At 69.7% G+C, this 54827-nt stretch carries 56 protein-coding genes, 3 tRNA genes and 1 pseudogene; 32 read left to right on the forward strand and 28 right to left on the reverse strand.

What is annotated here, in order from left to right; translation table 11 throughout:
- Window positions 1–333 (reverse strand): annotated as a pseudogene (locus VT52_RS19095) (hypothetical protein); the annotation flags it as partial.
- A gap of 443 nt (window positions 334–776) precedes the next feature.
- Here VT52_RS19095 and VT52_RS19100 point away from each other — a divergent pair.
- Both VT52_RS19100 and VT52_RS19105 read left to right on the forward strand, forming a co-directional pair.
- The gene (locus VT52_RS19100) at window positions 777–1001 is read left to right on the forward strand and encodes a hypothetical protein (protein ID WP_046419404.1); all 225 of its coding nucleotides are present in this window, start codon (window positions 777–779) and stop codon (window positions 999–1001) included.
- Between the two features lie 27 nt (window positions 1002–1028).
- On the forward strand, window positions 1029–1241 hold the full coding sequence (locus VT52_RS19105; RefSeq protein ID WP_046419406.1) for a hypothetical protein: 213 nt from the start codon (window positions 1029–1031) through the stop codon (window positions 1239–1241).
- Between the two features lie 28 nt (window positions 1242–1269).
- Here the strand turns inward: VT52_RS19105 and VT52_RS19110 are convergent, their stop codons facing one another.
- A complete protein-coding gene (locus VT52_RS19110; protein ID WP_046419407.1) occupies window positions 1270–1926 on the reverse strand; it encodes an SDR family oxidoreductase in 657 nt (218 codons plus the stop codon).
- 73 nt (window positions 1927–1999) lie between these two features.
- The gene (locus tag VT52_RS19115) at window positions 2000–3250 is read right to left on the reverse strand and encodes an amidohydrolase family protein (protein WP_046419409.1); all 1251 of its coding nucleotides are present in this window, start codon (window positions 3248–3250) and stop codon (window positions 2000–2002) included.
- 501 nt (window positions 3251–3751) lie between these two features.
- Here VT52_RS19115 and VT52_RS19120 point away from each other — a divergent pair.
- The 7 genes from VT52_RS19120 (at window position 3752) to VT52_RS19150 (ending at window position 7486) form a co-directional block, all read left to right on the forward strand.
- Window positions 3752–3824 (forward strand) — tRNA-Thr (locus tag VT52_RS19120).
- A gap of 46 nt (window positions 3825–3870) precedes the next feature.
- Window positions 3871–3943 (forward strand) — tRNA-Met (locus VT52_RS19125).
- Between the two features lie 90 nt (window positions 3944–4033).
- Window positions 4034–4198, forward strand: coding sequence for a 50S ribosomal protein L33 (gene rpmG / locus VT52_RS19130; RefSeq protein WP_003948671.1), 165 nt, complete (start codon window positions 4034–4036; stop codon window positions 4196–4198).
- Window positions 4199–4330: 132 nt separating this feature from the next.
- The gene (locus VT52_RS19135; RefSeq protein WP_046419412.1) at window positions 4331–4783 is read left to right on the forward strand and encodes a MaoC family dehydratase N-terminal domain-containing protein; all 453 of its coding nucleotides are present in this window, start codon (window positions 4331–4333) and stop codon (window positions 4781–4783) included.
- 7 nt (window positions 4784–4790) lie between these two features.
- Window positions 4791–5219, forward strand: coding sequence for a MaoC family dehydratase (locus tag VT52_RS19140; protein ID WP_046419415.1), 429 nt, complete (start codon window positions 4791–4793; stop codon window positions 5217–5219).
- Between the two features lie 121 nt (window positions 5220–5340).
- Window positions 5341–5916: a TetR/AcrR family transcriptional regulator gene (locus VT52_RS19145; protein ID WP_206306561.1), complete on the forward strand. Its 576-nt coding sequence runs from the start codon at window positions 5341–5343 to the stop codon at window positions 5914–5916.
- 106 nt (window positions 5917–6022) lie between these two features.
- A complete protein-coding gene (locus VT52_RS19150; protein WP_063888341.1) occupies window positions 6023–7486 on the forward strand; it encodes an MFS transporter in 1464 nt (487 codons plus the stop codon).
- Here the strand turns inward: VT52_RS19150 and VT52_RS19155 are convergent, their stop codons facing one another.
- A complete protein-coding gene (locus VT52_RS19155) occupies window positions 7487–7912 on the reverse strand; it encodes an ATP-binding protein (RefSeq protein ID WP_046419417.1) in 426 nt (141 codons plus the stop codon).
- A gap of 155 nt (window positions 7913–8067) precedes the next feature.
- On the opposite strand from VT52_RS19155, the gene VT52_RS19160 reads away from it, so the two are divergent.
- The 3 genes from VT52_RS19160 (at window position 8068) to VT52_RS19170 (ending at window position 10408) form a co-directional block, all read left to right on the forward strand.
- Window positions 8068–8943, forward strand: a complete 876-nt coding sequence (locus VT52_RS19160; RefSeq protein WP_046419418.1) for a helix-turn-helix domain-containing protein — start codon at window positions 8068–8070, stop codon at window positions 8941–8943.
- Entirely contained in the window at window positions 8940–9149 is a 210-nt protein-coding gene (locus tag VT52_RS19165) for a DUF397 domain-containing protein (protein WP_046419421.1), read from the forward strand. Before VT52_RS19160 ends, VT52_RS19165 begins: the two co-directional genes overlap by 4 nt.
- A 203-nt stretch (window positions 9150–9352) precedes the next feature.
- A complete protein-coding gene (locus VT52_RS19170; RefSeq protein WP_046419423.1) occupies window positions 9353–10408 on the forward strand; it encodes a UDP-N-acetylmuramate dehydrogenase in 1056 nt (351 codons plus the stop codon).
- Between the two features lie 21 nt (window positions 10409–10429).
- Here VT52_RS19170 and VT52_RS19175 read toward each other — a convergent pair whose 3' ends face one another.
- Window positions 10430–11461, reverse strand: coding sequence for an adenosine deaminase (locus VT52_RS19175; RefSeq protein ID WP_046419425.1), 1032 nt, complete (start codon window positions 11459–11461; stop codon window positions 10430–10432).
- A gap of 124 nt (window positions 11462–11585) precedes the next feature.
- Window positions 11586–12812, reverse strand: a complete 1227-nt coding sequence (locus VT52_RS19180) for a pyridoxal phosphate-dependent aminotransferase (RefSeq protein ID WP_046419454.1) — start codon at window positions 12810–12812, stop codon at window positions 11586–11588.
- 258 nt (window positions 12813–13070) lie between these two features.
- Here VT52_RS19180 and VT52_RS19185 point away from each other — a divergent pair.
- The 10 genes from VT52_RS19185 to VT52_RS19230 all read left to right on the forward strand — a co-directional run bounded on the left by VT52_RS19185 (window position 13071) and on the right by VT52_RS19230 (window position 26432).
- Window positions 13071–13143 (forward strand) — tRNA-Trp (locus tag VT52_RS19185).
- 106 nt (window positions 13144–13249) lie between these two features.
- A complete protein-coding gene (gene secE, locus VT52_RS19190; protein WP_046419428.1) occupies window positions 13250–13537 on the forward strand; it encodes a preprotein translocase subunit SecE in 288 nt (95 codons plus the stop codon).
- 80 nt (window positions 13538–13617) lie between these two features.
- Complete coding sequence (gene nusG, locus VT52_RS19195) at window positions 13618–14517, forward strand: transcription termination/antitermination protein NusG (protein WP_046419430.1); 900 nt, start codon at window positions 13618–13620, stop codon at window positions 14515–14517.
- Window positions 14518–14685: 168 nt separating this feature from the next.
- Window positions 14686–15120, forward strand: coding sequence for a 50S ribosomal protein L11 (rplK, locus tag VT52_RS19200; protein WP_046419431.1), 435 nt, complete (start codon window positions 14686–14688; stop codon window positions 15118–15120).
- Between the two features lie 98 nt (window positions 15121–15218).
- Window positions 15219–15944, forward strand: coding sequence for a 50S ribosomal protein L1 (gene rplA, locus VT52_RS19205; RefSeq protein ID WP_046419433.1), 726 nt, complete (start codon window positions 15219–15221; stop codon window positions 15942–15944).
- A 168-nt stretch (window positions 15945–16112) separates the two neighbouring features.
- Entirely contained in the window at window positions 16113–17054 is a 942-nt protein-coding gene (locus VT52_RS19210) for an SCO4651 family lipoprotein (protein ID WP_046419434.1), read from the forward strand.
- 297 nt (window positions 17055–17351) lie between these two features.
- Window positions 17352–17882: a 50S ribosomal protein L10 gene (rplJ, locus tag VT52_RS19215; RefSeq protein WP_046419436.1), complete on the forward strand. Its 531-nt coding sequence runs from the start codon at window positions 17352–17354 to the stop codon at window positions 17880–17882.
- Between the two features lie 111 nt (window positions 17883–17993).
- The gene (rplL, locus tag VT52_RS19220) at window positions 17994–18380 is read left to right on the forward strand and encodes a 50S ribosomal protein L7/L12 (protein ID WP_046419437.1); all 387 of its coding nucleotides are present in this window, start codon (window positions 17994–17996) and stop codon (window positions 18378–18380) included.
- A gap of 568 nt (window positions 18381–18948) precedes the next feature.
- Entirely contained in the window at window positions 18949–22434 is a 3486-nt protein-coding gene (rpoB, locus tag VT52_RS19225) for a DNA-directed RNA polymerase subunit beta (RefSeq protein ID WP_046419438.1), read from the forward strand.
- Window positions 22435–22532: 98 nt separating this feature from the next.
- Window positions 22533–26432 (forward strand): DNA-directed RNA polymerase subunit beta', encoded by a 3900-nt coding sequence (locus VT52_RS19230; protein ID WP_046419441.1) that lies wholly within the window; start codon window positions 22533–22535, stop codon window positions 26430–26432.
- A 57-nt stretch (window positions 26433–26489) separates the two neighbouring features.
- Here the strand turns inward: VT52_RS19230 and VT52_RS19235 are convergent, their stop codons facing one another.
- The 16 genes from VT52_RS19235 to VT52_RS19305 all read right to left on the reverse strand — a co-directional run bounded on the left by VT52_RS19235 (window position 26490) and on the right by VT52_RS19305 (window position 40475).
- Window positions 26490–26765, reverse strand: a complete 276-nt coding sequence (locus VT52_RS19235; RefSeq protein ID WP_046419443.1) for a hypothetical protein — start codon at window positions 26763–26765, stop codon at window positions 26490–26492.
- Window positions 26762–27040 (reverse strand): hypothetical protein, encoded by a 279-nt coding sequence (locus tag VT52_RS19240; protein ID WP_046419446.1) that lies wholly within the window; start codon window positions 27038–27040, stop codon window positions 26762–26764. The genes VT52_RS19235 and VT52_RS19240 overlap by 4 nt, the downstream gene beginning before the upstream one ends.
- A gap of 28 nt (window positions 27041–27068) precedes the next feature.
- Window positions 27069–27977, reverse strand: a complete 909-nt coding sequence (locus tag VT52_RS19245) for a peptidoglycan-binding protein (RefSeq protein ID WP_046419447.1) — start codon at window positions 27975–27977, stop codon at window positions 27069–27071.
- A gap of 108 nt (window positions 27978–28085) precedes the next feature.
- Window positions 28086–28472, reverse strand: coding sequence for a hypothetical protein (locus VT52_RS19250; RefSeq protein WP_046428163.1), 387 nt, complete (start codon window positions 28470–28472; stop codon window positions 28086–28088).
- A gap of 16 nt (window positions 28473–28488) precedes the next feature.
- A complete protein-coding gene (locus VT52_RS19255) occupies window positions 28489–29208 on the reverse strand; it encodes a hypothetical protein (protein WP_046428165.1) in 720 nt (239 codons plus the stop codon).
- On the reverse strand, window positions 29208–30356 hold the full coding sequence (locus tag VT52_RS19260; RefSeq protein ID WP_046428168.1) for a hypothetical protein: 1149 nt from the start codon (window positions 30354–30356) through the stop codon (window positions 29208–29210). Before VT52_RS19260 ends, VT52_RS19255 begins: the two co-directional genes overlap by 1 nt.
- A 27-nt stretch (window positions 30357–30383) precedes the next feature.
- A complete protein-coding gene (locus VT52_RS19265; RefSeq protein WP_046428171.1) occupies window positions 30384–31403 on the reverse strand; it encodes a hypothetical protein in 1020 nt (339 codons plus the stop codon).
- A gap of 28 nt (window positions 31404–31431) precedes the next feature.
- Window positions 31432–32622 carry a hypothetical protein gene (locus VT52_RS19270; protein ID WP_046428175.1) on the reverse strand — a complete coding sequence of 397 codons (1191 nt, stop codon included), beginning with the start codon at window positions 32620–32622 and terminating at the stop codon, window positions 31432–31434.
- 25 nt (window positions 32623–32647) lie between these two features.
- Window positions 32648–33868 (reverse strand): hypothetical protein, encoded by a 1221-nt coding sequence (locus VT52_RS19275; protein ID WP_046428177.1) that lies wholly within the window; start codon window positions 33866–33868, stop codon window positions 32648–32650.
- Window positions 33869–33914: 46 nt separating this feature from the next.
- Entirely contained in the window at window positions 33915–34835 is a 921-nt protein-coding gene (locus VT52_RS19280; RefSeq protein ID WP_046428180.1) for a phage distal tail protein, read from the reverse strand.
- A 27-nt stretch (window positions 34836–34862) separates the two neighbouring features.
- Window positions 34863–36131, reverse strand: a complete 1269-nt coding sequence (locus tag VT52_RS19285) for a phage tail family protein (RefSeq protein ID WP_046428182.1) — start codon at window positions 36129–36131, stop codon at window positions 34863–34865.
- Window positions 36128–37324 carry a phage tail protein gene (locus tag VT52_RS19290; protein WP_046428184.1) on the reverse strand — a complete coding sequence of 399 codons (1197 nt, stop codon included), beginning with the start codon at window positions 37322–37324 and terminating at the stop codon, window positions 36128–36130. The genes VT52_RS19285 and VT52_RS19290 overlap by 4 nt, the downstream gene beginning before the upstream one ends.
- Window positions 37325–37354: 30 nt before the next feature.
- Window positions 37355–38308, reverse strand: a complete 954-nt coding sequence (locus tag VT52_RS19295; RefSeq protein WP_046428187.1) for a hypothetical protein — start codon at window positions 38306–38308, stop codon at window positions 37355–37357.
- A 156-nt stretch (window positions 38309–38464) separates the two neighbouring features.
- Window positions 38465–38701, reverse strand: a complete 237-nt coding sequence (locus VT52_RS37595; RefSeq protein WP_143070890.1) for a hypothetical protein — start codon at window positions 38699–38701, stop codon at window positions 38465–38467.
- Between the two features lie 390 nt (window positions 38702–39091).
- Entirely contained in the window at window positions 39092–40078 is a 987-nt protein-coding gene (locus tag VT52_RS39720; RefSeq protein WP_420856292.1) for a DUF2207 domain-containing protein, read from the reverse strand.
- A gap of 190 nt (window positions 40079–40268) precedes the next feature.
- Window positions 40269–40475: a hypothetical protein gene (locus VT52_RS19305; RefSeq protein WP_046428193.1), complete on the reverse strand. Its 207-nt coding sequence runs from the start codon at window positions 40473–40475 to the stop codon at window positions 40269–40271.
- Between the two features lie 488 nt (window positions 40476–40963).
- Between VT52_RS19305 and VT52_RS19310 the strand changes: the two genes are divergently transcribed.
- Complete coding sequence (locus tag VT52_RS19310; protein ID WP_143070891.1) at window positions 40964–41782, forward strand: hypothetical protein; 819 nt, start codon at window positions 40964–40966, stop codon at window positions 41780–41782.
- A 47-nt stretch (window positions 41783–41829) separates the two neighbouring features.
- Here VT52_RS19310 and VT52_RS38875 read toward each other — a convergent pair whose 3' ends face one another.
- From VT52_RS38875 to VT52_RS19335, 5 genes are all read right to left on the reverse strand, one after another.
- Window positions 41830–42150, reverse strand: a complete 321-nt coding sequence (locus VT52_RS38875; RefSeq protein WP_240509814.1) for a hypothetical protein — start codon at window positions 42148–42150, stop codon at window positions 41830–41832.
- 116 nt (window positions 42151–42266) lie between these two features.
- Window positions 42267–42557 carry a hypothetical protein gene (locus VT52_RS19320; protein WP_046428200.1) on the reverse strand — a complete coding sequence of 97 codons (291 nt, stop codon included), beginning with the start codon at window positions 42555–42557 and terminating at the stop codon, window positions 42267–42269.
- Between the two features lie 103 nt (window positions 42558–42660).
- Window positions 42661–43269 carry a phage tail tube protein gene (locus VT52_RS19325; protein ID WP_046428203.1) on the reverse strand — a complete coding sequence of 203 codons (609 nt, stop codon included), beginning with the start codon at window positions 43267–43269 and terminating at the stop codon, window positions 42661–42663.
- 146 nt (window positions 43270–43415) lie between these two features.
- Window positions 43416–43829 (reverse strand): hypothetical protein, encoded by a 414-nt coding sequence (locus VT52_RS19330; protein WP_046428205.1) that lies wholly within the window; start codon window positions 43827–43829, stop codon window positions 43416–43418.
- Window positions 43830–44292: 463 nt separating this feature from the next.
- Entirely contained in the window at window positions 44293–44784 is a 492-nt protein-coding gene (locus VT52_RS19335) for a helix-turn-helix domain-containing protein (protein WP_046417962.1), read from the reverse strand.
- Window positions 44785–45015: 231 nt separating this feature from the next.
- Here VT52_RS19335 and VT52_RS19340 point away from each other — a divergent pair, with 231 nt between their 5' ends.
- The 3 genes from VT52_RS19340 (at window position 45016) to VT52_RS19350 (ending at window position 46458) form a co-directional block, all read left to right on the forward strand.
- The gene (locus tag VT52_RS19340; protein ID WP_063888336.1) at window positions 45016–45366 is read left to right on the forward strand and encodes a WhiB family transcriptional regulator; all 351 of its coding nucleotides are present in this window, start codon (window positions 45016–45018) and stop codon (window positions 45364–45366) included.
- 145 nt (window positions 45367–45511) lie between these two features.
- Window positions 45512–46171, forward strand: coding sequence for a hypothetical protein (locus tag VT52_RS19345; protein ID WP_046418084.1), 660 nt, complete (start codon window positions 45512–45514; stop codon window positions 46169–46171).
- Complete coding sequence (locus tag VT52_RS19350) at window positions 46168–46458, forward strand: MerR family transcriptional regulator (RefSeq protein WP_240509815.1); 291 nt, start codon at window positions 46168–46170, stop codon at window positions 46456–46458. Before VT52_RS19345 ends, VT52_RS19350 begins: the two co-directional genes overlap by 4 nt.
- Here VT52_RS19350 and VT52_RS19355 read toward each other — a convergent pair.
- The gene (locus VT52_RS19355; RefSeq protein WP_046417963.1) at window positions 46428–47711 is read right to left on the reverse strand and encodes a glycosyltransferase family protein; all 1284 of its coding nucleotides are present in this window, start codon (window positions 47709–47711) and stop codon (window positions 46428–46430) included. The genes VT52_RS19350 and VT52_RS19355 overlap by 31 nt on opposite strands.
- A 299-nt stretch (window positions 47712–48010) precedes the next feature.
- Between VT52_RS19355 and VT52_RS19360 the strand changes: the two genes are divergently transcribed.
- The 6 genes from VT52_RS19360 to VT52_RS19385 all read left to right on the forward strand — a co-directional run bounded on the left by VT52_RS19360 (window position 48011) and on the right by VT52_RS19385 (window position 54716).
- On the forward strand, window positions 48011–48991 hold the full coding sequence (locus tag VT52_RS19360; RefSeq protein WP_046418089.1) for a glycosyltransferase family 2 protein: 981 nt from the start codon (window positions 48011–48013) through the stop codon (window positions 48989–48991).
- Between the two features lie 261 nt (window positions 48992–49252).
- Complete coding sequence (gene rpsL / locus VT52_RS19365) at window positions 49253–49624, forward strand: 30S ribosomal protein S12 (RefSeq protein ID WP_003948652.1); 372 nt, start codon at window positions 49253–49255, stop codon at window positions 49622–49624.
- A gap of 2 nt (window positions 49625–49626) precedes the next feature.
- Complete coding sequence (gene rpsG / locus VT52_RS19370; protein ID WP_003992340.1) at window positions 49627–50097, forward strand: 30S ribosomal protein S7; 471 nt, start codon at window positions 49627–49629, stop codon at window positions 50095–50097.
- A gap of 39 nt (window positions 50098–50136) precedes the next feature.
- Window positions 50137–52263: an elongation factor G gene (gene fusA, locus VT52_RS19375; RefSeq protein ID WP_046417973.1), complete on the forward strand. Its 2127-nt coding sequence runs from the start codon at window positions 50137–50139 to the stop codon at window positions 52261–52263.
- A 155-nt stretch (window positions 52264–52418) separates the two neighbouring features.
- Window positions 52419–53612 carry an elongation factor Tu gene (gene tuf, locus VT52_RS19380; RefSeq protein WP_046417976.1) on the forward strand — a complete coding sequence of 398 codons (1194 nt, stop codon included), beginning with the start codon at window positions 52419–52421 and terminating at the stop codon, window positions 53610–53612.
- Between the two features lie 135 nt (window positions 53613–53747).
- Window positions 53748–54716 (forward strand): hypothetical protein, encoded by a 969-nt coding sequence (locus tag VT52_RS19385; protein ID WP_240509816.1) that lies wholly within the window; start codon window positions 53748–53750, stop codon window positions 54714–54716.
- Window positions 54717–54827: the final 111 nt, after the last annotated feature.

A 54827-nucleotide genomic window follows, 5' to 3' on the forward strand; every position in this document is an offset into this window, starting at 1 on the left:
GCACAGCAGTGACGTGCCGGGTGCCGTGGTGCCGTCGGGAAGGGTGGGCGGGGTGTAGCCCTTGGGCAGGGTCCGGTGGAACTCCAGCGCCACCGACCAGCGTGTCCCGTCCACCCGGCCCTTCCCGATCACCTGGGTGACCACCTGCGCCACGTGCCGGCGGGCGGGAGCGTGCCGCTCGGCGACGGCGACGGCCGGGGCGGGCTGCGCGGACGCCGCCCGGACGGCCGGACCCGGTGCCGCCTCGCTCGCGGACGCGCCGAACGCGACCCCGCCGAGCGCGGCGACCGCGACGGCCGCCACGGCCGCCTTCCTGGCAGAACTGAGAGCCACGGAGCATTTCTCCTTCAAAGCCGCCGCCCGGCGCCGTGCCGGGCGGTCCTCGACGGCCGGCGCGCTGGGCCCGCGCGTCGGCCTGCGACGGCCACCGGGAACGGTGGCCGCCGTGTGGACGTCCGCCCGTAGGTACTCCCGAACACGCACGGCGGGTTGCACGCCCGCGAGATCACTTCGCGGTCCGTCCGCTCACGCCGGCCGCGGACCCCGTCCTCCCCGGCCGGGATCACGGGTATTCCTGGACTACTCCTGGACTACTCCCGGACGCGGCGGCGGCTCTGCCCGCCGGGGCGACGGCGACGGTCACCCGGCGCGGAAGAAGCGGCACGGCACACGGAATTGCCACTAGAATCGAACGGGTGAGCGAATATCGATCGGCGGAACCAGAACCAGAATCCGGTGCGGGTGCGCGCGCCCCGGGTCCGGACGATGCTGGAGGCATGGCCGGGAACCGACCCATCGTCGTCCAGCTGCCCTCGCCGAGCGGTGGGCGGCGGGTCCGGGTGGACGGGGAGATCCTGGGGCTCGCGCACAATGTGCGGGACCTGGTCGAGTTCCTGCGGCGGGCCGGCCTGGAGATCGAGCCGGAAGAGGTCGCGGACTCGCCGCTGATCGACTGGCGCGGGGTCGGCCCCGAACGCTGGGAGGCGCGGTCGCGCACCTGAAGCGGCACGAAGCGGCACACTGGCGGAATGTCCTCCCGCCGCAGAACCTGTCCCGTGTGCCACCGCGAGATCGCCGTCGTGGCGGGCCGCTTCGCGCGGCACGACCCGCCCGGAGCCCGGGAGGACGCGCGGCTCGTCTCCTGCGAGGGGTCCCGGCGGCAGGCCCGACTCGGTGCCGCGCAGCCGACGTTGGACGGATACGTCGTACCCGAGTTCCCCGGTCAGCTACCGCTGTTCTGAGGCGCGCTCAACTTCCGCCGCCCCGGCCTCAGTTCCCCGCCACCGACTTCACCGCGACCGACACCGGCGTCGAACCGCCCGTCAGTTCCAGCGTCAGACCGGCCGTCGCCGAGGTGTCCACCAGCTCCGCGAGCACGGCCGCCACATCGTCGCGCGGGATCATGCCGCGCCCGGTGTGCGCCTCCAGGCGGACCAGGCCGGTGCCGGCGTCGTTGGTCAGCGAACCGGGCCGCAGGATCGTCCAGTCCAGATCATCCTGACGAGTGACGTACGCGTCGGCCTCGCCCTTGGCGCGCAGGTAGGCGTCGAACACCTCGTCGCCTTCGTGCGCGGGGTTCGCGCCCATCGAGGACACCACCACGAACCGGCGTACGCCCGCGCGCACGGCCGCGTCCGCGAACAGCACCGCCGCTCCCCTGTCCACCGTCTCCTTGCGGTCCGTCCCGCTGCCCGGACCCGCGCCCGCCGCGAACACCGCGGCGTCCGCGCCCCGCAGCAGCTCCGCGACGTCCTCCGACGAGGCGGACTCCAGGTCGAGCACCACCGGCTCGGCGCCGGCCGACCGCAGATCGTCGCTCTGCTCCGGATTGCGGATGATCCCCGCGACCTCGTATCCACGCGCGGCGAGCAGCCGTTCCAGCCGCAGCGCGATCTGACCGTGACCACCAGCGATGACAATGCGCATGCTTTAGACCGTACGCCCGGAAATCCCCGCCTGCCGCACGGGTCGACCCCGGGCACGCGGGTCCCGGGCGGCCCTACGGCACCTCGCCCCGCCCCTGCCGCGGCAGCCCCGGCTCCGCGGCCACCACGGAGTTGCAGTACTCGCGGACCGCGCTCGTACGGGCCACCACCCGGGCGCGGTGGATCACGATCCGGCTGTACGCCAGGGAGAGCGCGCCCGGCAGATGGTCGCCGCGCACGGCGAGCAGCTCGGCCGGGAAGCCGGCCTCCACCCGGACCCGGGGCAGGCCGAGCGCGGCGCGGGCCGTCGCGCTCACGGCGTCGTACGCGTCCTCGGGGCGCAGCCCGTGGGCGGAGGCGAGCAGGTAGGCGGCCTCCAGGGGGTCGCCGCGGCCCACGGGGTTCGACACGTCCCGCAGTGCGCCGCTGCCTGCCGCCAGCCGGACCCCGGCCGCGCGCAGCAGCCGTACCGGAGCCGTGCCCCGCCGGTCGGTGCCGCCGCAGCCGCCCTGGGGCAGGCACACGACCGTCACCCCGGCCGCCGCGAGCTGGTCCGCGGCGCGGGAGGCGACATCGGCGGGCAGGCGCGCGAGCCCGGCGCACGGACCGATCGTCACGCCTGGGCGCAGACCACCCGCCATCGCCGCGAGCCGGGACAGCCGGGCCGGGTCGGCGGCGTCCGTGTGCAGGTCCACCGGCAGGCCGTGCTCCGCGGCCACCTCCAGGACCGCCTCCACGTACCCCGTGGGATCGGGGTCCAGGTCCGGGCAGCCGCCCACCGCCGCGGCGCCCATCTTCGCCGCGTCGCGCAGCAGCGCCAGCCCGTCCGCCCCGGCCACACCCGTCAGCAGCCGGGGCATCGCCACCGCGGTCAGCTCGGCGAGCCCGCGCAGCGCCCGCCGGGCCTGGAGCACGGCGTTCAGCGCGCCGAGGCCCTGTACGTCGCCCACGCGCACGTGCGCCCGTACGGCGGTCGCCCCGTGCCCCAACTGGAGCAGCGTCGCCTCCGTGGCCCGGCGCCGGACGTCCTCGGGCGCGCAGGAGGCCGGGCCGGCCCGCTCCGCGGACAGGGCGGTGTCGCCGTGCGCGTGCGGCTCCGCCGGGGCCGGCAGCAACAGATAGCCGGTGAGGTCCACCCGTTGGGCGCCCGCGCGGGCCGGCCCCTGCGCCAGGCTGCCCGCGGTGCCCACGGCCTCGATCCGCCCGCCGCCCAGCCGTACGTCCACGGTCCGGCCGTCGGTCAGCCGCGCCCCGCACAGCAGCAGACCGCCCGACGGATTCGACGAGTTCGACGGCAGGTGCGGCTGCGGCTGGCTGTCGGGCATCGCGCTCCAAGGTCGGGGGAGGGCATGAGGGGGCCTGTGACGCGGTGTGACCGGCGACCGGGGGCTCGGGGGCCCCAAGATCACACAGGGCGGGTCGAGCCTAGGGTGACGAACGGCACAGGTCGCGCAGGAGCGCAATAGTCGTACCGGCGTGGTTCATGGGGAGGTCCGGGGCAGTCCGGGGCATGGCACGGACGCGGCCTTCGGCCCCCGTGACGGCCCGCGCGACTTCGCCCCGGCCCCCGTGCGGGCCCGCCGGTGTCCGCCCGGCGCGCGCCCCCCACGGCCCCGCCGACGGCGCCCCGCCGCCCGCCGTGGCCGCCTCCGGGTCCGCCGGTCCGCCCCCCGCGAACCCCTCCGCGGCGCCCCGCCGAAGCCCCTCACGGCCGCCCCGTCCGGCCCGTGAAGTCACACCCGTCAGACCCGTCGGCAGGCGTTCCGGCCCTGCGTGGATATGGATTTGGGTGAACGGCGGCGGACCGTGTAATGTCTTCATCGCTCGCCCCAATAGCTCAGTCGGCAGAGCGTCTCCATGGTAAGGAGAAGGTCAACGGTTCGATTCCGTTTTGGGGCTCTGGTGTGAGAGGTTCCCGTCGAAAGACGGGTTCCGATCTCATCAAAGCGGTGTAGCTCAGTCGGTAGAGCAAGCGGCTCATAATCGCTGTGTCACCGGTTCAAGTCCGGTCACCGCTACTGACAGTAGCCGATTGTGGGGTCGGTCCTTCAATCGGCTACTCTTTCTTGCGTTGAATAAGCCCATCCGTTCGTCTTAGGAGCACTCACGTGGCTGCCACCGACGTCCGCCCGAAGATCACGCTGGCCTGCGTGGAGTGCAAGGAGCGGAACTACATCACCAAGAAGAACCGGCGTAACAACCCGGATCGACTGGAGATGAAGAAGCACTGCCCGCGTTGCAACGCGCACACCGCGCACCGCGAAACGCGATAAATAGGCTCGTCCGCGAGGCCGTCCCCTTCCGAGGGGGCGGCCTCGCGGCGTTTTTACGGTCGGACCTCCGGCCGCTTCCGGGCCCCGGCTAGTTTGGGACCCTCACATCCAGACATCAGGAGGTGCCGGGCCATGGCGCTCGACCAGTCCTTCGTGGGACGGACCTACCCGCCCACCGAGCCCTACGAGGTGGGCCGGGAGAAGATCCGCGAGTTCGCCGAGGCCGTGGGGGAGACCAACCCGGTGTTCACGGACCCCGAGGCCGCCAAGGCGTTCGGGCACCCCGATGTCATCGCCCCCCCGACCTTCGTGTTCTCGATCACCTTCCGCGCCGCCGGCCAGGTGATCGAGGACCCCCAGCTCGGCCTGGACTACAGCCGGGTCGTGCACGGCGACCAGAAGTTCGCCTACCGCCGCCCGGTCCGGGCCGGCGACCGGCTCACGGTCACCTCCACCATCGAGGCGATCAAGTCCCTCGCGGGCAACGACATCCTGGACATCCGCGGTGAGGTGCACGACGAGGCGGGCGAGCACGTCGTGACCGCCTGGACGAAGCTCGTGGCCCGCGCGGCCGAGGAGGTTTGAGCAGCTGATGACGGCGAAGATCGGCTACGACGACGTCGAGGTCGGCACCGAACTGCCGGCCCGGACCTTCCCCGTGACGCGCGCCACGCTCGTGCGCTACGCGGGCGCCTCCGGTGACTTCAACCCCATCCACTGGAACGAGAGGTTCGCCAGGGAGGTGGGCCTGCCGGACGTCATCGCGCACGGCATGTTCACCATGGCCGAGGCGATCCGTGTGGTCACCGACTGGCTCGGCGACCCGGGCGCCGTCGTGGAGTACGGCGTCCGCTTCACCAAGCCGGTCGTCGTGCCCGACGACGACCAGGGCGCCCTGATCGAGGTCAGCGCCAAGGTCGCGGCCAAGCTGGAGGACAACACGGTCCGTGTGGACCTCACCGCGACCAGCGCCGGCCAGAAGGTGCTGGGGATGTCGCGGGCGGTCGTCCGGCTCGCCTGACGGCCTGGACCGCGAGCGAGGGGCGTTCTCCGGCCGGCGGCCGGCGGTTCCGGGGGCGCCCCTTGCGCATGCCCGAGGGTGGCTGTTGCGAAATTAGTGATTGAGTACTAACTTACTGCCCATGGTCAGGATGAGTGCTGAAGAGCGGCGCGAGAGTGTCATCCGCGCGGCGATGGAGGAGTTCGGCAGGGGTGGCTACTACGGCACCTCCACCGAGGCCATCGCCAAGCGGGTCGGTGTCTCGCAGCCGTACCTCTTCCGGCTCTTCCCGGGCAAGCGGGCGATCTTCCTCGCGGCGGCCGAACGCTGCATGGAGGACACCATCCGCATGTTCGTCGAGGCGACCGAGGGTCTGGAGGGGGAAGAGGCCCTGCATGCCATGGCCGGGGCCTACACCACGGCGATCGTCGAGCAGCCCTCGCGGCTGATGATGCAGATGCAGATGTTCCTGGCCGTCGCTGCCGCCGAGGAGGAGGGCGACCGGGAGTTCGGCGAGGCCGTACGGGCCGGCTGGATGCGGCTGTGGGACACGGTCGATCTGCCGCTCGGCGCGTGCGTGGACAACACGACCGAGTTCATGGCCTACGGAATGCTCATCAACTGTCTGGTGGCCATGGGCTTCCCGCGCGAGCACCGCGTCTGGGGGGGCCTGGACACGATCCCGTCCGAGCGGGGAACGGGCGAACCGGACGCGTAGGGCGGGGCGCGGGGCGTCCATGGGTGGCATGCGCCCGCAAAAGTTAGTCAGCAATTACTAACAAACTTCGAATTCGACACTGGGAACTCATCTCCCCGGGGGAGCGATGTCAGAACAGACCGATCAGGACCACGAGGCCCGACAGACCCGCAGGAGCGCCGTCTGGGCCCTCCTCGTCACCAGCGTCGCCGGATTCATGGCGGCCCTGGACAACCTCGTCGTCACCACCGCCCTGCCCGCCATCCGCAAGGACCTCGGCGGGGCGCTGGACGACCTGGAGTGGACCGTGAGCGCCTACACGCTCACCTTCGCCTGCCTGCTGATGTTCGGCGCCGCGCTCGGCGACCGGTTCGGGCGCAGGCGGCTGTTCATCGCCGGTCTCACGGTCTTCACCGGCGCCTCGGCCGCCGCGGCCATGGCCCCCGGCATCGGCTCCCTGATCGCCGCCCGCGCGGTGCAGGGCGTGGGCGCGGCCGTCATGATGCCGCTGACGCTGACCCTGCTGACCGCGGCCGTGCCCGCCGCCAAACGCGGAACCATGTACGGCATCTGGGGCGCCGTCAACGGCCTGGCCGTCGCCTCCGGGCCGCTCATCGGCGGCAGCCTCACCGAACACGTGTCCTGGCACTGGATCTTCTGGCTGAACGTTCCGCTCGGCCTGATCACGCTGCCCTTCGCGCGCTTCCGCCTCGCCGAGTCGTACGGTACCGGCGCCCGCCTGGACGTCCCCGGCACCCTGCTCGCCAGCGGCGGCCTCTTCGGCATCGTCTACGGCCTGGTCCGCGGCCCCTCCGACGGCTGGACGGACCCGGTGGTCCTGACCGCCCTGTCGGCCGGCGGCGCGCTCCTGCTCGCCTTCGTCGGCTACGGCTCTCGCGCCGCCAACCCGATGCTGCCGATGCGCCTGTTCCGCTCCCGCGCCTTCTCCGGGATCAACGCGGCGAGCCTGCTGATGTTCGTCGGCATGTTCGGCTCGATCTTCCTGCTCAGCCAGTACATGCAGGGCGTCCTCGGCTACTCGCCCACCGAGGCGGGTCTGCGGATGCTGCCCTGGACCGGCATGCCGATGCTCGTCGCGCCCCTCGCCGGATTCCTCTCCGACCGGGTGGGCGGCCGTCCGGTCGTCGCGGCGGGCCTGTTCCTCCAGGCCGCCGGCCTCGGCTACATGGCCTGGGTCGTCACCGCGCACGCCTCCTACGAGGTCCAGCTGCCCGCCCTGATCCTCAGCGGCATCGGCATGGCCCTCTACTTCGCCCCGGCCGCCAACCTCGTGATGTCCAGCGTCCGCCCGCACGAGCAGGGCATCGCCTCCGGCGCGAACAACGCCCTGCGCGAGGTCGGCGGCGCGCTCGGCATCGCGGTCATGTCCTCGATCTTCTCCGCGTACGGCGGCTACACCTCCGCCCAGTCCTTCGTGGACGGCCTGCGCCCCGCCCTGGTCACCGGTGCCGCGGTGGTCGCCCTCGCGGCCCTGGCGAGCCTGGCCATCCCGGGCCGGCGCCGCGCCGGCGGGCCGGAGTCCCTGCCCGAGTCCTCGCCCGTACCGGCCCTGGAGCCCACCTCCGGCTGATCAGCCGACCGAGCACTCCGCCCACACCGTCTTGCACGGAAACCGGTCCTCCCGCACGCCCCAGCGGTCCGCCAGAGCGTCCACGAGGAGCAGGCCACGGCCTGACTCCGCGTCCGCGGCGGGCCGTTGGCGCGTCGGGAGCCGTTCACCACGCGTGTCCGTGACCTCGATCCGCAGTGTGCCGCCGGCCAGGTTCAGCGTCAGCCGGAAGTCCCGCCCCGGTACGCGGCCGTGCGTCACGGCGTTGGCCGCCAGCTCGGCCACGAGATGGCTCGCGGTCTCCGTGGGCAGCCCCCAGCGCCGCAGCTGCGCCTCCGTGAGCAACCGGGCCAGCCGGGCGCCCCGGCGGGTGGACGACAGCAGCAGGCTGAAGTCCGGGGAGGGGGCGGGGGACGGGGTCGTGGCTTCGGCGATCTCCTGGTTCATGCCGCTCAGCGTGGCCGGAAATGCCTACCGTGAGGAGTGATCGGGCGGTTGCGTGCGGTGACTGTCGGCTGGTTGTCCGGTGCTGTCCAGGCTGTCGGGATCGTTGCTCCGGGTAGTGCGACGCGGTACGCGCGCGGGACGACGGAGGGGTTCGGATGTCGGTGGACGGCGAGGCGGTACGGCCCGACGGCGAGGTGGACGAGCCGGGCTGGGAGGTGGATCCGGACGACGAGTGGGGTGTCGCCGTGATCACGATGGTGGGGCGGCAGCTGAAGCTGCTGCGCGAGGCGGCGGGGTTGCGGGCCGCGGAGTTCGGGGCGCTGGTGGGGTACGGCGAGGACCTGGTCTACAAGGTCGAGGCGGGGAAGCGGATTCCTCGGCGGGAGTACCTGGTCGACGCGGACCGGGTGCTGGACGCGAACGGGGTGATCGAGGCGACGTGGGAGGACGTCAAGAGGATCCGGTATCCGAAGAAGATTCGGGATCTGGGGAAGTTGGAGGCCAAGGCGGTCGAGATCGGGGTGTACGAGTGCCAGAGCATCAACGGCTTGCTGCAGATTCCTGAGCACGCGCGGGCTCTGATTCAGGCCCGGCAACCGCCGTACTCGCCGGACGACCTGGAACGCATGGTCGCGGCTCGTCTGGCCCGGCAGTCGGTCTTCGAACGGGATCCGTCTCCGTCACTTCACTTCGTGCTGGAAGAGGCCCCACTGCATCGGCAGGTTGGGGGCACAATGGTGTGGCGACGGCAGCTCGAACGTCTGCTGGAGGTGGGGCGGTTGCACAACGTCGCGCTTCAGATCATGCCGACGAACACCGAGCCTCACCCAGGGCTGGACGGCCGGATCGAACTGTTGAAGTTCCCGGACGGTACGGCGGTGGGTCGGTCCGATGGAGCCTTCAACGGCCGACCGATCTCCGAACCCAAACACCTACGCATCCTTGAGCTGCGGTATGGCACTATCCGGGCTCAGGCGCTCACTCCTCGGGCGTCGCTGGCCTTCATCGAGCAACTGCTGGGAGAAACATGATCCGCAAGACCACTGCCGGGGACGCCTCCGAGCTGGCGTGGTTCAAGAGCAGTTACAGCAGCGGCACTGACGGCGAGTCCTGTGTCGAGCTTGCCGTCACCCCCGGCACGGTCCACGTCCGCGACTCCAAGAACACCGACGGCCCCCGCCTCGCGCTCACGCCGGAGGCCTGGGCGGAGTTCGTGACGTACGCCTCGCACGACTGACCTCCCCACCACACGCCGCCTGCCCCCGGCCACACCAGGGGCAGGCGGGCGTCGGCTGACGGATGCCGCTCCGAGTGCGCCCCTCATGCCGGCGGGCTCCGCCCTCAGCGGTGGCGGGAGCGAACGCAGCACACGCGTCCCGGAACGGTTCCAGGCCGTAGGGGTGACCGGCCCCGCCGGACCGTTCTCGTAGTCTTGCCCCCGTGCACGTACTCCACGACGCCCCCCTCGCCCCGCTGACCACGTTCCGCCTGGGCGGTCCCGCGCTGCGGCTGGTGACCGCCGAGACGGATGCCGAGGTGGTCGACGCCGTCCGGGAGGCGGACGACAGCGGGACCCCGCTGCTGGTCGTCGGCGGCGGATCGAACCTGGTCATCGGGGACAAGGGATTCGAGGGGACCGCGCTGCGGATCGCCACCCGCGGGGTCGAGCTGCGCGGGACCACCCTGGAGCTGGCGGCCGGGGAGGTGTGGAGCGACGCCGTCGCGCGCAGCGTGGAGGCAGGGCTCGCCGGGATCGAGTGCCTGGCCGGGATCCCCGGCTCGGCGGGCGCCACGCCGATCCAGAACGTGGGGGCGTACGGCCAGGAGGTCTCCGCGGCGATCTCCGAGGTGATCGCCTACGACCGGCGTGCCGGCGAGACGGTCACGCTCACCGGCGAGGAGTGCGCCTTCTCGTACCGCCACAGCCGCTTCAAGGGCGACCCCGAGCGCTATGTCGTGCTGCGCGTCCGGTTCGAGCTGGAGGACGCGGGCGGGATGTCCGCGCCGATCAAGTACGCGGAGACCGCCCGCGCGCTCGGCGTCGAGCCGGGGGACCGGGTGCCGCTGGCCGAGGCCCGCGAGACCGTGCTGAAGCTGCGCGCGGGCAAGGGCATGGTGCTCGACGCCGGGGACCACGACACCTGGTCGGCCGGCTCCTTCTTCACCAACCCGATCCTCACCGAGGAGCAGTTCGCCGCGTTCCAGGAGCGTGTGCGCGAGCGGCTGGGGGAGGACGCCGAGCCGCCCGCGTACCCGGCCGGTGAGGGACGCAGGAAGACCTCGGCAGCCTGGCTGATCGACAAGGCCGGCTACACCAAGGGCTACGGCACCGGTCCCGCCCGTATCTCCACCAAGCACACCCTCGCCCTCACCAACCGCGGCGAGGCCACCACCGAGGACCTCCTCACCCTGGCCCGCGAGGTGGTCGCCGGGGTCCGCGAGGCGTTTGGGATCACCCTGGTCAACGAGCCCGTCATGGTGGGCGTCGGTCTCTAGGGCCCGCCAGGACAAGGCCCTCTACGACGCCAACCAGTCGTCCACGCCCGCCAGCAGCCGCGCCTTGGCGTCCTCCGGGGCGGCCGAGCCGCGGACGGACTGACGGGCCAGTTCGGCGAGTTCCGGGTCGCTGAAGCCATGGACATGGCGGGCGATCTCGTACTGGGCGGCCAGGCGGGAGCCGAACAGCAGCGGGTCGTCCGCACCCAGGGCCATCGGGACACCGGCGTCGAAGAAGGTGCGCAGCGGCACGTCCTCGGGCTTCTCGTAGACGCCGAGGGCCACATTGGACGACGGGCACACCTCGCAGGTCACCTGCCGGTCGGCCAGCCGCTTCAGCAGCCACGGGTCCTCCGCCGCGCGCACCCCGTGCCCGATCCGCCCCGCGTGCAGATCGTCCAGGCAGTCCCGCACCGAGGCCGGGCCGGTCAGCTCGCCGCCGTGCGGGGCCGACAGCAGGCCGCCCTCGCGCGCGATGTGGAAAGCCCGGTCGAAGTCCCGCGCCATGCCGCGGCGCTCGTCGTTCGACAGGCCGAAGCCCACCACGCCCCGGTCCGCGTAGCGCACCGCGAGCCGGGCCAGCGTGCGGGCGTCCAGCGGGTGCTTCATGCGGTTGGCGGCCACCAGGACCCGGATGCCGAGCCCGGTCTCCCGGGAGGTGCTGTCCACCGCGTCCAGGATGATCTCCAGGGTCGGGATCAGACCACCGAGCCGGGGTGCGTACGAGGTCGGGTCCACCTGGATCTCCAGCCAGCCCGAGCCGTCCCGCAGATCCTCCAGCGCGGCCTCCCGCACCAGGCGCCGGATGTCCTCCGGCTCGCGCACGCAGGAGCGCGCCGCGTCGTACAGCCGCTGGAAGCGGAACCAGCCCCGCTCGTCGGTCGCCTTGAGCTTCGGCGGCTCGCCGCTGGTCAGGGCTCCCGTCAGCATCTCCGGCAGGCGTACGCCGTGCTTGTCGGCCAGCTCCAGGACGGTGCTCGGCCGCATCGAGCCGGTGAAGTGCAGGTGCAGATGGGCTTTCGGCAGCTCAGAGAGATCACGTACACGCTCCATTCCCAGATCCTGCCGCACACCTCCGGTTTCCCGGTAGCCGTTTCCCCATTCGTGGTCTTGTCCGAACAGACGAACGGCGCGCCAACCTGCTCACGTGAGTAGGTTGGCGCGCCGTCGCGATGTCTCAGTCGCGCGCTTCCGCCAGGAGCTTCTGGATCCGGCTCACGCCCTCCACCAGGTCCTCGTCACCCAGCGCGTACGACAGCCGCAGGTACCCGGGGGTGCCGAACGCCTCACCGGGGACGACCGCGACCTCGGCCTCCTCCAGGATCAGCGCGGCCAGCTCGACCGAGTTCTGCGGGCGCTTGCCGCGGATCTCCTTGCCGATCAGGGCCTTGACCGACGGGTAGGCGTAGAACGCGCCCTCGGGCTCCGGGCAGAGCACGCCGTCGATCTCGTTGAGCATCCGCACGATCGTCCTGCGGCGCCGGTCGAAGGCCTCGCGCATCTTCGCCACGGCCGTCAGGTCGCCGGAGACGGCGGCCAGGGCCGCGGCCTGCGCCACGTTGGAGACGTTCGAGGTGGCGTGCGACTGCAGGTTGGTCGCGGCCTTGACGACGTCCTTGGGACCGACGATCCAGCCCACCCGCCAGCCGGTCATGGCGTACGTCTTCGCCACGCCGTTGACCACGATGCACTTGTCGCGCAGCTCGGGGAGCAGGGCGGGCAGCGAGACGGAGACCGCGTCGCCGTAGACCAGGTGCTCGTAGATCTCGTCCGTGAGCACCCACAGGCCGTGCTCCAGGGCCCAGCGGCCGATCGCCTCGGTCTCGGCCTCGGAGTACACCGCGCCGGTCGGGTTGGACGGGGAGACGAAGAGCACGACCTTCGTCCTCTCCGTGCGCGCCGCCTCCAGCTGCTCGACGGAGACCCGGTAGCCGGTGGTCTCGTCGGCCACGACCTCCACCGGGACACCGCCCGCGAGGCGGATCGACTCCGGGTAGGTGGTCCAGTACGGCGCCGGGACGATGACCTCGTCGCCCGGGTCGAGGATCGCGGCGAACGCCTCGTAGATGGCCTGCTTGCCGCCGTTGGTGACGAGGACCTGCGAGACGTCGGGCTCCCAGCCGGAGTCGCGCAGCGTCTTCGCGGCGATCGCGGCCTTCAACTCGGGCAGCCCGCCGGCCGGCGTGTAGCGGTGGAACTTCGGGTTCTTGCAGGCCTCGATCGCGGCCTCGACGATGTAGTCCGGGGTGGGGAAGTCGGGCTCACCGGCACCGAAGCCGATCACCGGTCGCCCGGCGGCCTTCAGGGCCTTGGCCTTGGCGTCCACGGCGAGGGTGGCGGACTCGGAGATCGCGCCGACTCGGGCGGAGACCCGGCGCTCGGTGGGAGGGGTTGCAGCGCTCATGGAGCCCATGCTTCCAGACCGGAAATGTCCCGGGCACACGGGTTTCACAGTCTGAACGGCATCGGGGCGAGTCATGAACATCTATCCGAATACCCGCCCCGGCCTGGACGATCTTCGCCGCCGGGAGCACGGGCGGCCACTTTCTGTTCGACGCCGGGCCCCGGACCACGTACACTCTCACCTCGTTGGCCTCCAGCGGCCCGTCACGGTCGGTGCCACCGAGCACTCGGTCGGATGCGGTAAGTTGGGGACACACAAAGGGTCGTAGCTCAATTGGTAGAGCACCGGTCTCCAAAACCGGCGGTTGGGGGTTCAAGTCCCTCCGGCCCTGCTACACACACCGCCAGGATGTGTGCGCTTGTACGTACAGCAATGCACCGCCGTGCGGCTCAGTAACCGGGCGCGGCACGGCCACGACCCGGGATCAGGTGAGGATTATGACGGACGCCGTGGGCTCCATCGACACGCCTGATGCCCAGGACGAAGTGCCTGAGGCCAAGAAGAAGGCCCGCAAGGGCGGCAAGCGCGCCAAGAAGGGTCCGCTGAAGCGTCTGGGGACCTTCTACCGCCAGATCATCGCGGAACTCCGCAAGGTCGTCTGGCCCTCGCGCAACCAGCTGACGTCGTACACCACTGTGGTGATCTTCTTCGTCGCCATCATGATCGCGCTGGTGACCGTGATTGACTATGGGCTCAACCACGCGGCCAAGTACGTCTTCGGCTGAGCCAAGAGCGAAGGGCGCCGTGGCACCGGCGCCCGTTTTCGCATGTTCCACCCCTATGTAACCAGGAAGAAGCAGCCATCGTGTCTGACCCGAACCTGAACGACGACGCCACCGAGCCTCGCGGGAACGCTGCCGAGCTGGTGGACGACGAGCTCGACATCGTCGAGGGCGCGGACGAGCAGGACGAGTTCGAGGCTGCCGAGGCCGAGGCGGGCGAGCCGGCCGAGGAGGCCGCGCTGCACACCGAGGACGCGGACGACGAGGAGGCCCCCGAGGCCGCCGACGACGCCGAGGACGAGGACGCCGAGGAGGGTGGCGAGGACGCCGCCGCCGAGGCCGTCGAGGAGGAGCCGGCCGAACCGGTCGACCCCGTCCAGGCCCTGCGCGAGGAACTGCGCACCCTGCCCGGCGAGTGGTACGTCATCCACACGTACGCCGGCTACGAGAACCGCGTGAAGACCAACCTGGAGCAGCGCGCCGTCTCGCTGAACGTCGAGGACTACATCTTCCAGGCCGAGGTGCCGCAGGAAGAGGTCGTCCAGATCAAGAACGGCGACCGCAAGACGATCAAGCAGAACAAGCTGCCGGGTTACGTCCTGGTCCGCATGGACCTGACCAACGAGTCCTGGGGCGTCGTCCGCAACACGCCGGGCGTCACCGGCTTCGTGGGCAACGCGTACGACCCGTACCCGCTGACCCTGGACGAGATCGTCAAGATGCTCGCCCCGGAGGCGGAGGAGAAGGCCGCCCGCGAGGCCGCCGAGGCCGAGGGCAAGCCCGCGCCGCAGCGTAAGGTCGAGGTCCAGGTGCTGGACTTCGAGGTCGGCGACTCGGTCACCGTCACCGACGGCCCGTTCGCCACCCTCCAGGCGACGATCAACGAGATCAACGCCGACTCCAAGAAGGTCAAGGGCCTGGTGGAGATCTTCGGCCGCGAGACGCCGGTCGAGCTCTCCTTCGACCAGATCCAGAAGAACTAGTCCCTTCTGGACCACCGCTTCCGAACAGGTCGGACGGGCTGATCCCAGCCCGTCTGACCTGCTCGGTTTTTGGCCGCGCATCTATACCCGTTATCGTTGTGCGGTATGCCTGCGTCCGGGTTGTCCCCGGAAGCCGGCAGGACCCGAATCGAAAGGACCCGGAGAGCTATGCCTCCCAAGAAGAAGAAGGTCACGGGGCTCATCAAGCTCCAGATCCAGGCCGGTGCCGCCAACCCGGCTCCGCCGGTCGGCCCGGCGCTGGGTCAGCACGGCGTCAACATCATGGAGTTCTGCAAGGCCTACAACGCCGCGACCGAGTCGCAGCGTGGCTGGGTCATTCCGGTGGAGATCACGGTCTACGAGGACCGCTCCTTCACCTTCGTCACCAAGACGCCGCCGGCCGCCAAGATGATCCTCAAGGCCGCGGGTGTGGAGAAGGGCTCCGGCGAGCCGCACAAGACCAAGGTCGCCAAGATCACCGAGGCGCAGGTCCGCGAGATCGCCACGACCAAGATGCCCGACCTGAACGCGAACGACCTGGACGCCGCGGCGAAGATCATCGCCGGCACCGCGCGCTCCATGGGCGTCACGGTCGAGGGCTGACCACCACCAGCAGGTAATGCGGCCGTAGCCGGTCGCACGTGGCAGGGCCTGCTCGGCCCGGATACCACGACTCCTTTCAGAACACACAGGAGCAAGTTGTGAGCAAGCGCAGCAAGGCTCTCCGCGCTGCGGACGCCAAGATCGACCGGGAGAAGCTGTACGCCCCGCTCGAGGCCGTCCGTCTCGCCAAGGAGACCTCCACGACCAAGTTCGACGGCACCGTCGAGGTCGCCTTCCGCCTGGGTGTCGACCCGCGCAAGGCCGACCAGATGGTCCGTGGCACCGTGAACCTTCCGCACGGCACCGGTAAGACCGCCCGGGTCCTGGTCTTCGCGACCGGTGACCGTGCCGAGGCCGCGCGTGCCGCGGGCGCCGACATCGTCGGTGCCGACGAGCTGATCGACGAGGTCTCGAAGGGCCGCCTGGACTTCGACGCCGTCGTCGCCACCCCGGACCTCATGGGCAAGGTCGGCCGCCTCGGCCGCGTCCTCGGCCCCCGTGGTCTGATGCCGAACCCGAAGACCGGCACCGTCACCCCCGACGTGGCCAAGGCCGTCACGGACATCAAGGGCGGCAAGATCGAGTTCCGCGTCGACAAGCACTCGAACCTGCACTTCATCATCGGCAAGGTGTCCTTCGACGACGCCAAGCTGGTGGAGAACTACGGCGCCGCGCTGGAGGAGATCCTCCGTCTGAAGCCGTCCGCCGCCAAGGGTCGCTACATCAAGAAGGCCGCCATCACCACCACGATGGGCCCCGGCATCCAGCTCGACCCGAACCGCACCCGCAACCTCCTCGTCGAGGAGGACCCGGCCGCCGTCTGAGCCCGCGCTCGACCCGGTAGCCGCGTCCGGTACGCGTGACCGAAGGGCGGGCCCCGCAACCTTTCGAGGTGCGGGGCCCGTCCTTTCTGTGTACGACCTGTTCGTCGTACGACTGTCAGCGGCCCGCACTAGGCTGCACGCAGACGATTCGCAGGGGGTAGGACAAGAATGAAGAGCACGACGACCGCACGCCGGGTGGCCCTTTCCGTGGCCGTGGTGGCGGCGCTGACCGGGGTGGCCGCCTGCGGCTCCGCGGACTCCGGCAAGGGCGACGGCAAGGCGTCGGATGCCGGCAAGGTCCATCTGAGCCCCGTCGCGGCCGTACTGCGCGACGTCGAGCAGTCCACGGACAAGGCCGACTCGGCCAAGGTGCGCTCCACCACGTCCATGGGCGACATCATGGCGATGAACGCAGACGGCGCCCTCGCCTGGGGTCATGGCCTCAAGGGCAACCTGACCATCACGTACACCGGCGGCAAGTTGGCCGACGCGATGCGCCAGGCCGGCACCTCGCACATGGAGGCCCGCTATCTGCAGGACGCCTACTACGCGAAGATGAGCGACACCTTCGCCCAGCAGACCGGCGGCAAGCACTGGGTCAAGTACGACTACGACTACCTGGCCAAGCTCGGCGGTGCCTCCGGCGCGTACATGAAGGACCAGCTCCAGACGTCCACGCCGAACCAGTCGGTGAAGATGCTGCTGGCCTCCGGGGACGTCAAGAGGGTCGGCGTGGAGACGGTCGACGGGGTGCACACGACGCACTACGCGGGCACGGTGGACGTCGCCGCCCTCGCGGCCAAGGGCAGCAACCTCAGCGCCGGCCAGCTCACCGCCCTCAAGCAGCAGCTGAAGCAGTCCGGTATCACCACGGACAGCATCGACATCTGGGTCAACGACCAGAACCTGCTGGTGAAGAAGACCGAGAAGGCGGCGACCGCCAACGGCACGCTGAACAGCACCGCCCACTACAGCGACTACGGCGTGCCGGTCTCCGCCGAGGCTCCGCCGGCCGCCGACACGATGGACATCGCCGACATGATGAAGTCCGGCGGGGCCAACAGCCCGTCGGGCGGCACCACGTCCGGCGGTACCGGCCTCAGCTCCTGATCCCAGCCGGACCGGGGCCCGATTTGCTCGGTGGCGCCCCGGTCCCGTACTCTCATCCCCGAAGCCAAAGACCGCTGGTCGTTGCCGCGCGCTCGCAGAGGGTGCGGTGGCCGAAGGATCCGCTGAAAAGTGGACGACCCGCGCAGGTGTCAGTGGAAGAACTCCCGGAGTGCGCGCGCGGAGCGCGTGTGCGGCCGGTCGAGTCCGCCCCGAGCGCCTGCGCCGGGGCGTTTCGTTTTACCCAGTCCTCCTTCGGGTCCGCGCGGTCCGAATCACCCGGAAGGAGGCCGAGGCTCTATGGCGAGGCCCGACAAGGCTGCCGCGGTTGCGGAGCTGACGGACAAGTTCCGCAGCTCCAACGCCGCCGTGCTGACCGAGTACCGCGGTCTCACCGTGGCGCAGCTCAAGACGCTGCGCCGGTCGCTCGGTGAGAACGCCCAGTACGCCGTGGTGAAGAACACGCTGACCAAGATTGCGGCCAACGAGGCCGGGATCGCGCTGGACGACCAGCTCTTCGCTGGTCCGACGGCCGTCGCCTTCGTCACCGGTGACCCGGTGGAGTCGGCGAAGGGTCTCCGTGACTTCGCCAAGGACAACCCGAATCTCGTCATCAAGGGCGGTGTCCTTGACGGCAAGGCGATGTCCGCCGACGAGATCAAGAAGCTTGCGGACCTCGAGTCCCGCGAGGTTCTGCTCAGCAAGCTGGCCGGTGCCTTCAAGGGGAAGCAGTCCCAGGCTGCCTCTCTCTTCCAGGCGCTGCCGTCGAAGCTCGTCCGCACCGTGGACGCGCTGCGCGCCAAGCAGGCCGAGCAGGGCGGTGCCGAGTAATTCGGCTCGCTTTCTGACCCGCGCCAACCGGCGCGGGTCGCAGCGGGCCGACGTACGCCCGCCTTACCCAGTACATCCGGCACCTGCCGATTGAGTGGAAGGACCGCCATCATGGCGAAGCTCACCCAGGACGAGCTGCTTGCCCAGTTCGAGGAGATGACCCTCATCGAGCTCTCCGAGTTCGTGAAGGCCTTCGAGGAGAAGTTCGACGTCACCGCCGCCGCCGCCGCGCCGGTCGTCGTTGCCGGTGGTGCCGCTGGCGGCGCCGCTGAGGCCGTCGAGGAGAAGGACGAGTTCGACGTCATCCTCACCGGTGCCGGCGACAAGAAGATCCAGGTCATCAAGGTCGTGCGCGAGCTGACCTCCCTCGGCCTGAAGGAGGCCAAGGACCTGGTGGACGGCACCCCGAAGCCCGTCCTCGAGAAGGTCAACAAGGAGGCCGCGGAGAAGGCCGCCGAGTCCCTCAAGGGCGCCGGCGCCTCCGTCGAGGTCAAGTAAGACCTCACGGGTCCGCAGGACTCGAACGCGCGCTGAACTCGGCCTCGTAGGGCTGTAACGCGAACGCACCGAAGAGCGATCATCCAACCGGGTGGTCGCTCTTCGGCGTATCCGGAGGGTGACCGCGGTTGCCTTGCGCTCGTGAGGGCGAGAGGTATGGTGATCTTCGTCGTGTCTCCGGACGGCCCGGTTCCGGTGGGAGACTCTTGACGAACCGCACGCAGCGCGCAATTCTCAGGACGCGTCGTCACAAGGATCCGAATCCGAGGCATGGATCGACGGCGAAGAGGGCAGTATCAACGTGCGTTGAAGGGCAGCATGCCGAGGGCGTTGACAAGAGCGGTGAGCACAGCGAGGGTCTCGACAAACCCGCACTGGACATCAGTGTGCCAAGTGGCTACACTGACCCTTTGCGCTGCCTGTTAGCTGTCCCCTGCCCGTCACCAGGGGTCTGCCCTCACTTGAGCATCGATGACCGAAGCCCCCCTGACCTGGGGTTTCCGCCTCCGTGTTTGAGGGAGGGGCCGGTACGCGCGTAGTGAGTCCGAGCCCTCGGAAGGACCCCCTCTTGGCCGCCTCGCGCAACGCCTCGACCGCGAATACGAACAACGGCGCAAGCACCGCCCCGCTGCGCATTTCCTTTGCAAAGATCAAGGAGCCTCTCGAGGTTCCGAACCTGCTCGCGCTGCAGACCGAGAGCTTTGACTGGCTGCTCGGCAACACCGCCTGGCAGAGTCGGGTCGAGGAGGCTCTGGAGAACGGTCAGGACGTCCCCACCAAGTCCGGTCTGGAGGAGATCTTCGAGGAGATCTCCCCGATCGAGGACTTCTCCGGGTCGATGTCCCTGACGTTCCGGGACCACCGCTTCGAGCCGCCGAAGAACTCCATCGACGAGTGCAAGGAGCGCGACTTCACGTACGCCGCCCCGCTCTTCGTCACCGCCGAGTTCACCAACAACGAGACCGGTGAGATCAAGTCCCAGACGGTCTTCATGGGCGACTTCCCGCTCATGACGAACAAGGGCACCTTCGTCATCAACGGCACCGAGCGTGTCGTGGTGTCTCAGCTGGTCCGTTCCCCCGGTGTCTACTTCGACTCCTCCATCGACAAGACGTCCGACAAGGACATCTTCTCCGCCAAGATCATCCCGTCCCGGGGTGCCTGGCTGGAGATGGAGATCGACAAGCGCGACATGGTCGGTGTGCGTATCGACCGCAAGCGCAAGCAGTCGGTCACCGTCCTTCTGAAGGCACTCGGCTGGACCACCGAGCAGATCCTCGAAGAGTTCGGCGACTACGAGTCGATGCGCGCCACCCTGGAGAAGGACCACACCCAGGGCCAGGACGACGCGCTGCTCGACATCTACCGCAAGCTGCGTCCGGGCGAGCCCCCCACGCGTGAGGCCGCGCAGACGCTGCTCGAGAACCTCTACTTCAACCCGAAGCGCTACGACCTCGCCAAGGTCGGCCGCTACAAGGTCAACAAGAAGCTGGGCGCCGACGCCCCGCTGGACGCGGGCATCCTGACCGTCGAGGACATCATCTCGACGATCAAGTACCTGGTGCAGCTGCACGCCGGCGAGACCGAGACCACGGTTGACAGCGGCGACACGATCGTCGTCGAGACCGACGACATCGACCACTTCGGCAACCGTCGTCTGCGCAGCGTCGGCGAGCTCATCCAGAACCAGGTCCGCACGGGTCTGGCTCGTATGGAGCGCGTCGTGCGCGAGCGCATGACCACCCAGGACGTCGAGGCGATCACGCCGCAGACCCTGATCAACATCCGGCCGGTCGTCGCCTCCATCAAGGAGTTCTTCGGCACCAGCCAGCTGTCGCAGTTCATGGACCAGAACAACCCGCTGTCGGGTCTCACCCACAAGCGCCGTCTGTCGGCTCTTGGCCCGGGTGGTCTCTCCCGTGAGCGGGCCGGCTTCGAGGTCCGAGACGTGCACCCCTCGCACTACGGCCGCATGTGCCCGATCGAGACGCCGGAAGGCCCGAACATCGGTCTGATCGGCTCGCTCGCCTCCTACGGCCGGGTCAACGCGTTCGGTTTCGTCGAGACCCCGTACCGCAAGGTCATCGACGGCCAGGTCACCGACGAGGTCGACTACCTGACCGCCGACGAGGAGGACCGCTTCGTCATCGCGCAGGCCAACGCCCCGCTGACGGACGACCTCCGCTTCGCCGAGCCCCGCGTGCTGGTCCGCCGCCGCGGCGGCGAGGTCGACTACGTCGGTGGCGAGGACGTGGACTACATGGACGTCTCGCCGCGCCAGATGGTGTCGGTCGCGACCGCCATGATCCCCTTCCTGGAGCACGACGACGCCAACCGTGCCCTCATGGGCGCGAACATGATGCGTCAGGCCGTCCCGCTGATTAAGTCGGAGGCCCCGCTCGTCGGTACCGGCATGGAGTACCGCTCCGCCGTCGACGCCGGCGACGTGGTCAAGGCCGAGAAGGCGGGTGTGGTCCAGGAGGTCTCCGCGGACTACATCACCACGGCGAACGACGACGGCACGTACATCACGTACCGCCTGCACAAGTTCTCCCGCTCCAACCAGGGCACCTCGGTCAACCAGAAGGTCATCGTCAACGAGGGCGACCGGATCATCGAGGGCCAGGTCCTCGCCGACGGTCCGGCCACCGAGAACGGTGAGATGGCCCTGGGCAAGAACCTGCTCGTGGCGTTCATGCCGTGGGAGGGTCACAACTACGAGGACGCGATCATCCTGTCGCAGCGCCTCGTGCAGGACGACGTCCTCTCCTCGATCCACATCGAGGAGCACGAGGTCGACGCCCGTGACACCAAGCTCGGCCCCGAGGAGATCACCCGGGACATCCCGAACGTCTCCGAGGAGGTCCTCGCCGACCTGGACGAGCGCGGCATCATCCGTATCGGTGCCGAGGTCATCGCCGGCGACATCCTCGTCGGCAAGGTCACGCCCAAGGGTGAGACCGAGCTGACCCCGGAGGAGCGCCTGCTGCGCGCCATCTTCGGTGAGAAGGCCCGTGAGGTCCGCGACACCTCGCTGAAGGTGCCGCACGGCGAGACCGGCAAGGTCATCGGCGTGCGCGTCTTCGACCGCGAGGAGGGCGACGAGCTGCCGCCGGGCGTGAACCAGCTGGTCCGCGTCTACGTCGCGCAGAAGCGCAAGATCACCGACGGTGACAAGCTCGCCGGCCGCCACGGCAACAAGGGTGTCATCTCCAAGATCCTGCCGATCGAGGACATGCCGTTCCTGGAGGACGGCACCCCGGTCGACATCATCCTCAACCCGCTGGGTGTGCCGTCCCGAATGAACCCGGGACAGGTCCTGGAGATCCACCTCGGCTGGCTCGCCAGCCGCGGCTGGGACGTCTCCGGTCTCGCCGACGAGTGGGCCCAGCGTCTTCAGGCCATCGGCGCCGACCAGGTCGCCCCGCGCACCAACGTCGCCACCCCGGTGTTCGACGGTGCCCGCGAGGACGAGCTGGCGGGTCTGCTCCAGCACACCATCCCGAACCGCGACGGCGAGCGCATGGTGCTCCCGTCCGGCAAGGCGCGGCTGTTCGACGGCCGCAGCGGTGAGCCGTTCCCGGACCCGATCTCGGTCGGCTACATGTACATCCTGAAGCTGCACCACCTGGTCGACGACAAGCTGCACGCCCGCTCGACCGGTCCGTACTCGATGATCACCCAGCAGCCGCTGGGTGGTAAGGCGCAGTTCGGTGGCCAGCGCTTCGGTGAGATGGAGGTGTGGGCCCTCGAGGCCTACGGCGCCGCGTACGCCCTCCAGGAGCTGCTGACCATCAAGTCCGACGACGTCACCGGCCGCGTGAAGGTGTACGAGGCCATCGTCAAGGGCGAGAACATCCCCGAGCCCGGCATCCCCGAGTCCTTCAAGGTGCTCATCAAGGAGATGCAGTCGCTCTGCCTGAACGTGGAGGTGCTGTCCAGCGACGGTATGTCCATCGAGATGCGTGACACCGACGAGGATGTCTTCCGCGCTGCGGAGGAGCTCGGCATCGACCTGTCCCGGCGCGAGCCGAGCAGCGTCGAAGAGGTCTGACGGGAGTCCGGCGGGGCCCTCACCCACAGGGCCCCGCCGACCCCCAGGCCCCCGTTTCAGACCACAGACTTAACGACCCTGAGAGGGATTGACGCATAGTGCTCGACGTCAACTTCTTCGACGAGCTCCGGATCGGCCTGGCCACCGCTGACGACATCCGTCAGTGGAGCCACGGTGAGGTCAAGAAGCCCGAGACCATCAACTACCGCACCCTGAAGCCCGAGAAGGACGGACTCTTCTGCGAGAAGATCTTCGGTCCTACCCGGGACTGGGAGTGCTACTGCGGCAAGTACAAGCGTGTCCGCTTCAAGGGCATCATCTGCGAGCGCTGTGGCGTCGAGGTCACGCGCGCCAAGGTGCGCCGTGAGCGGATGGGCCACATCGAGCTGGCCGCTCCCGTCACCCACATCTGGTACTTCAAGGGCGTCCCGTCCCGCCTGGGCTACCTGCTGGACCTCGCCCCGAAGGACCTGGAGAAGGTCATCTACTTCGCGGCGTACATGATCACGTACGTCGACGAGGAGCGTCGCACCCGCGACCTGCCCTCCCTGGAGGCGCACGTCTCGGTCGAGCGTCAGCACATCGAGAACCGCCGCGACTCCGACCTGGAGGCCCGCGCCAAGAAGCTCGAGACCGACCTGGCCGAGCTGGAGGCCGAGGGCGCCAAGGCCGACGTGCGCCGCAAGGTGCGCGAGGGTGCCGAGCGCGAGATGAAGCAGCTGCGCGACCGCGCGCAGCGCGAGATCGACCGCCTCGACGAGGTGTGGAACCGGTTCAAGAACCTCAAGGTCCAGGACCTGGAGGGCGACGAGCTGCTCTACCGCGAGCTGCGCGACCGCTTCGGCACGTACTTCGACGGCTCGATGGGTGCCGCGGCGCTGCAGAAGCGCCTGGAGTCCTTCGACCTCGACGAGGAGGCCGAGAAGCTCCGCGAGATCATCCGCACCGGCAAGGGCCAGAAGAAGACCCGTGCCCTCAAGCGGCTGAAGGTCGTCTCCGCGTTCCTGCAGACCTCCAACAGCCCCAAGGGCATGGTCCTGGACTGCGTCCCGGTCATCCCGCCGGACCTGCGTCCGATGGTGCAGCTGGACGGTGGCCGCTTCGCGACCTCCGACCTGAACGACCTGTACCGCCGTGTCATCAACCGCAACAACCGCCTGAAGCGGCTTCTCGACCTCGGTGCGCCCGAGATCATCGTGAACAACGAGAAGCGCATGCTCCAGGAGGCGGTCGACGCCCTCTTCGACAACGGCCGTCGCGGCCGCCCGGTGACGGGCCCCGGCAACCGTCCGCTGAAGTCCCTCAGCGACATGCTGAAGGGCAAGCAGGGTCGATTCCGTCAGAACCTGCTCGGCAAGCGTGTCGACTACTCGGCGCGTTCCGTCATCGTCGTCGGTCCGCAGCTCAAGCTGCACCAGTGCGGTCTGCCCAAGGCGATGGCGCTGGAGCTGTTCAAGCCGTTCGTGATGAAGCGCCTGGTCGACCTGAACCACGCGCAGAACATCAAGTCGGCCAAGCGCATGGTCGAGCGCGGCCGCACCGTGGTGTACGACGTCCTCGAAGAGGTCATCGCCGAGCACCCGGTGCTGCTGAACCGTGCACCCACCCTGCACCGCCTCGGTATCCAGGCCTTCGAGCCGCAGCTGGTCGAGGGCAAGGCCATCCAGATCCACCCGCTCGTCTGCACCGCGTTCAACGCGGACTTCGACGGTGACCAGATGGCCGTGCACCTGCCGCTGTCAGCGGAGGCGCAGGCCGAGGCCCGCATCCTGATGCTGTCCTCGAACAACATCCTCAAGCCGGCCGACGGCCGCCCGGTGACGATGCCGACCCAGGACATGGTCCTCGGCCTGTTCTTCCTCACCACCGACGGCGAGCTGCGCGACGTCAAGGGCGAGGGCCGCGCGTTCGGCTCCACGGCCGAGGCGACCATGGCGTTCGACGCCGGCGAGCTGTCGCTCCAGTCGGCGGTCGACATCCGCTTCCCGGTGGGCACCATCCCGCCGCGCGGCTGGACCCCGCCGGCCCGCGAGGAGGGCGAGCCCGAGTGGCAGCAGGGGGACTCGTTCCGCCTGCGCACCACCCTGGGCCGCGCGCTCTTCAACGAGCTGCTGCCCGAGGACTACCCGTTCGTCGACTACTCGGTGGGCAAGAAGCAGCTCGGCGAGATCGTCAACGACCTGGCCGAGCGCTACCCCAAGGTCATCGTGGCGGCGACGCTCGACAACCTGAAGGCGGCCGGCTTCTACTGGGGTACCCGCTCCGGTGTCACCGTGGCCATCTCCGACGTCGTCGTCCCCGAGGCGAAGAAGGCCATCGTCGCGGGCTACGAGGCCCAGGACGAGAAGGTCCAGAAGCAGTACGAGCGCGGTCTGATCACCAAGGAAGAGCGCACTCAGGAGCTCATCGCGATCTGGACCAAGGCGACCAACGAGGTCGCCGAGGCGATGAACGAGAACTTCCCCAAGACCAACCCCATCTTCATGATGGTTGACTCGGGTGCCCGAGGAAACATGATGCAGATGCGGCAGATCGCCGGTATGCGTGGTCTGGTGTCGAACGCGAAGAACGAGACCATCCCGCGTCCCATCAAGGCCTCGTTCCGTGAGGGCCTGTCCGTGCTGGAGTACTTCATCTCCACCCACGGTGCCCGTAAGGGTCTGGCGGACACCGCTCTGCGTACCGCCGACTCGGGTTACCTCACCCGTCGTCTGGTCGACGTCTCCCAGGACGTCATCATCCGCGAGGAGGACTGCGGCACCGAGCGCGGCCTCAAGCTGGCGATCGCCGAGCGTGGCGAGGACGGTGTCCTGCGCAAGACGGGCAACGTCGAGACGTCCGTGTACGCGCGCTGCCTCGCCGAGGACATCGTGGTCGACGGCAAGGTGCTGGCCCCGGCCGGTACCGACCTCGGCGACGTGCTCATCGACGAGCTGGTCAAGTACGGTGTGGAGACGGTCAAGACCCGCTCGGTCCTGACCTGTGAGTCCGCCGTCGGCACCTGCGCGATGTGCTACGGCCGTTCGCTGGCCACCGGCAAGCTGGTCGACATCGGTGAGGCGGTCGGCATCATCGCCGCCCAGTCCATCGGTGAGCCCGGTACCCAGCTGACGATGCGTACCTTCCACACCGGTGGTGTGGCCGGTGACGACATCACCCAGGGTCTGCCGCGTGTCGTCGAGCTCTTCGAGGCCCGTACCCCGAAGGGTGTCGCCCCGATCTCCGAGGCCTCCGGCCGCGTGCGGATCGAGGAGACCGAGAAGACGAAGAAGCTCGTCGTCACCCCGGACGACGGCAGCGACGAGACGGCGTTCCCGATCTCGAAGCGTGCCAAGGTCCTGGTCCGTGAGGGCGAGCACGTCGAGGTGGGCCAGCAGCTCACCGTGGGTGCCACCAACCCGCACGACGTGCTGCGCATCCTGGGTCAGCGTGCCGTCCAGGTCCACCTGGTCGGCGAGGTCCAGAAGGTGTACAACTCGCAGGGTGTGTCGATCCACGACAAGCACATCGAGATCATCATCCGGCAGATGCTGCGCCGTGTGACGATCATCGAGTCGGGCGACGCGGAGCTGCTGCCCGGCGAGCTGGTCGAGCGTTCGAAGTTCGAGACCGAGAACCGTCGTGTGGTCCAGGAGGGCGGTCACCCCGCCTCCGGTCGTCCGCAGCTGATGGGTATCACCAAGGCCTCGCTGGCGACGGAGTCCTGGCTGTCGGCCGCCTCCTTCCAGGAGACGACCCGAGTCCTGACGGATGCGGCGATCAACGCCAAGTCCGACAGCCTCATCGGCCTCAAGGAGAACGTCATCATCGGTAAGCTCATCCCGGCCGGTACGGGTCTGTCCCGCTACCGCAACATCCGGGTCGAGCCGACCGAGGAGGCCAAGGCCGCGATGTACTCGGCCGTCGGCTACGACGACATCGACTACTCGCCGTTCGGCACGGGCTCCGGCCAGGCCGTTCCGCTGGAGGACTACGACTACGGTCCGTACAACCAGTAAGCGAGCAGTCTGAAGGGCGGCCGCTCCCCATCGGGGGGTGGCCGCCCTTCGGCGTTGTCAGCGGGCCGTCAGCTGCCAGGTCGTGACGGCGACCGTGGCCACCGCGGCGAGCGCGCCGACGCTGGCGAGCGGCCAGCGGCCGCGCTCCAGGGCGTCCAGCCGCTTCTCGTGGTCGGCGAGCTGTCTGTCCGTCTGGTCGCTGCGCTGGACCAGCAGCGCGAGTGAGCCGTCGACCCGGGCGAAGCCGGCCTCGACGGTGCCGCGCAGCCGCTCCAGCTCCACGGCGACGGCGGTCGGATCGGAGAGGGAGGAGGAAGACGAGGGTTCGTTCACTCCTCACCCCGCCCGGTCGGCGAGGCGGCGGCCAGGGACCGTAGCTCGGCGTCCGTGTTCGGCCGGTTCTCGGTGCGCAGCCACGCGGGCAGCAGCGCCTGGACGCCGGGTACGGCCATCAGCCGGGTGACGCCCGCGGCGACGGCCAGCACGCCCGCGGCCCAGGGCAGGGTGCGGGGCACGCCGACGGCGTCGACAAGGGTGGGCAGCAGCACGCACAGGCCGACAGCGGTCTGCAGGGCGGTGCGGAGGGTGCGCTTGGCGGCCTCTGACATGGGGGGACCTCGCTTTTCCGGATGTGCTTCAGGCGGTGTGCGGGACCTTCAGGGCCGCCCAGGAGGTGGGGCCCGGCCAGCCGTCGGCGTCGGCGCCCCGGTAGCCGAGCTTGCGCTGCCAGGCGGCGTACGACTGCTGGTCGGCGGCCGTCCACTGGGCGGAGGGGCCCACCTTGTAGCGGCCGCAGCCCTCGGCGACCAGCCGGCGGCCCAGCGCGGTGACGATCGGGGAGTCCGGCTTGCTCCTGAAGAACGAGACGCCCGGGAAGGGCTGGTACCGCGGCGGGCGCGGGGGCTGCGGGGGGCGCTTCGGACCGGTGCCGGCGGACAGCCGCGCCTGGATCCGCCCGCGCATCCCGGACATGGAGAAGCCGCGCGGATCGCTCTTCCAGTCGGACCACTCCAGGTGCCCGATCACCGACTTGGCGCCCCAGCCGTGGGCCCGGCACAGCGCCGCCGAGACCCGCTCGATGGCCTCCAACTGGGCGTCCGGCCAAGGGTCGTGGCCGTCGCCGAGGTTGACGCACTCGAAGCCGTAGAAGCGGGAGTTGCCGTCTACGGCGCCGGCGCTGCCCTCGTGCTCGTGCGGCAGCGGCGGCCGGTCGCCGTACGTCTCGCTGATCACGGCCCGCAGTACCGACGGGTCGCCGCCGCCGGCGTGGTTGGCGCGGCCGTTGCCGACGAGGTGGACCGTGCCGTCCTTGGCGATCACGCCGTGGCACAGCGGGCCGGGCAGCGCGGAGTCGCCGTTGAAGCACAGGTTGACGCTGGAGCTGGTGCCGGAGGTGACGGTGTGGTGGATGACCACCCCGTTCACCGGACCCCAACTGCCCTTCTGATTCCGGTTGTGCGTCCGCCAACCGGCCTGCTCCACGACGGTGACGCCCTCGGCACGCAGCGCGGCGACGAGGGCGTCGGCGGACAGGGGTGTGGCCATGTGGACTCCAGACATGAGGAAGCCCCGGGCCGGCGGGCTCGGGGCGGGAGGGAGGGGGTGGCTGTGGGGGAGGGGGGTGCGGGTAGGAGGTACGGGGATCTACGGGGATCAGGCGCCGGTGCCCGGACCGCTCCCGGCGGGCGTCCAGGCGGCGCACAGGTCGGCGTACGCGGCCGCGTTGGCGGTGAAGTCGGCCAGGGCGTCGGCGACCGCCCGCTGGACGGCCGTCTGGTCGGGGACGACCGGGGCCGTGCCGACGGGCATGACCGTGACGCGGCCGGTGCCGCGCAGCACGGCGCCGTTGTCGCCGGGCTCCGTGAACTGGGCGGTGACGGTGACGGGAGAGTAGGTCCCGGTGATCGAGTCGGGCGCGATGACGCTGCTGAGGCTGGTGTCGGATACGTTGACGTAGACGGTGTGGCCGGCCTCGGTGAGGGTGGCGCGGCCCGCGTAGTCGATCGCGACGCCCCAGGGCTGGGTGGTGTCGATGTCCATGGATGCGATGCCTTTCTCAGGTCTGACGGCCGTACATGAGCACCGGGTTGGCGTAGACGGTGCCGGAGGTGCTGGTGACCTGTGCCTGGACCTCGACCTTGAGCAGCGTGCCGTAGACCGAGGCGAAGTCGGTGGCGACCAGGCCGCTGTAGTCGAAGTCCGTGGGGGCGGTGACGGTGCTGCCCCACTGGGCGCCGTTGACGAGCACCCGGACGGAGCCGGTCGCGCCGGAGCTGGTCCTGGTGTTCAGCAGGAGCCGCATCTTCGGTTGCCAGATGACGTTGTAGGACATCGCGATCGTCGTCCAGGAGGCCGAAGTGGTCTGCGGCCAGCGGGCGGTGGCGGTGTCCTGCGGCGGCAGCATGGCCAGCCAGGGCCGGGCCAGGCCACCGGCGCCGATGTCGTCGGAGATGAGCTCACGCGCTGCCTTGTCGTAGATGCGCAGCGGTTGCAGCGAGGTGGCGGTGCCGTCGCCGTTGTACAGGCTCAGGGCCAGTTCGCCGGTCTGACGGCGCATCGCCAGGCCGTACTCGCTGCCGGTCCACTTGCCGACAGCGAAGGTGGCGGGCCCGCCGGACGGCGGCCGGACGAACAGATAGCCGCCGCCGGTGATCTCCACCCCGCCGCCCGAGACCGTGTTGAGGGCGGGCCGGGTGTTGACGGCGGTGGAGAGCTGCTGGATCCGGCGTTCCATCTGGGTCAGCCGGTCGATGATGTCTTCGGGCAGCTGGGGCATCAGGCGGCCTCCTCCAGGTAGAGCTCGGCGGTGTCGGGACGGCCGCGCTGCGCCGGGCTGACCTTGACGCCGATGATCCGGTAGCGGGCGTCGAGGCCCTCCGTGAACCACTCGTCGGTGATCCGGATGCGCGCGGTGCGGCCGAGGAGCGCGGTCGGCACCAGGTCGTCGAGCCGGATGCTGATCGCGGGGATCACCACCGCGCCGGTGGCCGCGGCCAGTTCGGTACGGGCGAGCGCGTCCAGGGTGTTCTGGTCGGTGGTGTCGTTGTGGTCGGAGGTGAGGTCGACGCGGGGGTATCCCGCATGGCCCTCGCCGGTGCCGATCAGCTGGTCGGCGACCGCGACCGTGGAGGCCAGCGGCCGGGACTCGCTGGCCTGGTCGGAGTTGGTGGAGGCGCCCCGGGCCCGCGCGGTGGTGCCGCCGCGGGTGGCGTCGCGCGGGAAGGAGTACGACAGGACGGTGCCCGGCCGGTCCAGGACCAGGTCGGTGGCGCCGGTCTCGATCTTCGGGTGGCCCAGCACCAGCCGGCGTACCCGGGAGCCCGAGGCCGGGTCGGTGTAGACGGTGATGTGGTACTCGAAGCCGTCCTCCAGCGCGGCCAGCGAGTCCAGGGCGTCCTGGTAGGAGGTCTCGTCACCGTCCCGGTAGGTGATCGTGCGGGTCACGCCGGAGGTCTCGGTGCCGTAGGTGACGAGGATGTTCCCGCCGTCCAGCGAGGTCTGCATGTCGGTCCACAGACCCCGGGCGATGTCCAGCTGGTCCATGCCGGCGAAGGGCAGCGTGTACGAGGCGTCGTACTCGGGGGTCTTCGCCCGGATCAGGCGCCGGCCGGCGTACGACTCGAAGGTCGCCGCCTGGATGCCGAGCGTGAGGATGCCCTTGTCGTCGCTCTGCAGGGTGCTGGTCCAGATGATGCCGCCCCACCACAGGTCTTTGCCGCGCTGGAGGTAGACCGAGGTGCGGCCCTCCTCGATACGGCGGACCCGGGCGGCCATCTCCGCGTTGGCGACGGGGATGGTGCCGGAGAGTGAGCCGGCCCTGCCGATGTAGTCGTCGACGGTGACGTCGCGCAGCGGCAGGATGTCGATGGTGTGGTCGGTGAGCAGGTCGCAGAAGATCGCGCGGTAGGGGGTGTTCGTGGTCATGTGGCGGTCAGCTCCTCGGCGCGGTCGTCACAGCACGTAGCAGGCGGACAGGCGCAGGTTGTGGCCGGTCTGGATGACACCGCTGGTGGACCAGGTGATGAGGTAGACCGAGCCGTCGGCGAGGATGCGGACGGATCCGTCGGCGTATCCGTCCGAGGCGGCGGCGATGGTCTCTCCGGTCGGCCGCCAGCCCTCCGGCAGGGTGGCGATCAGTTGGTCGGACACGTTGCCCGGGTTGGTGGTGCCGGCGGCGGTGGCGGTGAGGTCGGCGCCGCTCCTGGTGAGCGCCAGGGTGAAGGAGCACATGCCGTGGGTGCGGCGGGCGCTGTACGACGTCAGCGTCCAGTCGGTGGTCGCGGTGGCGCCGGTGGTGGTGGTCTCGACGGCGACCGGGCTCTGGTAGTCCGCCCAGGCGGTGCCGGTCCAGCGCTGGAGGACTCCGCCCAGGTCGCGGTACTGACCGGGGTAGGCGCCGCCGGTGGTGTCCGTGGTGACCGGCAGGATGCCGCCGAGCGCGACGGTGGTGGTCCGCATGCCGGTGAGCGTCTGGTTCCAGGCCGGAGCCTGCGCCGCGCTCGACCCCTTGGATATGGCGGCCTGGTAGAGCGGGATCGCCAGGGCGGGCGTGGCCGGCACCGCGGGGACGGCGGCCGGGGTGCCCTGGACGATCTCGACGGCGGCCTCGGTGCGGCCGGAGCCGTCGTGGAAGTCGTCGTAGATCCGCAGGACGACCAGGTCGATCCGGTCGTACTGGGCGTCGCCGTCGGCGAAGGTGAGCGTCAGGTCCTCGGTGAGCGCCACCGGGTAGGCGCCCTGCGCGTCGAGGCCCTGGACGAGTGCCCGGCCGGGGTGGACGGTGACGGACATCGAGTTCGCGATGCCCTCGGCGGTGAATCCGGACAGGCGTGTCTGTCCGTCGGCGGAGCCCGGCAGGACGCCGGAGCGGGTGGCGACGGGCGAGACCGGGGTCAGCGCGCCGAACGCCACGAGCCGGGTGTCCTCACGGGACTGACTGTCGGGGGAGAGCCAGCCGGAGCGTACGGGCATGACAGCTCCTTTCGGGAACGGGGAAGGGTCAGTTGGCCGGGTCCACGCGCATGAAGATGTTGTCGAACCAGCACGTCACCGACGCGTCGCTGGAGCGGTGCAGGGCGGTCATCGTGTAGGTCGCGCCGGGGGTCAGCCCGTACAGCCGCCACATGGTGGAGACCGAGCCGCCCACGGGACCGCCGTACATGGCGGAGTACTCGTCGTTGCCGGGACTGAAGTACACGGTGCTGCCCTGCGTGACCTTCGGAGACATGTACGCGGTAGCGGTCGTGCTGCCGATGGTCGTCATGCGTGCGCCGAAGTGGAGCAGTACCGCGCCGGTGGGCGGGGCGACGAAGCCGAGGTCGAGCGAGGCGACGCCCGTGCCGGACAGCGTGGCCGTGTACGTCGTCGACGTGGTGGACCCGGCGTCCAGGGACGAGGCGAACGCGGGCGTCACCACGGCCGACGTCCAGGCCGAGCCGCTCCAGCGCTGCAGGACGCCGTTCGGCGCGTCGCGGTACTGGCCGGTGTAGCCGCCGGTGGTCACGGTGGCGGGGGCGACGCCGCCGATGCCCTGCGGGTAGGCGCCCCAGGCGGTGCCGTCCCAGCGCTGGAGCGTCCCGTCGAGGTCCCGGAACTGGCCCGGGTACGCCCCGGCCACGGTGTCCCCGGCGGTGGCCGGCAGGATGCCGCCGAGGGCCACGGCCGGGGTGCGCAGATCGGTCAGGGCCGTGTCCCAGGCGATGCCGCCGCTGCCGGTGCTCGCCCCGGCCGGGACCTTGACCTGGAACAGGGGCAGGGAGAGGTCCGGCGCGGCGGGCGCGGCCGGTGTGTCGGCGGGGGTGCCCTGGACGATCTCGACGGTGGCCTCGGTGCGGCCCAAGCCGTCGTAGGTGTTGTCGTAGACGCGCAGGACGACCAGGTCGATCCGGGTGTACTGGGCGTCGCCGTCGGCGAAGGTCAGGGTGGGCTCGTCGACGACGGTCACCGGGTAGGCGCCGCGGGTCTCCGCGGCCTGGACCACGGCCCGGCCGGAGCTGACCACGGCGGTCATCGCGCCGCTGTTCCCGGCCAGCCAGAAGCCCGAGATGCGGTACCTGCCGTCGTAGGAGCCGGGCAGGACGCCGGAGCGGGTGCTCGCGGGCGAGGTGGGGGTGAGGGCGCCAAAGGCGGTGAGCCGGGTGTCCTCCCGGGTCTGGCCGGTGAGCGGCAGCCAGGCGGAGCGTGCGTTCATGGGAATCCTTCCGAGCGGGCCGGGGTCAGGAAGCGGACTCGTAGGTGCCGTAGATCGACAGCACGTCTCCGGATGCCCAGGTGAAGGGGTAGCCCTTGTCCCAGATGTCGCCGGCGGTGTGCAGGGTCTCGCGCAGCGAACGGACGACGCCGCCGCCGTTCGTCGACAGCAGCCCGCTGCCCTGGTACAGCAGGTTCGCGGAGTCGTCGAAGCCGAGTACGTCGAGCACGCGCCCGTCCAGCTTCCACGTCGTCGACACCGGCGGGACCGGCAGCGAGAAGTCCCAGTTGCCGTTGGAGTCCTGGGCGGACAGGTTGGTCGTGGACCCGATCTTCAGGTAGATCCGGACGTGCACGACCGTGCCGAGCTTCGCGTACGACCCGGCCAGCGTGCCGTTGCCGATGCTGGGGGCGGTGCCGTTCTCGGCGCCCCACACCGGCGTGTAGTCGGTCCAGGTCGGCAGCGGCTGGTACGACACCCACGACGAGCCGTTCCAGCGCTGCAGGACACCGGAGGAGCTGTCGCGGTACTGGCCGGTGTAGCTGGCGGTGGTGACGGTTCCGGCCGGGGCGATGCCGCCCAGTGCGCTCGGGTACGACACCCAGGCCGAGCCGTCCCAGCGCTGCAGGGCGCCGCCCGAGTCGCGGTACTGGCCCGGGTAGGCGCCGTTGCCGGTGTCGCCGTACGCCGGGAGGATGCCGCCGGCCGCGACGGTGGTGGTGCGCAGGTCCCGGACGTCGTCGGAGCTCCAGTCGACGCCGCCGTTGCCGGCGCCTGTGCCGGCCTGCACCTTGACCTCGTAGATCGGCATCGTGATGCCGGGGAGCGCGGGCCAGGCCGGAGCGGCGGCCGGTGTGCCCTGGACGATCTCCAGGGCCGCCTTGGTGAAGCCGGAGCTGTCGTACACGTTGTCGTAGATCCGCAGGACGACCAGGTCGAGCCGGGGGTTCGTGGCGTCGCCGTCGGCGAAGGTGAGCGTGGCCGGCTCGGGCAGTGTGACCGGGTAGGCACCCTGGGTGCTGCCGGCCTGGATGACGGCCCGGCCCTCGTGCACGGTGGCGGTCATGGTGCCCGCGCCGCCCTCCAGCCAGAAGCCCGAGACGCGGTACCGGCCGTCGTAGGAGCCGGGCAGGACACCGGAGCGGACCTCCAGCGGGTTGGTCGGCGTGGTCGCGCCCATCTGGGTCAGACGGGTGTCCTCGCGGGTCTGGCCGGTCTCGGCCGCCCATGAGCTGCGCAGGTTCACTGGGGTTCTCCTCTGCTGCTGAGTTCGGGCCCGCGACCGGGCGGTGTCACCACTCGGCGGAGCGCCAGCGGACGGTCATACGGGCGCCGGTGCCGTAGGTGTCCGGGCGGAACGCCAGCCGGGCGGTGCCCGGATCGAAGGCGAACAGTTCTTCGGGGCTGCTGTCGGCGGCGGCGGTGTGGCGGCGGGAGGCGGTGGCGTTGAGGGTGACCGTCCCGGAAGCCGTGTCCACGACGAGCTCGTCACCGGCGGCGAGAACGATCTGGTAGCGCAGCTTGCGCCCCGAAGTCCGGTCGGTGACGGTCGGGTTGGCGCAGGGGCCGGTGAAGGTGAGCACCGGATGGGTGGGCGCCGAGCCGTCGTTGCCGGCGTCGACGTCACCGGTGGAGGCTGCCTGCCCCCAGTACAGGGGCCAGGTCAGCGGCCAGGTGAGGCCGCTCTCCGGCTGCGGGGCGCCGGTGACGGCCGTCTGCTCGTCGACGGCGTAACGGCGCGGGTCGGTCGCGTACCACTGGACAGCCGCCTTCGAGACGCCCTGCGTGGTGTACGTGCGGTCGGCGGCGAGCACCCGCTGACTGACCCTGGCGCGTACGGCCAGCGTCTCCCCGTGCAGCCGCACCGCGAGCCAGCGTTCGTCGTCTCCCAGCAGCAGCGCCTGGCGCAGGGCGCGCGTCGCGGCGAGCGAGGAGGCGGTGCCGTCCTGCGGCGGCACGGTCCACACCGTGCCGCCGACCTTGCGGGGCTTGGCGTAGCGGGCGCCCGGCCAGGCGCCGTGCGAGGTGGGGTGGTCGGCGTCGGAGGTGTCGTAGTCGGGCAGGTCCTCCCAGCCGGTGAGCCCGTCGCCGCCGATCTCGTACGGCGTGCCGGGGCCCATCAGCAGTCCGGCCCACTGCATCTGCCCGTCGAGGGTGATGAGTGAGCCGGGTGGGACGTCGTCGGTGTATGCGGTTGTGGTCGTATCGGCCATGGGGCCGTCACCTCACTGTCGTGGCTGTCATGCGCAGGCGTGGGCGGAGGCCAGGAAGAGGAGGTCTTCTGCCGTGCCGAAGGCGCCGGCGCCCCGGCTCTCGTGGAACTCCTTGATGTGGTAGCGGTGTTGAGGGGCCGTCCGGTGCCGGGCGGCGAGCGCGCGCTGTCGTTCCAGGGCGGTGAGGGGCAGCACCCGGCCTGCGCGGGAATGGGAGCCGGGGACCGCGATGCCGCCCTCCGCGAGCATCGGGATCTTGTCCAGGTGTACGCCGAACTTCTTGCCGAGGATGCTGAAGCTGAGGTGGTTGAGGCCCTCGATGACCCAGTTGGCGAAGGCGATCAGGCCCTGGATCGGTCCCTTGACGACGCCGGCGACGGTCTGCGCGCCGGTGGTGATGAACCGGCCCATCGCGCGGAGGGTGCTGGACGTTGCGTCCTTGACCCGCTGGAACATGCGGGGGATGTGCTTGCCGATCCAGTTCAGCACGGGCTTCACGGCGTTCTGGAGACCGTGCCAGACCGCCGATGCCTTCCCCCTGAGAGCGCGGGTGTCGCCCGTGGTGAGCGCTTTGAGTACGGCGAAACCGGTGCGGATCAGCGCGCTGAGGGTGGTGAGCGTGCCGACGATGATGTGCAGGTATCCCGTCACATAGATGCCCACCACTTTCGCGATGACCTTGAGGACGGGCGCGAGGACGGTCAGGACGCCCATGACGTACTTCAGGACGAGCTTGGCGAGCTGCTCCATCAGCCGTTGCCCGGTCTCGGAGTTCATCGCGAGGTCCAGCAGCCAGCCGGCGACGGGGAGCAGGATGCCCGCGACGAAGCCGATGGGGTTGGCGCGGGTCACCAGGTTGATCAGCATCATCACGCCGGAACCGATGGTCATGGCGGTGCCGAACTTGTCCAGCAGCCCGCCGAAGACGCCGGAGGCGGCGATGAGCGCGCCGACGACGGCGAAGACACCGCCGAGCAGGTCCTTGAGCTTCCCGAGTGTTCTGCCGGCGCTCTTGAGCTTGGTTCCGGCGGACTTGATGTGCGACGCGGCGCCGCTCGCCGTCCGCCCGGCCTTGGTGACGGACCGGGCGGCGATGTCGGCGTTCGTCTTGATCCTCTGGAGGGCGGTGGCGCTCTGGCGGGCGGGGGCGGTGACGTGGTCGAGGTCGCCCGCTGCGCCCTTGATGCGGCTGGTGAAGGACCGCATGCTCCCCTGGGCATGCTCCGCCTGGGTCCGGAAGGAGCGCAGGACGGGTACGGCCCTTTCGAACGGGTTGCGCACGGCCGCGCTGCTCATCCGCGCGCCTTGGCCAGGAACATCAGCGCGTCGGCGGTCCGCTGCGGGCTGCTGGTCTCGGCCGCGTAGTAGTGCTCGATGTGCAGCGCTCCACCGTCGGTGCCGGAGACACCGCCGTACGCCCGGCCCTGTGCGGCGGCCCTGTGCAGCAGCCGGTCCAGCTTGCTCAGCGGCAGGACGGCCTCCGCCTCACCGGCCTCGGCGAGGATCGCCGGCACGCCGCCCGAGCGGGGCATGACGACACCGCCGGTCGCGAGGTAGGGAATGTGCGGCAGCGAGACGCCGAAGGTCTTGCCGCCGACCATCGGGACCCAGCCCGGGATCGACACGTGGATGCCGTTGAGGGCGCTGATCGCCCGGTTGATGATGCCGATGACACCGTTGATCGGGCCGGTCACCGCGCTCTTGATGCCGCTGAACGCGCGACCTGCGATGCCCTTCAGACCGCCCCAGATGCTGGAGAGCCGGTCCTTGACGGCCCGGAAGGCGTTCGGGATCACGGACCTGATCCAGCTGACGACCGGTGAGATGACGGCCTTGATGCCCCTCCAGACGCCGGAGACGATCGCGCGGATCGCCTTCAGCGTGTTGCTGATGACCGACTTCCAGGCGTGGACGTTCGCCCTGATGATCCCGGCGATCGCCCTGACGACGGAGGAGATCGCGGACTTGATCCCGTGCCAGACCGACTTGATCAGCTTCCCGGCCTTCTTCATGATCGGCCCGATGGCCTTCATGACGTGGCTGATCACGGTCTTGATGACGGTGAAGGCCCGCTTCAGGACTTTCTGCATGGTCTTTGAGTGGGTCACCATGTCGATGACCTTGTCGATGAGCGGCTGTATCAACTGCATGAGCAGGCCGAAGAAGTTGCCCTTCATCGACTTGTTCATCTTGTCCTGGCCCTTGGCGGCCTTCTTCGCCCCGGACTCGTACTTCCCGAGGTTCTTGCCGGCGCTGGACCCCGTCTTGCCGGCCTTGCCGAGCGACTTCTCGGCATGGTCGGACGCGGTCTTGAGGTCCTTCAACTCCTTCCCGGAACCATCGGCGGCGGTCTTGAGCGACTTCAGTTGGCCGGCACTCTTCTTGCCGGCGCTGCCGATTCCCTTGGCCGACGTCGCGGCGCCGGAGGCTTTGGACTTGAAGTCCTCCAAAGAGCCGGATGCCTTCTTCAGAGAGCTAACGAGACTCATGGAGCACCTCCTTCGGAGAGAGCGGGGTCATCAGGCGATGGAGTTGGCGGCGTCGGTGGAAGCGGTGGCCAGCCGCTGGAACATCTGCCGGACGTTGTCCGCGTTGTCGTGGACCTCCTTGGCGGCCTTGGCGATGTCCCGCAGCGTCCGGGGCTTGGGGAGTTTCTCGTGGTCGAAGGCGGACATCTTGTGATTGAGCCTGTCCGTGGCCTCGGTCAGATTGTCGAGTTCCGCGGGGCGCAGCCGTTCGGTGACCTTCTCCAGAACTTCGCTCAGCTTGTTCGCCGCGCTGGCCGTCCGCTTCATCTTGGCCGCGGACGGGAGTTTCGACTTGAGACCGTCGAGGGCCGTGATCTGACTGTTGACCCTGCTGAGCGCCTGCCCGAGATCGCGCGCGTCACCCGCTCCGGGCAGCCCCGAGGCACCGCTGCCGCGCCCGCTTCTCCTCTGACGGAATCGCCGGCTGCCCTCCCGCACCGCGTTCCGCCTGTCCTGGGACGAACGCTCCGGTTGGAGCCCCCAGTTTCCTTCCCGGTCCCGGCCGAAATACTGGCGCTCCCCTCTGAAGCGGCCCGTGATCTTCAGAGTCAGGTTCTTGATCGACGCCAAGACAGCTTTGACCTTGTCGATGGAGCCGGTGATCAGAGTGCGGAATTTACCGAAGAGCGCTACGGCGCCTCCGACAACAGTGCCGAACGCCACGACTTGCGCCACGATATTAGTGCCGTTGGCAATGTCCGTGAACTGCTTGAAGAGTTTTATGGCATCATCGATCAGTAGCTTTTCCTTGATGATGTCCCATTCGCTCTTGTCCTTCTCCTTCTTTTTCTCCTGACCTTTCCCACCCTTTTCGATCGCCGCCTTCAGTTCGACTATCTTGGAGTTGAAGTGGGCGGTGGTGACCTCCTGCTGGGTGTTCTTGTCGAGCTCTTTTTTGACTTCCTCCAGCCGGTCGTAGACCTCGTCCGTGGTGTGCTTTCCCATGTGTCTACTCCTTCGTCGGGGCCGGTCACCCGGGGTCCGCTCGATGTGATGAAAGTGGACGAGAGTGGACCTTTTCCGTGGTGCGGGTCTTGCTACTGCTGTGGGGGTCCGGTATCCTCGCGGATTGTCGAGATAGCCAAAGAAGTCGGCCAATCTTCAGTGGTGTGATCCAGGGGGGAAGAGATGCGGATTTTGTTCTTCTTTATTGGTGGCTGTTTTCTCCTGGCGGGACTCTTCGCCCTCTATGTCGCTTTCTTGATGTATTGGGGGTGGCGGGCGAAACGGACATGGGCGGAATTTCGAAGATTCCTTTTCTGGGCGTGTGCTGGGATCGCCGGAGAGGCGCTCATGGCGATCTTCTTCAAATTCAAGCCATAATTCATTCACGGTCATGATGTGGTATGTGGCTCCTTCTTGGCCCGGAGCTCAGCGGCACCTCGAAGGGTGACGAGGTTCTCGTGGTTATGAATTCCACCTTGACGAAAGCGGATCCAGGACGGAATTCGGCGAAATCCGACGAGGTGAGGCAAGCCTCGGTTCCGCGGTTGCGGCTGGACTCCTGAAGGACATCGACTACCGGGCCGAGCGACTCGCCGTCTTCGTCCTCGGGTATGGCGGCCTGGCGGTACTCGTCGCAGGGATCGCGCTGCTTGCGGTGGTCTGACGGGCCGTTCCGAGCGACGTGACGTTGGACGACCGGGCGATAGATCGGCGGCAGCCCCCCTGGAAGGCGGTTACGGCTGCCGTCGGCATGGCCCCGCCTGGCGGGCTTCCGCCGGGGCGTCAGACCAGCCCGGCGCGTGGGCGCGGGATTTCCGCCGGAGCAGTTCCACGGTGGGTGCCGCGCGTCTGCCGCGAGTGGTTACGGAGTCTCTCTGGCCGGTCGTGGGCCGAGTGGCAGAAGTGGTCTCGAGAGGTTCGCTGTGGCGCCCGGTGGGCCGGTGGCGTGACGGCAGCGCGGCGGCGGGCCCGGCCGTCACCAGGATGCCGCCCTGGGCCGGAGCCGGTTCCTCCGGAGGGCTGGACGCGGGTGTGAGGGAGGCCGCGAGCCGCGCGGCGTCCGCGCGCTTCTCCTCTCCGCCGGCCGCGATCCGCTCGCGCCCGGCGAAGCGCAGCAGCCGCGCGACAACGGGCCCCGTGCACAGGGCGACTGCCGCGCCCAGCAGTCCGGGCACCCACCAGTTGACGCCCGTTGCGCCCTCGGCCGCCCCGGAAGGCGCCGGGGACAGGCGGCTGCCGTGCCGTCCAGCCGGCGCCCGGCGCCGGCGTACAGCGTGGCGCCGTGACCTGGCCCGAGCCTGCCGATCGCGACGCCGGGACGGCCCGGGCCGAGCTCCGCGGCGGCGCGCTTCCGCCGGGAACCGTGGTTCCCTGTACGCAGCGGGTTCCGGTGAGCCCGAAGGGTGCCGCCAGGTGGATCTCGACGTGGTCGAGATCCACCTTCCAGGCCGTACCGACCGCGTCCCAGGCGAGCTTGCCGCCGCGGACGACCTCCGGCAACGTGTACGGGATGCGGTAGCGGTGGATGCCGCCGACCGTGTGGCCGGGGTCGCCCACGCGGATGCGGTGGGCGCCGGAGTCCCAGTCGTCGGTGATGGGTGAGTCCGTACGGCACCGGGGCGGAGTCCATGGTGGCGCGGACCCTGGCCTCCGATTCGAGGATGGACAGGCCGGGGACGTCCCGGTACGTGCCGTGCCGGGGGTCGAGGCGTCGATCACCTCGGTGATGCGGGCGCTGCCGTACTTGGCGATCTCGGCGCCGACCCACATCCTGGTGAACCGCTCGGTGTTCCCGCCCGATGTGCCGGGGGTCACCTCCAGACCCGCCAGCAGCGCGGTGACGACCAGCCAGATCGCGCCGACGCGTCTACGCCGTCTCACGGACGTACCTGCTCTGCCGCTCCCAGCACCCCCCGGTTGCGGAGCGGATCAAGAGCGTACGGGGGCCGGTCGGGACTGGCTAGGCGTGCCCGGTACGCGTCCGTCGGGCCTCCGTCAGCGCGTCCGTCCACCCCGCCGCATACGCCTTCGACTCCCGCCGGAGCAACTCCTCGTACAGCCGGTCGAGCAGGGCCTCGGGGGCGGGTGCGGGGGAGCACAGGAGGTCGGCGAGGCGGGTGTAGATGTCGATCGGCTGCTCCGGGATGTCGCTCGTGCCAGTCGCCATGTCGTCCTGCTTTCCGGTCTGTCCGCTGGGCTGCGCGTGGTGCAGACGGTGCTCGTGTGGTGTTCGAAGCATCTGTTCGAACTAGTGTACGAGTAATCCTGTGGTGCCGTTCTGTGTTTGTCGAGGACTCTCCGTCGTCGCCAGGGTGCGACCTGCGGCGATGCGAGGGGGCCGGATGGGCCGTGTGTCAAAGCGGTGAAGTAGGATCCGGCCGTTCCTCCCGTCGGTGAAGCAAGAGTGAACGGCACTACGAGAACAAGGACCTGAGGGCTGGTCATACGACGGTGGACGGCGGTCGGGCAGCCGTCCTCGCGCGGGGGGCGCGATGGGGCAGGGACGAGAGCAAGGCCTATGGGGTGGACGGGGACGCGAGCAAAGCGCGGCAACGGCACGTGATCGATTGGCTCGAACAAGCACCCGATCTGCCACATCTCATCGCCCGGGTCTCCGAGCTCGTCTTTCGTCTCGGACACGCACCGGACGAGCTCGTGGTCCTTCCCCGCGGCGAGCTCGACCGACGCGAACTGGCCGCCTACAGCGCGGGCTGGGCCGATGTGGTGGACGAGCAGCTTCCCGCCGTACGGCAGGCGTACGAACAGCGGATCACCGCCGCCTACCTCCAGGGGCAGGAGGACGCCCGCACCGGACGCCGGCCGCGCCGTGCCCGCCGGCCCGGCGGTGAGGGGGAGCGTTCCGGCGGAGAGGTCATTCCGCTGCCGTATGTCCAACTCCTGCGGCCTCCCTCGGAAGTGACGCGAGTAGAGCAGCGCGGTGAGCGGGAGCGGTCCGCGGCGGACCGGTCTGCGGTGGCCGGACCTGTGTTCGGCGGCACCGGCAGCGAGAGCGCCGAGCGGTCGCACGGAAGGGACGAGCGGCAGCACGACGAGACCGTCGCCCCGGCGGAGCCCCGTACCGCCCGGCCGGTGTCCGGCGGAACGGAGGAACGCGAACAGGCCACCGCGGAAGCCGGCGCGGGCGAGCCCGCGGCCGGATCCGACTCCACCGACGACATCCTGCTCTCCGCCCGCGAGGTGCGGCAGAGAAGACCGGCCACGTCGGAACGGCGACCGGTGCTCCGCCGCAACGGCCGCCCCAGCGTGCCCCCACTGGCCCGGCAGGACGAGGCGGCCGGCGGCCGGGGCAAGGGGCGCCTGGCGGAACCGAAGGAAGAGTCCGGCCCGCCGGGCGCCCGTGGCGAGGACCGGCCGCGCCTGTCGGACAGGGCCCGCGCCCTCGCCGACGAGCTGGAGGGAAGGGCGCCGGCCCGGTCTCACGACGACCAGCCGGGCTCACCCGGGCGCCGGTGAGCCGGGCGTCCGGCACCAGGGGGGCGTTTCCCCGGCAGGTCGGCCGGTCAGCCGAAGAACCGGGCCAGCTGGCCCGGTGACGGCGCCTGCCCGCCCGGGCCGGTGTCCGGCACGGCGTCCGGCGCGTGCCGGACGGCGCCCGGCGGCTTCCCGTCCGCCTCCGCCTCCGGGTACTCGGGCCGGGGTACCGGCGTCGGGGGCTCCGGCTGGTCGTCCTCGCCCGAGTTGACGCACGCGAACATCCAGTTGGCAGCCGCCAGATGGTCCACGGCCGCCGCCAGCAGATGATCCGTCACCGACCATTCGGACACCTCACCGTGCAGCTCCCGGTTCAGCGCGCTGTCCCGCGGCAGGTGCTTGACGAGCACCGTGAGCCGCCGGGCGGAGAGGCGGTCGCGGTGCCAGTCGAGCAGGTCGACGCCGTAGTAGCGGAGCAGGTCCGCTTCGAGGGCCTCGGCGTGTTCGTCGACGAACCCGACGAGGCTCAGTCTTCCCCCAGGCCGAGCCCGGTCTCCTTGCCGTAGGCCTCCAGGATGGCCGCGATGTCCTGCATGGTGACCTCGTGCTGTTCGAAGCGGGCGAACTGCTTCTCGCCGAGGAGCAGCCTCAGCAGACCGTCCACGTCGTTGTCGTCGAGCCTCCGCAGCGCCTTGGCGGCGGCACGGGTCAGCTCGGTGGGCAGGGTGTAGTTCTCGCCGTCGATCTCGAACGACCAGGTGCGGCCGAGGGCTTCCAGGCGCTGGGCGCGGGCTGCGTTGACGTCGAAACGGGCCATGGTGACGGTTGCTCCTTGAAGTCCGTGGATGTCGTGGTGCGTGACGGAGAACGGCATGGGTGGGGCGGGCCGGAGCCCGCCCCACCCCGGGGGGCCGGCTGGATCAGCCGGCGGCGTACGCCGAGTCCTTCATGATGAAGCTGGCCAGCGCCGAGCCGTCGGCCGCCGCCATCGCCGTGAAGGTGACACCGAGCTGTGCGGCGGCCTTGCGGCCCAGCTTGATGTCGTCCGACGCGGTGACCTGGCCGCGCGGGATGCCGAAGCGGTAGGTCACGGTGGAGCCGTCGTCCGCCCGGACGTCGGTGAACTCCAGGCCGAGCGCACGGGCGTCGGAGTTCGGGCGGTCCGCGACGTCGTACTGGTAGACGCCCGGGTTGTTGGTGGCGTCCACCGCGTTGACGGCGCCGCCGCCCATGAAGAACGGCAGCGTGTCCTCGTTGAACTGCATCAGCGAGAACTTCAGCGTCAGGTCCCGGTCCGAGTAGACGAAGTGGACCGGGCTGACCGCCTGCCACACGTCGATCGGCTCCAGCTTGTCCTTCTTGCTGAAGGTGACGCCGTCACCGCCGGTGAAGCCGAGGTTCTTCCAGCCGGTGGCCCAGTCGGTGGCGGAGTCGCCGGAGAAGGCGGTCGGTACGGCCGTACCGGCGGCGCCGACGTAGAGGCGGCCGACACCGGCGATACGGATCTCGGACGAGTTGGTTCCTGCCATGGTGATGTCTCTCCTTGGAGTGAGGGTGGAGCGGGGGTGTGCCGGACCCGGCTGTTCCGGATACGGCGAAGGCCCCGCCGGGATGACGGGGCCTTCGGTCTGCGGGGCGGCGGGCGTCCTCGGACGCCGGGTACGTGCGGGGTGCGTCAGTAGACGTCGATGTACACCTTGTGCACGCTCACGTACCGGTTGGCCGCGTGGTAGAGGTAGTCGGGCAGCCAGCGCGGGCCGTCCTGTTCCTCGACCTCGGTGATGAGGTTCGTGCCGTACTGGTTGCCGGCCGTGGCCAGCAGCGCGCGGCGGGCCGCGTTGGCGAGGACGTGCGCGTCCTGCTTGGTCGGGCCGTACACCTCGAGCTCGATGAGGGGCTGGTCGACGTGGAGTTGGCCGACCCAGGCGCCGCCGCGCCGGTTGACGAGGACGGCGGCGGTCGTGCCGTCGAAGGTCGACGGCGGCTGGACGGTGACGAGCGCCGTGGACAGCGTGGGGTCCTGCTTCAGGATGTCGACGACCAGGGCCTCGACATCCGGGAAGGCGCTCGGGGGAGTGGGTGTGGTCATGCCGGTCACCTCGGGGCTGCGGGGCGCGCGGGGCGCCGTGTGGGTGGCGGGCGCGGGGCCCGGGACCCCGGCGCCGGGAAGCGGTGGACCGCCGGGCGGGCGCCGCATGGGGCGGCGGGGAGGCGCGGCGCCTCGGCCCGGCGGTACGGCGAGGAGTTGCCGCCCGGCCGTTTCCCGGCCTGCGGGCACAGCTCCGCCGCTGCACCAACTGTGACAGACGAGCGTGCGCGCACGCAACTAAAAAGGTGGACGGATGTTTCTGCCGGTGTGCGAGGGGAGGGGAAGCGCGAGAGATCGGACCTGGTGACTGCGGGACTCGCCGTACTCAAGGGAGTAATGGGGCGGATGTGAAAAGGCCCCGGACGTGCCGACGCACCCGTCGGCGTACGGGTGCTCTGTCCGGGGCGGGGCTACCGGGGCGGGGCTACCGGGGCGGGGCCTTCCGGTGTGGAGCCGCCCGGCATCAGTCGCCGGCGATCGCCCTGCCGACGACCGTCTCCACCGGCGTCCGTGCCTCCTCGGCGCGCTGCGCCACGGGCTCGGCCTCGTGCGGCAGGAACTGCTCGACGACTTTCACGAACATCTCGCGCCGGTCGGCGGGGATCCCCAGCAAGTCGGCGACCTCCTCCAGTGTGGGCCGGCGGCCGAACTCGGCATCCGGTGCGGGGGAGGCCAGGTGATCGTGGGGGTCCGCCAGTTCCTCGGCGGTCAGCCGGCCGGAGCGGATGAGCATCTCGCGCACCGGAACGCCGAGGACCCGGGCGAGTCTCCGCGTGGTCTCGAGGTCCGGCATGCTCTGCCGCTGCAGCAGGCGTGTGACTGCGGCCCGGTGCACCCCGGCCTCGTCGGCGATCCGCGACTTCCCGCCCCCCCGCGGGCTGTCGATGTCGTATCCGCGGTCGCGCATCAGGTCCTCGACCCACGCGGCGAACGCGTCCAGATCTTGGCTGGTCATCTGTGTGCTCGCTTCCCTTTGGAGAGCACGAGTTTAGCTTGCTTGCGCGCGCGGTATTACGTGCTTTCGTGCAAGCACTGTGAAAGGGCGGGTGAAAAAAGTGTGAAGCGGGCGAAAGGCGGCGCGAGGGGAGGAGGGCGGGCGGCGTCGACGGAAAAAGCTCGTTGCGAGCGCGCGCGCAATCTGTAATTCTTGGCGCGCTCGTGCTCCAGCCGCCCCAGAGGAGGCCCCATGTCCGTCTCCGGCTCGTGCCCACCGCAGCCACGCAACGTCCCCGGGCCCGCCCAGGCCTTCCCCTCGCTCGACCCGCCGGGCTGGCGGTCCGCCGCGGCCTGTGCCGGGCTGCCGCCCAAGGTCGTCTTCTCCAAGAAGGCGAAGGAGGCCGCTCCCGCGCTGCGGGCCTGCGTCGGCTGCCCGGTCCGCCGCCGCTGCGAGGAGGCGGTCGCACCGGCGGACAACTGGTTCGACGGCGTCTGCGGTGGCCGCCTCTGGCGCTCCGGCCGCCCCGTCCGGCTCCCCGCCGGCCTCCTCCCGGTGACCGGCGAACACCGCGCCGCCCGCGACGGAGGCCGCGTTGCCTGACGAGCATCCGATGTCCGGCCACCGCGCTGCCGCCGGCCGTCGCCGGACCTCTGACCACCGCCGCGGCGCGGACGATCGCCTCAGCGCGGACGACCGATCCGGCGGGGGCGATCGCCCGACCACTCAGGCCGCCCTCTGGATCGGCATGCTCCTGAAGCAGTTCCCGGAGCTGGCCACCGAACTCGCCCCCGGCCGGGCCGCCCCGGGCCGCCGCACCCCGCCCCCGCCGCCCGCGGAGCTCGCCGAACGGCTCCACGAGGAGCGCGAGGAGGCCCTGCGCCTCCAGCAGCGGCACGGCCTTGTCGCCCCCGGGTACAGTGCAGCACCCCTGCGCCTGCACATCTCCGACACCATCCGCGACATCAGCGACGGGGTCGTCGAGCTGGAGGAGGCCGTCCGGGACCGGCTCGGCCTGCCGCGCGCCCGCCGGGCCCCGGTGCCGGAGCGGCTGCGCCGGATTGCCGCGGTGCTCGACGGCGTGGCCGCCGACCCCGTCCTGGCGGGCCACGTACGTGACGAGACACGGCGGATGGCCCGCCGCTGCGCCCGCGCGCTGGGAGACACCGAGGTCGTCGTACGGGTGTCGGGTCGCTGCCCCTGGTGCGACTCGGTCTCGCTGCGGGCCTTCCCCGACCGCGGCGCGGTGCTGTGCGTCAACCCCGCCTGCCGCTGCGCGGACCCGCTGTGCGGCTGCCACGACGACCCGGCCTACCGGCACACCTGGGACGAGCGGGAGTGGGAGCGCACGGCCGGCGAGCGCATGACCGCCGAGCACACGGCCACCGACCGGAAGGACGCCCGATGAGCGGTTGCCCGACGAGCGAGGGGCCGCACCCGGTCCCGCCCACCCTGATCCCCGGTCCTCTCGCGGCTCAGGAGGCCGGGGTGGCGCCCGCGACGATCCGCAAGTGGGTCCAGCTCGGTCACCTGAAAGCGGCGGGCAAGGCGGGCCGGGCCCAGCTCTTCCGCCTGGAGGACGTCTTCGCGGCCGAACGGGCCGCCCGGGGCACGGCCCGTCGCGGTCGCCGCACGGGCCGTGCCCCCGACGCCCCGGACGCCCTCTACGGAATCCCCAGCTCGAAGATCACATAGTGGGCGTACCAGCCCGACGCCACCGCCGCTGTCGTGAAGAAGACCGCCAGCCCCGGCCACCTCAGCCGGCTCATGGCAGCCGCCGGGGCGAGCAGCAGCGGGAAGACCGGCAGCAGATAGCGGGAGGTGTTGCCGAACATCTGCTGAGTGCCCAGCACGGTCAGGATGCTCGCCAGCGTGTACGCCACCAGCACCGACGGCGGCCTTTTGCGCAGCATCAGCGCGACCAGGAACGGCAGCGCGATCACCAGCTGCACGGCCAGCAGGTCGGGAGTGGAGAAGGCGAAGAGATAGCCGTTGCGCCCGACCGCGACGTTGCGCAGTACGTCCAGCGTGTACACGCCCCAGTCGAAGTGGTGCGCCCAGCCCCCGCGCTCCAGCGTGAAGTACGCGGTCAGGCTCCCCATACTCAACCCGACCCACACGAGGTAGGTGAGCAGACCGAGCGGCGCCGCGATCATCGCGTACACCGGCCCGGCGACCCCGTGTTCGCGGCGGCTGTCCCGGCGCGCCACCGTGACCAGGGCGGCCAGGCCCACCGCGCCGATCAGCGCCGCCGAGGTCGGCCGCTCCAGGCCCGCGGCGAAGGCGAGCAGGCCGGCCGCCACCCAGCGGCGCCGGATCACGCAGTAGCAGGTCCAGGCCGCGAGCGCGACGTACAGCGACTCCGAGTACACCGCCCACTCGACGCCCGCCCCGGGCGCGACGGCCCACAGCCCGGCCGCGATGGTGCCCGCGCGGGCACCGGCCAGCGCGGAGATCACCGCGTAGATGCCGGCGGCAGCCACGAAGGAGGCCACGACGGACACCAGGATCCCGGCGCCGGACAGGCCGAGGCCGGTCACCTCGGACACACCCCTGATCAGGCCCGGGTAGAGGGGGAAGAAGGCGACCGAGTTCTGTTCGACCGTGAACACCCCGCCGTGGGCCAGCGGCTTCAGCGGTCCCGGGTGGTACCCGTTGCCGGCGACCTGGAGGTACCACCAGCCGTCCCAGGTCGACAGGATGTCCCACCAGTGGGCGCCGCCGCCGAACCGCGGGTCCTTGTGCCGGTAGTCGCCCGCGTACTCCAGGAGGCACGCGAAGACGCCGAGGCCGACGAGCTTCGTCACGCCGTACAGGACGAGCGCGGGCAGGTACGGCCGCGCCCCGGGCGGCAGCGAGAGACGGCGGCTGGGGCCCTGCCTCCCGGACCGCTCGTCAGCGGGTACGGAGGCGGGGCCCGTCGCCGTGTCTCTGGAAGCCGTGCTCATCGTGTGGTCCCCCCTCGGCCGGCCGCCGAGGCCGCGGGGGACGGGGATGCCCCCTCCTACCAGGACGCCCGGTCGGTCGTGTGTGCGCCAGACATAAGATCGCACACAGGGTGTGAGCGCGGCCGAAGAACGGCCCGGGGACGCCCGAAGGGCCGCCGGTGTGCGGCGAGGGGGACGGGCCGGTGGCCGAGCAAGAGCGTGAGACAGGCAAGGCGCACGGGGCGCGCGAGACGCACGGGACACCCGTGGAGAAGACGTACACGGGCGACGGGGCGGCCGAGCTGTCCGTCGTCATACCGATGTACAACGAGGAGGAGGCCCTGCCCGCCCTCGTCGGCCGGCTCCGCCCGGTGCTGGACGGCCTCGGGGTGCCGTACGAGCTCGTCGCCGTCGACGACGGCAGCGCCGACCGCACCGCGGAACTGCTCGCCGCGTTCCGGCTCGGCTGGCCGGAACTACGGGTCATCGGGCTGCGCCGCAACTCCGGCCACCAGGCCGCGCTGACGGCGGGCCTCGACCGGGCGGTGGGCGCGTACGTCGTCAGCCTCGACGCGGACCTGCAGGACCCGCCGGAGAAGATCCCCGAGATGCTCGCCCTGGCCCGCGGTGAAGGGCTCGACATCGTGTACGGCATCCGCGCGGACCGTGCCTCCGACAGCGAGTTCAAGCGGTGGACGGCGGGGCTCTACTACCGGCTCGTGCGACGGCTCGCGGGGCCGTCCGTCCCCGCCCAGGCCGGCGACTTCAGGCTGCTCAGCCGGGCCGTCGTCGACGCGCTGAAAGAGCTGCCCGACCAGCAGCGCGTCTACCGGCTGCTCGTGCCCTGGCTGGGGTTCCCCAGCGGGCAAGTCACCTACGAGCGCGCTCCGCGGACCGCCGGGAGCAGCGAGTACCCGCTGGGCCGGATGATCCGGCTCGCCGTCGACAGCATCACCGGCTTCTCGGCGGCCCCACTGCGGCTGGCGACCTGGCTCGGGGGCATCGCCTTCGTCGTGTGCATCGGGTTGATGGGGTACACGCTCACCGCGCACGCCCTCGAACGCACGGTACCCGGGTGGACCTCCCTGTTCATCGGGGTGCTGTTCATCGGTGCGGTGCAGCTGATCTGCGTCGGGATGCTCGGGGAGTACGTGGCCCGCATCTATACCGTCGTACAGAACCGGCCCTCGTACTTCGTGAGACACGACACGGCACACGGCGACACGCACGGCGACACGCACGGTACGGCGCGGGATCGCGCAGACCCCTCCCGAGTCGCGCCGCGCCACTCGCCGTGGTAATGGGGCACACCAGCCGCCCGGTCTCCCTGCTTTCGTTTTGACCGAAGTCAGCGGGCTGGGTACGCTCAGACCTTGTGCCTGGGGTGTGCCCTGGCTGCTGTGCGTGCCTTGAAACCGTACGGCGAGCTACGACCGGCCACCGTAATTCGCGCCCTTCCCGCTTTCCGGCGGGAGTCTGGCGGATTCGACACACCCGACCGCGTGGGTCGGAGGCGTTCCAGGTTAGCTTTACCTATTCGGCACACAGAAACCGGAGAAGTAGTGCCTACGATCCAGCAGCTGGTCCGTAAGGGCCGGCAGGACAAGGTCGAGAAGAACAAGACGCCCGCACTCGAGGGTTCCCCTCAGCGTCGCGGCGTCTGCACGCGTGTGTTCACGACCACCCCGAAGAAGCCGAACTCGGCCCTGCGTAAGGTCGCGCGTGTGCGTCTGACCAGCGGGATCGAGGTCACCGCTTACATTCCGGGTGAGGGCCACAACCTGCAGGAGCACTCCATCGTGCTCGTGCGCGGCGGCCGTGTGAAGGACCTGCCGGGTGTTCGCTACAAGATCATTCGCGGCTCCCTCGACACCCAGGGTGTCAAGAACCGCAAGCAGGCCCGCAGCCGCTACGGCGCCAAGAAGGAGAAGTAAGAATGCCTCGTAAGGGCCCCGCCCCGAAGCGCCCGGTCATCATCGACCCGGTGTACGGCTCTCCTCTGGTGACCTCCCTCATCAACAAGGTGCTGCTGAACGGCAAGCGCTCCACCGCCGAGCGCATCGTCTACGGCGCCATGGAGGGTCTGCGTGAGAAGACGGGCAACGACCCGATCATCACGCTGAAGCGCGCGCTTGAGAACATCAAGCCCACCCTCGAGGTCAAGTCCCGCCGTGTCGGTGGTGCGACGTACCAGGTTCCGATCGAGGTCAAGCCCGGTCGTGCCAACACGCTCGCGCTGCGCTGGCTCGTCGGTTACTCCCGCGCCCGTCGCGAGAAGACCATGACCGAGCGCCTGCTCAACGAGCTTCTCGACGCGTCCAACGGCCTCGGCGCCGCTGTGAAGAAGCGCGAGGACACCCACAAGATGGCCGAGTCCAACAAGGCCTTCGCGCACTACCGCTGGTAGTCGCTACCCACATCGAGACCGAGAGAAGACTGAAGCCTTATGGCTACCACTTCACTTGACCTGGCCAAGGTCCGCAACATCGGGATCATGGCCCACATCGACGCGGGCAAGACGACCACCACCGAGCGGATCCTGTTCTACACCGGTGTGTCCTACAAGATCGGTGAGGTCCACGACGGCGCTGCCACCATGGACTGGATGGAGCAGGAGCAGGAGCGTGGCATCACGATCACCTCTGCTGCCACCACCTGTCACTGGCCGCTGGAAGACGTCGACCACACCATCAACATCATCGACACCCCGGGCCACGTCGACTTCACCGTCGAGGTGGAGCGCTCCCTGCGCGTGCTCGACGGTGCCGTGACGGTGTTCGACGGCGTCGCCGGCGTTGAGCCCCAGTCCGAGACGGTGTGGCGTCAGGCGGACCGCTACGGCGTTCCGCGTATCTGCTTCGTCAACAAGCTCGACCGTACCGGTGCCGAGTTCCACCGCTGTGTCGACATGATCGTCGACCGCCTGGGCGCTCAGCCGCTGGTCATGCAGCTGCCGATCGGCGCCGAGGCGGACTTCAAGGGCGTCGTCGACCTGGTGACGATGAAGGCCTTCGTGTGGTCCGCCGAGGCCACCAAGGGCGAGATGTACGACGTCGTCGACATCCCGGACACGCACACCGAGGCTGCCGAGGAGTACCGCGGCAAGCTGCTCGAGGCCGTGGCCGAGAACGACGAAGAGATCATGGAGCTGTACCTGGAGGGCGAGGAGCCTTCCGTGGAGCAGCTGTACGCCGCGATCCGTCGTATCACCATCGCGTCCGGCAAGAGCGAGGGCACCACGGTCACCCCGGTGTTCTGCGGCACCGCGTTCAAGAACAAGGGTGTCCAGCCCCTGCTCGACGCGGTCGTGCGCTACCTCCCCTCGCCGGTCGACATCGAGGCCATCGAGGGCCACGACGTCAAGGACCCCGAGGTCGTCGTCAAGCGCAAGCCGTCCGACGACGAGCCGCTGTCCGCGCTGGCGTTCAAGATCATGAGCGACCCGCACCTCGGCAAGCTCACCTTCGTCCGGGTTTACTCGGGCCGCCTGGAGTCCGGCTCTTCGGTGCTGAACTCCGTCAAGGGCAAGAAGGAGCGCATCGGCAAGATCTACCGCATGCACGCCAACAAGCGTGAGGAGATCGAGTCGGTGGGCGCCGGTGACATCGTCGCCGTCATGGGCCTGAAGCAGACCACCACCGGTGAGACGCTGTCCGACGACAAGAACCCGGTCATCCTGGAGTCCATGGACTTCCCGGCGCCGGTCATCCAGGTCGCCATCGAGCCCAAGTCGAAGGGCGACCAGGAGAAGCTCGGCGTCGCGATCCAGCGCCTGGCCGAGGAGGACCCGTCCTTCCAGGTCCACTCGGACGAGGAGACCGGCCAGACCATCATCGGTGGTATGGGCGAGCTGCACCTCGAGGTGCTGGTCGACCGTATGCGCCGTGAGTTCAGGGTCGAGGCCAACGTCGGCAAGCCGCAGGTGGCGTACCGCGAGACGATCCGCAAGGCCGTCGAGCGCGTCGACTACACCCACAAGAAGCAGACCGGTGGTACCGGTCAGTTCGCGAAGGTGCAGATCGGCATCGAGCCGCTCGAGGGTGGCGACACCTCGTACGAGTTCGTGAACAAGGTCACCGGTGGCCGTATCCCGAAGGAGTACATCCCTTCGGTCGACGCCGGTGCGCAGGAGGCCATGCAGTTCGGCATCCTGGCCGGCTACGAGATGACCGGTGTCCGTGTCATCCTCCACGACGGTGCCTACCACGAGGTCGACTCCTCCGAGCTCGCCTTCAAGATCGCCGGTTCGCAGGCCTTCAAGGAGGCCGCGCGCAAGGCTTCGCCCGTGCTCCTGGAGCCGATGATGGCCGTTGAGGTCACCACGCCCGAGGACTACATGGGTGAGGTCATCGGCGACATCAACTCCCGCCGTGGCCAGATCCAGGCCATGGAGGAGCGGGCTGGTGCCCGCGTCGTGAAGGGCCTCGTGCCCCTGTCGGAGATGTTCGGCTACGTCGGCGACCTCCGCAGCAAGACGTCGGGTCGCGCAAGCTACTCGATGCAGTTCGACTCCTACGCCGAGGTTCCGCGGAACGTCGCCGAGGAGATCATCGCGAAGGCCAAGGGCGAGTAACGCACCGCGTTCACACGCTTTAGGCTTGACTCCGGAGCCTCAAGGGGCATTCAGCCGAATACCAGGATGAATGCCCCGGGTTCCGGGCTATCCAGCAAAGATCACCTGGCGCCGATGAAGTAAGGCGTACAGAACCACTCCACAGGAGGACCCCAGTGGCGAAGGCGAAGTTCGAGCGGACTAAGCCGCACGTCAACATCGGCACCATCGGTCACATCGACCACGGTAAGACGACCCTCACGGCCGCCATTACCAAGGTGCTGCACGACGCGTACCCGGAGCTGAACGAGGCCACCCCGTTCGACAACATCGACAAGGCGCCCGAGGAGCGCCAGCGCGGTATCACCATCTCCATCGCGCACGTCGAGTACCAGACCGAGGCGCGTCACTACGCCCACGTCGACTGCCCGGGTCACGCGGACTACATCAAGAACATGATCACCGGTGCCGCGCAGATGGACGGCGCGATCCTGGTGGTCGCCGCCACCGACGGCCCGATGCCGCAGACCAAGGAGCACGTGCTCCTGGCCCGCCAGGTCGGCGTTCCGTACATCGTCGTCGCCCTGAACAAGGCCGACATGGTGGACGACGAGGAGATCATGGAGCTCGTCGAGCTCGAGGTCCGTGAGCTTCTCTCGGAGTACGAGTTCCCGGGCGACGACCTGCCGGTCGTCCGTGTCTCCGCGCTGAAGGCCCTCGAGGGCGACGCGCAGTGGACCCAGTCCGTCCTGGACCTCATGACCGCCGTCGACACCGCGATTCCGGAGCCGGAGCGCGACGTCGACAAGCCGTTCCTGATGCCGATCGAGGACGTCTTCACGATCACCGGTCGCGGTACGGTCGTCACCGGCCGTATCGAGCGTGGTGTCCTGAAGGTCAACGAGACCGTCGACATCATCGGCATCAAGACCGAGAAGACCACCACCACGGTCACCGGTATCGAGATGTTCCGCAAGCTGCTCGACGAGGGCCAGGCCGGTGAGAACGTCGGTCTGCTGCTCCGCGGCATCAAGCGCGAGGACGTCGAGCGCGGCCAGGTCATCATCAAGCCGGGTTCGGTCACCCCGCACACCGAGTTCGAGGCCCAGGCCTACATCCTGTCCAAGGACGAGGGTGGCCGCCACACGCCGTTCTTCAACAACTACCGTCCGCAGTTCTACTTCCGTACGACGGACGTGACGGGCGTTGTGACCCTCCCCGAGGGCACCGAGATGGTCATGCCGGGTGACAACACCGAGATGACCGTCCAGCTGATCCAGCCGGTCGCCATGGAGGAGGGCCTGAAGTTCGCCATCCGTGAGGGTGGTCGCACGGTGGGCGCCGGCCAGGTCACCAAGATCGTCAAGTAAGTTCCGCTTGCTTGAAGGTCACTGACCGACCTTTGGAGAGGCCCGTACGACTTCGGTCGTACGGGCCTCTTCGTCGTACTCTCTGCGTGTCACCGCTCCCGTACGACCGTACGATCGTCCGAAGAAAGTGAGCCCGTGAGCACCGTCCCGTCCGCCGAAGGCCCCGACGAGTCCCCGTCCGACGAGCAGTGGGAGGCGTTCCTGCGGGACGCCGTGGAAGGCGGTGGTGCCGGCGCTCCGAAGGAACCGTCGGCACGGGCGCGGGCATGGAGGGCGGCCGCCCGGACACGACGCCCGCGCCGGCCGCGGCGCCCCAGGTCGGCGACCGCCTGGCTGGCGAGTGCCGCGCCCTGGACGGCCGTCGCGGTCGTGGCCGTCTTCGGCGCCTTCCAGATGGGCCTGATCCCGCGGTCCTCGTCGACCTCACCGGCCTCCGGGCCCACCGCCGGCCCCGCCAAGGCCGTGTCCCTGCCCGGTGGCGGCTTCTCCGACGGAGACCGGTGCGGCACCAGGGACTACCACCACTTCCCGCTCCCGCCCGGCGCCGAGTCGCCGGAGCCCTCCGCCACCGACTCCGGCCCTCGAATGGTGCTCGGTTCCCACGGCTACGAGAAGCTGTCGTCCCGCGACCCGGGCCACCTCACCGTCGGCCTGCGCTTCGACCCCGGCCGGAAGAAGCTCCTGGAACTGTCGCGCACCCTGGGCGGCCAGGGTGTGGCGGTGGAGATAGAGGGCCCGCAGGGTCTGGTGGGCGGTGCCCACGGCCTGCCCGTCAGCTGGTCCTCCGACGTGAAGGACGGCGCTTTTGTCAAGGTGAGCGGTAGGACCGGCGGCGAGATCACCCTGCCGCCCCAGGCGCTGTGCCCCGGCTACGACGCCCGATCGGTGGCCGAGGCCCTCCGGCCGCCCACGGACTCCCACGACACCATCACCGGTCAGCCGCGCTACCGCCTGGTCGTCTCCCTCCGCGACCCGGCCGTCGGCACCCTGCGCACGGCCCTGGGCCTGCCGGCGCAGGACAGCCTGCTCAGCGCGAACAACCTGGTTCCGCAGGAGGGGTCCTGGACCGGTGGCCGGGGCTCTGTCACCGTGAAGGACGTGTAGTGGACGACCTGGAGACCACCCCGGGTCCCACACCCGTCGCCGACTGTGATCGACGAGGATCCTGGCACAGGGCACTGACATCGATGCTGATACTCGGGTTCCGGCGGTCGT

Origin of the sequence: Streptomyces malaysiense (assembly GCF_000980885.2) — a bacterium.
Taxonomy (GTDB): domain Bacteria; phylum Actinomycetota; class Actinomycetes; order Streptomycetales; family Streptomycetaceae; genus Streptomyces; species Streptomyces malaysiense.

What these genes read in the sequence shown, in the direction of transcription:
- VT52_RS19360 (WP_046418089.1), top strand. Translation starts at nt 48,011, where the DNA reads ATGTACAACGAGGAGGAGGCCCTGCCCGCCCTCGTCGGCCGGCTCCGC.
- VT52_RS19110 (WP_046419407.1), bottom strand. Translation starts at nt 1,926, where the DNA reads ATGCGCATTGTCATCGCTGGTGGTCACGGTCAGATCGCGCTGCGGCTG.
- VT52_RS19155 (WP_046419417.1), bottom strand. Translation starts at nt 7,912, where the DNA reads ATGAACCAGGAGATCGCCGAAGCCACGACCCCGTCCCCCGCCCCCTCC.
- VT52_RS19105 (WP_046419406.1), top strand. Translation starts at nt 1,029, where the DNA reads ATGTCCTCCCGCCGCAGAACCTGTCCCGTGTGCCACCGCGAGATCGCC.
- rpsG (WP_003992340.1), top strand. Translation starts at nt 49,627, where the DNA reads ATGCCTCGTAAGGGCCCCGCCCCGAAGCGCCCGGTCATCATCGACCCG.
- VT52_RS19290 (WP_046428184.1), bottom strand. Translation starts at nt 37,324, where the DNA reads ATGAGTCTCGTTAGCTCTCTGAAGAAGGCATCCGGCTCTTTGGAGGAC.
- VT52_RS19295 (WP_046428187.1), bottom strand. Translation starts at nt 38,308, where the DNA reads ATGGGAAAGCACACCACGGACGAGGTCTACGACCGGCTGGAGGAAGTC.
- VT52_RS19325 (WP_046428203.1), bottom strand. Translation starts at nt 43,269, where the DNA reads ATGGCAGGAACCAACTCGTCCGAGATCCGTATCGCCGGTGTCGGCCGC.
- VT52_RS19180 (WP_046419454.1), bottom strand. Translation starts at nt 12,812, where the DNA reads ATGAGCGCTGCAACCCCTCCCACCGAGCGCCGGGTCTCCGCCCGAGTC.
- VT52_RS19145 (WP_206306561.1), top strand. Translation starts at nt 5,341, where the DNA reads ATGGTCAGGATGAGTGCTGAAGAGCGGCGCGAGAGTGTCATCCGCGCG.
- VT52_RS19210 (WP_046419434.1), top strand. Translation starts at nt 16,113, where the DNA reads ATGAAGAGCACGACGACCGCACGCCGGGTGGCCCTTTCCGTGGCCGTG.
- rplJ (WP_046419436.1), top strand. Translation starts at nt 17,352, where the DNA reads ATGGCGAGGCCCGACAAGGCTGCCGCGGTTGCGGAGCTGACGGACAAG.
- VT52_RS19260 (WP_046428168.1), bottom strand. Translation starts at nt 30,356, where the DNA reads ATGACCACGAACACCCCCTACCGCGCGATCTTCTGCGACCTGCTCACC.
- fusA (WP_046417973.1), top strand. Translation starts at nt 50,137, where the DNA reads ATGGCTACCACTTCACTTGACCTGGCCAAGGTCCGCAACATCGGGATC.
- VT52_RS19140 (WP_046419415.1), top strand. Translation starts at nt 4,791, where the DNA reads ATGACGGCGAAGATCGGCTACGACGACGTCGAGGTCGGCACCGAACTG.
- rplL (WP_046419437.1), top strand. Translation starts at nt 17,994, where the DNA reads ATGGCGAAGCTCACCCAGGACGAGCTGCTTGCCCAGTTCGAGGAGATG.
- VT52_RS19305 (WP_046428193.1), bottom strand. Translation starts at nt 40,475, where the DNA reads ATGGCGACTGGCACGAGCGACATCCCGGAGCAGCCGATCGACATCTAC.
- VT52_RS19135 (WP_046419412.1), top strand. Translation starts at nt 4,331, where the DNA reads ATGGCGCTCGACCAGTCCTTCGTGGGACGGACCTACCCGCCCACCGAG.
- rplK (WP_046419431.1), top strand. Translation starts at nt 14,686, where the DNA reads ATGCCTCCCAAGAAGAAGAAGGTCACGGGGCTCATCAAGCTCCAGATC.
- VT52_RS19355 (WP_046417963.1), bottom strand. Translation starts at nt 47,711, where the DNA reads ATGAGCACGGCTTCCAGAGACACGGCGACGGGCCCCGCCTCCGTACCC.
- VT52_RS19265 (WP_046428171.1), bottom strand. Translation starts at nt 31,403, where the DNA reads ATGCCCGTACGCTCCGGCTGGCTCTCCCCCGACAGTCAGTCCCGTGAG.
- VT52_RS19255 (WP_046428165.1), bottom strand. Translation starts at nt 29,208, where the DNA reads ATGCCCCAGCTGCCCGAAGACATCATCGACCGGCTGACCCAGATGGAA.
- VT52_RS19340 (WP_063888336.1), top strand. Translation starts at nt 45,016, where the DNA reads ATGTCCGTCTCCGGCTCGTGCCCACCGCAGCCACGCAACGTCCCCGGG.
- VT52_RS37595 (WP_143070890.1), bottom strand. Translation starts at nt 38,701, where the DNA reads ATGACCGTGAATGAATTATGGCTTGAATTTGAAGAAGATCGCCATGAG.
- VT52_RS39720 (WP_420856292.1), bottom strand. Translation starts at nt 40,078, where the DNA reads ATGTGGGTCGGCGCCGAGATCGCCAAGTACGGCAGCGCCCGCATCACC.
- VT52_RS19320 (WP_046428200.1), bottom strand. Translation starts at nt 42,557, where the DNA reads ATGGCCCGTTTCGACGTCAACGCAGCCCGCGCCCAGCGCCTGGAAGCC.
- VT52_RS19115 (WP_046419409.1), bottom strand. Translation starts at nt 3,250, where the DNA reads ATGCCCGACAGCCAGCCGCAGCCGCACCTGCCGTCGAACTCGTCGAAT.
- VT52_RS19165 (WP_046419421.1), top strand. Translation starts at nt 8,940, where the DNA reads ATGATCCGCAAGACCACTGCCGGGGACGCCTCCGAGCTGGCGTGGTTC.
- VT52_RS19150 (WP_063888341.1), top strand. Translation starts at nt 6,023, where the DNA reads ATGTCAGAACAGACCGATCAGGACCACGAGGCCCGACAGACCCGCAGG.
- VT52_RS19280 (WP_046428180.1), bottom strand. Translation starts at nt 34,835, where the DNA reads ATGGCCGATACGACCACAACCGCATACACCGACGACGTCCCACCCGGC.
- VT52_RS19350 (WP_240509815.1), top strand. Translation starts at nt 46,168, where the DNA reads ATGAGCGGTTGCCCGACGAGCGAGGGGCCGCACCCGGTCCCGCCCACC.
- VT52_RS19270 (WP_046428175.1), bottom strand. Translation starts at nt 32,622, where the DNA reads ATGAACGCACGCTCCGCCTGGCTGCCGCTCACCGGCCAGACCCGGGAG.
- VT52_RS19285 (WP_046428182.1), bottom strand. Translation starts at nt 36,131, where the DNA reads ATGAGCAGCGCGGCCGTGCGCAACCCGTTCGAAAGGGCCGTACCCGTC.
- secE (WP_046419428.1), top strand. Translation starts at nt 13,250, where the DNA reads ATGACGGACGCCGTGGGCTCCATCGACACGCCTGATGCCCAGGACGAA.
- VT52_RS19100 (WP_046419404.1), top strand. Translation starts at nt 777, where the DNA reads ATGGCCGGGAACCGACCCATCGTCGTCCAGCTGCCCTCGCCGAGCGGT.
- VT52_RS19250 (WP_046428163.1), bottom strand. Translation starts at nt 28,472, where the DNA reads ATGGACATCGACACCACCCAGCCCTGGGGCGTCGCGATCGACTACGCG.
- VT52_RS19175 (WP_046419425.1), bottom strand. Translation starts at nt 11,461, where the DNA reads ATGGAGCGTGTACGTGATCTCTCTGAGCTGCCGAAAGCCCATCTGCAC.
- VT52_RS19330 (WP_046428205.1), bottom strand. Translation starts at nt 43,829, where the DNA reads ATGACCACACCCACTCCCCCGAGCGCCTTCCCGGATGTCGAGGCCCTG.
- VT52_RS19345 (WP_046418084.1), top strand. Translation starts at nt 45,512, where the DNA reads ATGCTCCTGAAGCAGTTCCCGGAGCTGGCCACCGAACTCGCCCCCGGC.
- VT52_RS19335 (WP_046417962.1), bottom strand. Translation starts at nt 44,784, where the DNA reads ATGACCAGCCAAGATCTGGACGCGTTCGCCGCGTGGGTCGAGGACCTG.
- VT52_RS19160 (WP_046419418.1), top strand. Translation starts at nt 8,068, where the DNA reads ATGTCGGTGGACGGCGAGGCGGTACGGCCCGACGGCGAGGTGGACGAG.
- VT52_RS19245 (WP_046419447.1), bottom strand. Translation starts at nt 27,977, where the DNA reads ATGGCCACACCCCTGTCCGCCGACGCCCTCGTCGCCGCGCTGCGTGCC.
- VT52_RS19240 (WP_046419446.1), bottom strand. Translation starts at nt 27,040, where the DNA reads ATGTCAGAGGCCGCCAAGCGCACCCTCCGCACCGCCCTGCAGACCGCT.